Source organism: Streptomonospora nanhaiensis, assembly GCF_013410565.1.
GTDB classification, from domain to species: Bacteria; Actinomycetota; Actinomycetes; order Streptosporangiales; family Streptosporangiaceae; genus Streptomonospora; species Streptomonospora nanhaiensis.
The window spans coordinates 5,409,098-5,466,768 of the sequence record NZ_JACCFO010000001.1 but is presented as its reverse complement, the minus strand read 5'-3'; the positions used below and the strand labels follow the sequence as shown (position 1 = coordinate 5,466,768).

The 57,671-nt window shown below is 74.2% G+C and carries 42 protein-coding genes and 1 pseudogene; 22 read left to right on the top strand and 21 right to left on the bottom strand.

Features of this window, described 5'->3' with window-relative positions; translation table 11 throughout:
* The first annotated feature begins 118 nt into the window (after window positions 1-118).
* Window positions 119-1,432 carry a S8 family serine peptidase gene (locus HNR12_RS24260; RefSeq protein WP_179769719.1) on the top strand — a complete coding sequence of 438 codons (1,314 nt, stop codon included), beginning with the start codon at window positions 119-121 and terminating at the stop codon, window positions 1,430-1,432.
* Window positions 1,433-1,514: 82 nt separating this feature from the next.
* Here HNR12_RS24260 and eccCa read toward each other — a convergent pair whose 3' ends face one another.
* Window positions 1,515-5,495, bottom strand: a complete 3,981-nt coding sequence (eccCa, locus tag HNR12_RS24255; RefSeq protein ID WP_179769718.1) for a type VII secretion protein EccCa — start codon at window positions 5,493-5,495, stop codon at window positions 1,515-1,517.
* Between the two features lie 340 nt (window positions 5,496-5,835).
* Between eccCa and eccD the strand changes: the two genes are divergently transcribed.
* The 11 genes from eccD (at window position 5,836) to pfkB (ending at window position 22,928) form a co-directional block, all read left to right on the top strand.
* On the top strand, window positions 5,836-7,236 hold the full coding sequence (gene eccD / locus HNR12_RS24250) for a type VII secretion integral membrane protein EccD (RefSeq protein WP_179769717.1): 1,401 nt from the start codon (window positions 5,836-5,838) through the stop codon (window positions 7,234-7,236).
* 4 nt (window positions 7,237-7,240) lie between these two features.
* The gene (gene eccB, locus HNR12_RS24245; RefSeq protein WP_179769716.1) at window positions 7,241-8,692 is read left to right on the top strand and encodes a type VII secretion protein EccB; all 1,452 of its coding nucleotides are present in this window, start codon (window positions 7,241-7,243) and stop codon (window positions 8,690-8,692) included.
* Between the two features lie 69 nt (window positions 8,693-8,761).
* Window positions 8,762-9,082 (top strand): WXG100 family type VII secretion target, encoded by a 321-nt coding sequence (locus tag HNR12_RS24240; protein WP_308118939.1) that lies wholly within the window; start codon window positions 8,762-8,764, stop codon window positions 9,080-9,082.
* Between the two features lie 31 nt (window positions 9,083-9,113).
* Entirely contained in the window at window positions 9,114-9,410 is a 297-nt protein-coding gene (locus HNR12_RS24235; protein WP_179769714.1) for a WXG100 family type VII secretion target, read from the top strand.
* 215 nt (window positions 9,411-9,625) lie between these two features.
* On the top strand, window positions 9,626-12,706 hold the full coding sequence (locus tag HNR12_RS24230; RefSeq protein WP_179765517.1) for a hypothetical protein: 3,081 nt from the start codon (window positions 9,626-9,628) through the stop codon (window positions 12,704-12,706).
* A gap of 40 nt (window positions 12,707-12,746) precedes the next feature.
* Window positions 12,747-15,941 carry a hypothetical protein gene (locus HNR12_RS29625; RefSeq protein ID WP_338119823.1) on the top strand — a complete coding sequence of 1,065 codons (3,195 nt, stop codon included), beginning with the start codon at window positions 12,747-12,749 and terminating at the stop codon, window positions 15,939-15,941.
* Window positions 15,850-16,173, top strand: a complete 324-nt coding sequence (locus HNR12_RS24225) for a YbaB/EbfC family nucleoid-associated protein (RefSeq protein ID WP_308118946.1) — start codon at window positions 15,850-15,852, stop codon at window positions 16,171-16,173. The genes HNR12_RS29625 and HNR12_RS24225 overlap by 92 nt, the downstream gene beginning before the upstream one ends.
* Window positions 16,174-16,249: 76 nt before the next feature.
* A complete protein-coding gene (locus HNR12_RS24220; RefSeq protein ID WP_179769712.1) occupies window positions 16,250-16,636 on the top strand; it encodes a hypothetical protein in 387 nt (128 codons plus the stop codon).
* A gap of 89 nt (window positions 16,637-16,725) precedes the next feature.
* Window positions 16,726-18,138, top strand: coding sequence for a hypothetical protein (locus HNR12_RS29270; RefSeq protein WP_179769711.1), 1,413 nt, complete (start codon window positions 16,726-16,728; stop codon window positions 18,136-18,138).
* Between the two features lie 98 nt (window positions 18,139-18,236).
* Entirely contained in the window at window positions 18,237-21,557 is a 3,321-nt protein-coding gene (locus HNR12_RS24210; protein ID WP_179769710.1) for a right-handed parallel beta-helix repeat-containing protein, read from the top strand.
* A 429-nt stretch (window positions 21,558-21,986) separates the two neighbouring features.
* A complete protein-coding gene (pfkB, locus tag HNR12_RS24205; RefSeq protein WP_179769709.1) occupies window positions 21,987-22,928 on the top strand; it encodes a 1-phosphofructokinase in 942 nt (313 codons plus the stop codon).
* A gap of 205 nt (window positions 22,929-23,133) precedes the next feature.
* Here pfkB and HNR12_RS29620 read toward each other — a convergent pair whose 3' ends face one another.
* Window positions 23,134-23,790, bottom strand: a complete 657-nt coding sequence (locus HNR12_RS29620; RefSeq protein ID WP_308118858.1) for a LysM peptidoglycan-binding domain-containing protein — start codon at window positions 23,788-23,790, stop codon at window positions 23,134-23,136.
* A gap of 489 nt (window positions 23,791-24,279) precedes the next feature.
* Between HNR12_RS29620 and lexA the strand changes: the two genes are divergently transcribed.
* The 3 genes from lexA to HNR12_RS24185 all read left to right on the top strand — a co-directional run bounded on the left by lexA (window position 24,280) and on the right by HNR12_RS24185 (window position 26,889).
* On the top strand, window positions 24,280-24,897 hold the full coding sequence (lexA, locus tag HNR12_RS24195; RefSeq protein WP_372451073.1) for a transcriptional repressor LexA: 618 nt from the start codon (window positions 24,280-24,282) through the stop codon (window positions 24,895-24,897).
* Between the two features lie 207 nt (window positions 24,898-25,104).
* The gene (locus HNR12_RS24190; protein ID WP_179769707.1) at window positions 25,105-26,196 is read left to right on the top strand and encodes an alpha/beta fold hydrolase; all 1,092 of its coding nucleotides are present in this window, start codon (window positions 25,105-25,107) and stop codon (window positions 26,194-26,196) included.
* A gap of 126 nt (window positions 26,197-26,322) precedes the next feature.
* On the top strand, window positions 26,323-26,889 hold the full coding sequence (locus HNR12_RS24185) for an SMI1/KNR4 family protein (protein WP_179769706.1): 567 nt from the start codon (window positions 26,323-26,325) through the stop codon (window positions 26,887-26,889).
* A 141-nt stretch (window positions 26,890-27,030) separates the two neighbouring features.
* Here HNR12_RS24185 and HNR12_RS24180 read toward each other — a convergent pair whose 3' ends face one another.
* The 6 genes from HNR12_RS24180 to HNR12_RS24155 form a co-directional block, all read right to left on the bottom strand.
* Window positions 27,031-27,540: a YybH family protein gene (locus HNR12_RS24180; protein WP_179769705.1), complete on the bottom strand. Its 510-nt coding sequence runs from the start codon at window positions 27,538-27,540 to the stop codon at window positions 27,031-27,033.
* A 92-nt stretch (window positions 27,541-27,632) separates the two neighbouring features.
* Window positions 27,633-28,562, bottom strand: a complete 930-nt coding sequence (locus tag HNR12_RS24175; RefSeq protein ID WP_179769704.1) for an aldo/keto reductase — start codon at window positions 28,560-28,562, stop codon at window positions 27,633-27,635.
* 253 nt (window positions 28,563-28,815) lie between these two features.
* Window positions 28,816-29,445, bottom strand: coding sequence for a hypothetical protein (locus HNR12_RS24170; protein ID WP_179769703.1), 630 nt, complete (start codon window positions 29,443-29,445; stop codon window positions 28,816-28,818).
* A 965-nt stretch (window positions 29,446-30,410) separates the two neighbouring features.
* Complete coding sequence (locus HNR12_RS24165) at window positions 30,411-31,055, bottom strand: hypothetical protein (protein ID WP_179769702.1); 645 nt, start codon at window positions 31,053-31,055, stop codon at window positions 30,411-30,413.
* A gap of 3 nt (window positions 31,056-31,058) precedes the next feature.
* Entirely contained in the window at window positions 31,059-33,557 is a 2,499-nt protein-coding gene (gene leuS, locus HNR12_RS24160; RefSeq protein ID WP_179769701.1) for a leucine--tRNA ligase, read from the bottom strand.
* A gap of 247 nt (window positions 33,558-33,804) precedes the next feature.
* Window positions 33,805-34,368: a hypothetical protein gene (locus HNR12_RS24155; RefSeq protein WP_179769700.1), complete on the bottom strand. Its 564-nt coding sequence runs from the start codon at window positions 34,366-34,368 to the stop codon at window positions 33,805-33,807.
* Window positions 34,369-34,656: 288 nt separating this feature from the next.
* On the opposite strand from HNR12_RS24155, the gene HNR12_RS24150 reads away from it, so the two are divergent.
* From HNR12_RS24150 to HNR12_RS24140, 3 genes and pseudogenes are all read left to right on the top strand, one after another.
* A complete protein-coding gene (locus tag HNR12_RS24150; RefSeq protein ID WP_179769699.1) occupies window positions 34,657-35,079 on the top strand; it encodes a DUF6406 domain-containing protein in 423 nt (140 codons plus the stop codon).
* A 79-nt stretch (window positions 35,080-35,158) separates the two neighbouring features.
* Window positions 35,159-36,700 (top strand): long-chain-fatty-acid--CoA ligase, encoded by a 1,542-nt coding sequence (locus HNR12_RS24145; RefSeq protein WP_179769698.1) that lies wholly within the window; start codon window positions 35,159-35,161, stop codon window positions 36,698-36,700.
* 57 nt (window positions 36,701-36,757) lie between these two features.
* Window positions 36,758-37,635: pseudogene (locus tag HNR12_RS24140) on the top strand (IS5 family transposase).
* A 91-nt stretch (window positions 37,636-37,726) separates the two neighbouring features.
* On the opposite strand, the gene HNR12_RS24135 reads toward HNR12_RS24140, so the two are convergent.
* The 9 genes from HNR12_RS24135 to HNR12_RS24095 all read right to left on the bottom strand — a co-directional run bounded on the left by HNR12_RS24135 (window position 37,727) and on the right by HNR12_RS24095 (window position 47,209).
* Window positions 37,727-37,954: a hypothetical protein gene (locus HNR12_RS24135; RefSeq protein WP_179769697.1), complete on the bottom strand. Its 228-nt coding sequence runs from the start codon at window positions 37,952-37,954 to the stop codon at window positions 37,727-37,729.
* A gap of 72 nt (window positions 37,955-38,026) precedes the next feature.
* Complete coding sequence (locus HNR12_RS24130; RefSeq protein WP_179769696.1) at window positions 38,027-39,088, bottom strand: glycoside hydrolase family 3 N-terminal domain-containing protein; 1,062 nt, start codon at window positions 39,086-39,088, stop codon at window positions 38,027-38,029.
* The gene (locus HNR12_RS24125) at window positions 39,085-39,825 is read right to left on the bottom strand and encodes a carbohydrate ABC transporter permease (protein WP_179770872.1); all 741 of its coding nucleotides are present in this window, start codon (window positions 39,823-39,825) and stop codon (window positions 39,085-39,087) included. The genes HNR12_RS24130 and HNR12_RS24125 overlap by 4 nt, the downstream gene beginning before the upstream one ends.
* 98 nt (window positions 39,826-39,923) lie before the next feature.
* Window positions 39,924-40,916 (bottom strand): carbohydrate ABC transporter permease, encoded by a 993-nt coding sequence (locus tag HNR12_RS24120; protein ID WP_372451072.1) that lies wholly within the window; start codon window positions 40,914-40,916, stop codon window positions 39,924-39,926.
* A 5-nt stretch (window positions 40,917-40,921) separates the two neighbouring features.
* Entirely contained in the window at window positions 40,922-42,196 is a 1,275-nt protein-coding gene (locus HNR12_RS24115; RefSeq protein ID WP_179769695.1) for a sugar ABC transporter substrate-binding protein, read from the bottom strand.
* Between the two features lie 230 nt (window positions 42,197-42,426).
* Entirely contained in the window at window positions 42,427-43,740 is a 1,314-nt protein-coding gene (locus tag HNR12_RS24110; protein ID WP_179769694.1) for a cytochrome P450, read from the bottom strand.
* A 131-nt stretch (window positions 43,741-43,871) separates the two neighbouring features.
* The gene (locus HNR12_RS24105; protein ID WP_179769693.1) at window positions 43,872-44,321 is read right to left on the bottom strand and encodes a hypothetical protein; all 450 of its coding nucleotides are present in this window, start codon (window positions 44,319-44,321) and stop codon (window positions 43,872-43,874) included.
* A 154-nt stretch (window positions 44,322-44,475) separates the two neighbouring features.
* A complete protein-coding gene (locus HNR12_RS24100) occupies window positions 44,476-45,732 on the bottom strand; it encodes an SAM-dependent methyltransferase (protein WP_179769692.1) in 1,257 nt (418 codons plus the stop codon).
* A gap of 49 nt (window positions 45,733-45,781) precedes the next feature.
* Complete coding sequence (locus HNR12_RS24095; RefSeq protein ID WP_179769691.1) at window positions 45,782-47,209, bottom strand: FAD-binding oxidoreductase; 1,428 nt, start codon at window positions 47,207-47,209, stop codon at window positions 45,782-45,784.
* 292 nt (window positions 47,210-47,501) lie between these two features.
* Between HNR12_RS24095 and HNR12_RS24090 the strand changes: the two genes are divergently transcribed.
* Complete coding sequence (locus HNR12_RS24090) at window positions 47,502-48,248, top strand: glutamate racemase (protein ID WP_179770871.1); 747 nt, start codon at window positions 47,502-47,504, stop codon at window positions 48,246-48,248.
* 15 nt (window positions 48,249-48,263) lie between these two features.
* Here the strand turns inward: HNR12_RS24090 and HNR12_RS24085 are convergent, their stop codons facing one another.
* Window positions 48,264-50,003: a hypothetical protein gene (locus HNR12_RS24085; RefSeq protein WP_179769690.1), complete on the bottom strand. Its 1,740-nt coding sequence runs from the start codon at window positions 50,001-50,003 to the stop codon at window positions 48,264-48,266.
* Window positions 50,004-50,211: 208 nt separating this feature from the next.
* Here HNR12_RS24085 and HNR12_RS24080 point away from each other — a divergent pair, with 208 nt between their 5' ends.
* The 3 genes from HNR12_RS24080 (at window position 50,212) to HNR12_RS24070 (ending at window position 52,557) form a co-directional block, all read left to right on the top strand.
* Window positions 50,212-50,556: a hypothetical protein gene (locus tag HNR12_RS24080; protein WP_179769689.1), complete on the top strand. Its 345-nt coding sequence runs from the start codon at window positions 50,212-50,214 to the stop codon at window positions 50,554-50,556.
* 120 nt (window positions 50,557-50,676) lie between these two features.
* Complete coding sequence (locus tag HNR12_RS24075) at window positions 50,677-51,882, top strand: AI-2E family transporter (protein WP_246425166.1); 1,206 nt, start codon at window positions 50,677-50,679, stop codon at window positions 51,880-51,882.
* A 150-nt stretch (window positions 51,883-52,032) separates the two neighbouring features.
* The gene (locus HNR12_RS24070; RefSeq protein ID WP_179769688.1) at window positions 52,033-52,557 is read left to right on the top strand and encodes a DUF6315 family protein; all 525 of its coding nucleotides are present in this window, start codon (window positions 52,033-52,035) and stop codon (window positions 52,555-52,557) included.
* A 25-nt stretch (window positions 52,558-52,582) separates the two neighbouring features.
* On the opposite strand, the gene HNR12_RS24065 is transcribed toward HNR12_RS24070, so the two are convergent.
* The 3 genes from HNR12_RS24065 to HNR12_RS24055 all read right to left on the bottom strand — a co-directional run bounded on the left by HNR12_RS24065 (window position 52,583) and on the right by HNR12_RS24055 (window position 57,029).
* Window positions 52,583-54,655 (bottom strand): ATP-dependent DNA helicase, encoded by a 2,073-nt coding sequence (locus HNR12_RS24065; RefSeq protein ID WP_308118922.1) that lies wholly within the window; start codon window positions 54,653-54,655, stop codon window positions 52,583-52,585.
* Window positions 54,656-54,735: 80 nt separating this feature from the next.
* Complete coding sequence (locus tag HNR12_RS24060) at window positions 54,736-55,527, bottom strand: DUF427 domain-containing protein (RefSeq protein WP_179769687.1); 792 nt, start codon at window positions 55,525-55,527, stop codon at window positions 54,736-54,738.
* A gap of 137 nt (window positions 55,528-55,664) precedes the next feature.
* Window positions 55,665-57,029, bottom strand: coding sequence for a hypothetical protein (locus HNR12_RS24055; RefSeq protein WP_179769686.1), 1,365 nt, complete (start codon window positions 57,027-57,029; stop codon window positions 55,665-55,667).
* Between the last annotated feature and the right edge of the window lie 642 nt (window positions 57,030-57,671).

Below are 57,671 nucleotides of genomic sequence, written 5' to 3'. Positions count from 1 at the left end.
GGACCGGCACCGCACCGTCACCCCCGCGTTCCCCCCGCGATGTAGCGTTGCGGCGGGTGCGGCCGCGGCTCGCGCCGACGCCCCTGCCCCGCTCCCGCCCCCCGACGTGGAAGAGACCATGACCCCCAGGAAGACCGGGCCCGCGCGCGCCGGGCTCCGCCCGCTCACCCGGGCGGTGTGCGCCGCCGCCGCGCTGGCGCTGGCCCTGCCGCCCGCCCCTGCTGCCGCCTCGCCCTCGCCGTCCCCGTCCGCCTCGCCCTCCCCCTCGGCGTCGCCCTCCGCGCCCGCGGCCCTGCCGCCGATCACGCCGTTCCTGCTCGGCGCCACCGGCGACGACGCCTGCGTCACCGACAGCCCCACCACGGTCGAGGAGAAGCCGTGGACGCACGTGTCCCTGGGCCTGGACACCGTGCACCGGCTGACCGAGGGCGCCGGGACCACGGTGGCCGTCCTGGCCGGCGGTGTCGCCGCCGACGGTCCGCTCGCCGACGCGGTGGGCGGCGGCGGGTCCGCCGACTGCCGGGGCTACGGCACGTTCCTGGCCGGGGTGGTGGCCGCCCGCCCCGCCGAGGGCAGCGGGTTCGTCGGCGTGGCGCCCGCGGCCCGGATCGTGGGCGTGGCCACCGGCGACGCCCGCTCGGGCGTGGCCACCCCCGCCGACATCGCGTCGTCGCTGGAGGAGGCGGTCGGCGCCGGCGCCGACGTGGTCCTGGTGGGCGCGGCCGCCTGGGAGAACAGCGCGCGGCTGGACGACGCCGTCGCCGCGGCGGCCGAGGCCGACGTGCTGGTGGTGGCGCCCTCAAGCGTGACCCCGGAGTCCCAGCCGCTGGCCGCCTACCCGGCACAGGACCCCACCGTGCTCAGCGTGGGCTCCTACGACCCCGAGGGGGCGCCGGCGGCGGCCTCGCCCCCGGCGGTGCTGGAGGGCGACGAGACCGCCCGCACCGACGTGGTGGCTCCCGGCACGCAAGTGCTGGGCGTGGGCCCCGGTGGCGGCCACTTCGTCAGCGGCGGCGACGGGGTGGCGGCGGCGTTCGCCGCGGGCACGGCGGCGCTGGTGCGCTCGCGCCATCCCGACCTGTCGGCCGAGCAGGTGCGGGAGCGCATCATCGCCTCGGCCTACGGCGCCATGCCCGGCGCCGGGCCCGAGGTGGTGGGCCGCGGACCGGTCGACCCCATGGCGGCGCTGACCGGCAGCCCCGAGGACGCCGCAAGCGCGGCCGCCCCCAACGGCGGCGGCCCGTTCACCCCCGACCCGCCCAGCCGCGGCACCTGGAACGTGCCGGTGACCGTGGCCGTCGCCGGCGGGTCGGCGCTGCTGATCGTGGTGTGCGTGCTGGGCGCGGTGGTCCTGCGCAGGGGCCGCGCGCGGGGCTGGCGCCCGGCGACCGGGCAGCCCGCCGCGCCGGCCCCCGAGGGCCGGCGCCGCTGACGGCGCGCCGGGCCGTGCCCGAGCGGACCGGGGCGCGGCCGGGCCCGCCTCCCGGGCCGTGCCCGGCCGCGCCCTGTCCGGATTAGAAGTCGGCGCCCTCGGCGATGGCCAACTGGACCTCGACGGGGTCGCGGCGGGAGATCCACAGCGCGCGCCCGGGCGGCATGCGGCGGGGCCGCACGTTGCCGAACAGCACACCCTCCGACTGCGGTGCCGAGAACAGGATGCTCGGGGTGTTGCCGTCGATCAGGGAGCGGATCACGGGGTCGCCCGAAGCCCGGCCGAAACCGCCGGCGGCGTGCACGAGGATCAGGTGCATGCCGATCTCGGCACCCTGGGAGAGCATCGGCAGCAGCGGGGCGAGGGGGCTGGGGCCGCTGCCCGCCACCATCTCGTAGTCGTCGACGACGAGGAACAGCTCCGGACCGGTCCACCAGTCCCGCTTGCGCAGCCGGTCGGGCGTGATGTCGGGGCCGGGCAGCCGCTCCTTCATCGCCCCGGCGGCGGCGCTCATCATCTCCCGCATGCTGTCGCCGGTGACGGCGTAGCCCAGCTGCATCTCGCGCGGGATCGCGTCGAAGAGCTGGCGGCGCTGGTCGACCAGCACCACCCGCGCGGTCGTGGGGTCGTAGTGGTCGCGGATGGCGTTGGTGATGTGGCGCACCAGGGTGCTCTTGCCGGTCTCGGTGTCGCCCACGACCAGCAGGTGCGGGGTGGCGCCGAAGTCGTGGAAGAACGGCTGCATGCGGCGGCTCTCCAGGCCGAGGGCGACCTTGAGCCCGCCGGCGGCGGTGAGCTCGGCGGGCGGCAGCTCGGCGGCGCGCAGCATCGGCGGCAGCGTGCGCACGGCGGGCGCCTTGGGGCGGTCGCCCCACGCCGTGGTGATGCGGTTGATCAAGTCGCCGACCCCGGCGGAGAGGGTGACGGGGTCGGCCGAGCCGTCCACGCGCGGCAGGCCGGTGAGGAAGTGGTACTTGTCGTCGGTGATACCGCGGCCGGGGATGCGGGGGACGGTCTGGGCGGTGCGCATGTGCACGATGGAGTCGACCGGGTCGCCCAGCCGCAGCTCCAGGCGGGTGGCCATGAGGTCGCGCAGGCCGGTGTGGAAGTCGGCCCAGCGCGGCGAGGCCACCACCACGTGGATGCCGTAGTTGAGGCCGCGCTGCACCAGCTGCAGGACCGAGGGGACGTGGTCGGGGAACTCCTGGCGGATGGTGGCCCAGCCGTCGACGACCAGGAACACGTCGCCGTGCGGGTCGTCGGCGAACTCGCCGGCGGCGCGGCGCCGCCGGTAGGTGGCCATGGAGTCGATGTTGTGCTCCGCGAACTGGGCCTCGCGGCGGGTGAGCAGTTCCTGCAGCTCCATGAGGGTGCGCACGATGCGCCGCTCGTCGGTGCGCCCGGTGACGCTGCCGACGTGGGGCAGGCCGCTCAGCGTCTGGAGCACGCCGCCGCCGCAGTCGATGCAGTAGAACTGCACCTGCGCGGGGGTGTTGGTCACGGCCAGCGACAGCATCAGCATGGCCAGCAGGGTGCTCTTGCCGCTCTGCGGACCGCCGGCGATGCCGACGTGGCCGCCGGCGCCCGACAGGTCGGCCGTCAGCGGCAGCCGGGTGTGCTCGAAGGGGCGGTCGATGACGCCCAGCGGCATGGTGAGGCGGCCGGCCGCGGTCCAGGCCAGGCCGCTCTCCGGCAGCCGGACGCCGACCATCTCCATCAGCTCGGGCAGGGTGGGCGGCACGCCCAGCGGCGGCAGCCAGATCTCGCGGGCGGCCGGGCCCTGGTGGAGCAGGCGGTCCAGGGCGGCGGCGAGCAGGGTCGGGGTGTCCTCGTCGTCGGGCTGCTCCTCGGGCTCCTCGACCACGGGGGCGGCCTTGGGCAGGTGGTCGTCGGGGAAGAGCACGACGTGCTGCGGGCCGCCCGTCGTGCTCACCTTGCGCGGCTTGACCCGGTAGGCGCCCGAGACGTAGGCGGCCTTGAACCGGGTCAGGGTCTCGATGTCGCTCTTGAGGTAGCCGTTGCCGGGCGCCGAGGGCAGCTCGTAGGCGTCGGGCACGCCCAGCACGCCGCGGCTCTCCATGGCCGAGAACGTGCGCAGGCCGATGCGGTAGGAGAGGTGGCCCTCCAGCTGGTGCATGCGGCCCTCGTCGAGGCGCTGGGAGGCCAGCAGCAGGTGCACCCCGAGGCTGCGGCCGAGCCGGCCGATCATGACGAACAGGTCCATGAAGTCGCGGTGGGCGGCGAGCAGCTCGCTGAACTCGTCCACGACCACGAGCAGGGTGGGCATCGGCTCCATGTCCGGGTTGGACTCGCGGGCCTTCTCGTACTCGTGGATGGAGCTGAAGTTGCCGGCGGCGCGCAGGTGCTCCTGGCGGCGGACCAGTTCGCCGTGGAGGGCGTCCTGCATGCGGGAGACCAGGATCGCCTCGTCGGCCAGGTTGGTGATCAGCGCGGAGGTGTGCCGCAGCTGGTCCAGGCCGAGAAAGGTCGCGCCGCCCTTGAAGTCGACCAGGACGAGGTTGAGCGTCTCGGGCGAGTGGGTGAGCGCGAGCCCCAGGACCAGGGTGCGCAGCAGCTCGCTCTTGCCCGACCCGGTGGCGCCGATGAGCATGCCGTGGGGGCCCATGCCGCCCAGGGCGGACTCCTTGAGGTCCAGCTCCAGGGGGGCTCCGTCGCCGGTCATGCCGATGGGCACCCGCAGCCTGTTCTTGGGGTGCTGCTCGCTCCACATGCGGTGCACGTCGTGGTCGTGCAGGTTGGCGATCCCCAGCAGGGTGGTCAGCTCGAAGTCGGTGGTCAGCGGTTCGGTGACCTCGGTGGTGACGCCGATGCGGTAGGGGGCGAGCAGCCGGCCGAGGTTGGCCGCCCGGTTGGGGCCGAGCGCGTCGGGGCGGCCCAGCGGGGTGTCGACCGGGCGGCCGTTGTTGTCGCGGGACAGCAGGACCAGCTCGTCGGGCTGCACGCGCAGCGCCAGGGTGTAGGGGTCGTCCTCGGGCGGCATGGGGTCGTCGATCTCGATGACGATGCCGTTGCGGTAGCCGCCCCCGAGGAACCGCGAGCCCGCGGGGACCTTCCCGCCGTCCAGGATGATGACGGTGAAGGGCTCCTCCCGGTTGGGCACCGCGTCGGGGTCGAAGCGGGGCCGGTCGGCCAGGTCGGGACCGATGAGCGCCCCCAGCTCCACCGCGTCGGCCGCCATCAGCCGGACCGATCCGGCTCCGTCGGTCTCGGTGGGGTGCTGGGTGTGCGGCAGCCACTTCAGCCACGCCCACTCGGGGCGCAGATCGTCGGAGACGCACGCCGCGATCCGCAGTTCGTCGTGGGGGTGGGCCACAGCGAGCTGGCCCACCAGGGCGCGCACCATGGCGCGCTGGGCGGCGGCGTCGCCGCGCAGCGACATGTGGGCGTAGCCGCGCAGGTACACCAGCACGGGCTGGTCCTGGACCATGGTGTAGGCGCGCAGGAACCGGCGCAGCGCGTGGGCGCTGAGCGGTTCGAGGTCCTCGACCGGCTTGGAGGCCATCGGGGCGATGGTCATGGCCATGGCCTGCTCGCCGACGCCGATGCGCACCTCGGCGAAGTCGTCGTCGTCGGCGCGGCGCTCCCACAGCCGCGAGGTCCGCACGATCGACCACAGCGCGTCGGGGTGCGGCGCGCGCCAGAGCATGGCGTCGCGCTGCTCGGTGACGACCTGGCGCAGCCGGGTGCGCATCTGCTTGAGGTAGCGCAGGTAGTCCTGGCGGTCGCCGTTGAGCTTGTTGCGCCGCTCGACCATGGTGCGGACGTACTGCCCGCCGAGCATGGCGACCGCGCCGACCAGCATCATGCCGCCCGCGATGTAGGGCATGAAGTTGGAGCCGCCACCGCCGCCGCCGAAGCTGTTGGGCCGGATGAACATCATCAGCATGGCCATCGAGGTGAGGGCCATGGGCAGGTAGGTCACGACCGAGGACACCGTCGACTGCGGCTCGGCCAGCTCGGGGGGCTCCTGCAGCGAGATGGTGCCGGCGGGCATGTCGGGACCGGGCCGGCGCGGGGGCCGGCGGACGAGGATGGTGCTCACGGGGTCCTCACGGAAACGGTGTCCTCCACTCCCAGTACGCGGCCCGTCGATGGTGGCGGCGGGGGCGGTGCGCCACCGGTCGGCCGGGTGGGCCGGACGGGAACGTCGCGGCGGCGCCGGGCGGACACCGCGCGGAGCGCGGCCGCGCCGGTGCCGCGACACGGGTTCACGGTGTCGGCGTCCACACGGATGCCACTAAACACTAGCGTTGCCATGTGATATCAAGTAAGCCCAACCTATAAGCAACATAGGGCCACGCCACCATCACGCGGCGCCGACCAGCCCAAATCCCTGTCACCCCCCTCTTTCCTCCCCCGAAAGACGCACCTGGGTAGGCCGCATGAACGACCCCACCGCCTCGGACCTCTGCCGGCTGCTGGTCCGCGCACCGAGCCGTTCGTTCGAGATCGCCGCGCCCACCGACATCCCCGTCGCCGAACTGGTGCCCACGCTGGTGCTCTACGCCGAGGGCGACGAAGGCGAGGATCTCGACGAGGCCGGCCTCGAACACGACGGCTGGGTCCTGCAGCAGCTCGGCGACGAACCCCTCGACGAGGACGAGACCCTGCGCTCCCTGGGCCTGTGCCACGGCGAGACGGTGTACCTGCGGCCGCGCCGCGACCAGCTGCCGCCGATCCACTTCGACGACCTCATCGACGGCGTCGCCACCGGCATGTCCGAGCGGCCCGACCGGTGGCGTCCCGCCTACACGCGGGTGCTGCTGCAGTCGCTGGCCCTGGCCGCCCTGCTGGGCGCGCTGCTGGTGCCGGCCGCCGGCGGCATGACGCTGCTGACCGCGGTCACCTGCGCCTTCTCGGGCCTGGTCATGCTCGCCTCGGCGTGGGCGGCCTCGCGCGCCATGGGCGACCTGCCGGCCGCCACCGGCCTGGCCGCGGTCGCCGCCCTGTACCTCGCCGTCGCCGGCGCCGCCATGCCCACCGGCGACCCCGGGGTCTCCCTGCTCGGCGCGCAGCTGCTCACCGGCGCCATGACCGCCGCCGGCGCCACCGTGCTGGGAGTGGCCGCGGTGGCCGGTTCCCTGCCGTTCTTCACCGGGATGGTGGTCACCGAGGCACTGCTGGCCCTGGGCGCTCTGGGGCTGATGCTGCTGCCCAACTCCAGTCCCTCCGCCGTTGCCGCCGCCCTCGCGCTGGTCGCCCTGCTGGTGGGCACCTTCGCCCCGCAGCTTGCGTTCCGCATCTCCGGGCTGCGGCTGCCGCCGCTGCCCGCCAACCCCGAGCAGCTCCAGCAGGGCATCGACCCCTACCCCGCGCGCGACGTCCTGGACCGCAGCGCGCTGGCCGACAAGTACCAGACCGCGCTGCTGGCCGGCACCGGCGCGGTGCTGGCCGGGTGCCTGACGGTGCTGGCGGTCTCGCCCGGCTGGGTCTCCCCCACCGTCTGCGTCCTGGTGGCGCTGGTCATGCTGCTGCAGACCCGCGGCCTGGGCGGCGCCTGGCAGCGCGCGTTCATGACCGCCCCGCCCTGCGTCGGCCTGGCCGTGCTCGTGCTCGCCTTCGCCTTCAGCTCGGGGTGGCTGGGCCGGTCGCTGATCCTGCTCGGGATCTTCGTGGCCGTCACCGTGCTGACCATCCTGTCGTGGAACCTGCCGGGCTCCCGCCCGCTGCCGCACTGGGGGCGCGCCGCCGAGATCATCCAGTCGCTGATCACCATCGCGATTTTCCCGCTCGTCCTCGCGGCCTTCGGCGTCTTCGGCGCGCTCCGGGCGATCGGCGGCTGAGGACATGCAGACCAGACGCGACCGGGTCCAGGCACACAACTTCACGGTCGGGCGCCTGGGCACCGCCATGCTGGAGGGCGATCCCGACGCCGTCGACGCCCCCATGCGCCGCACCCGCACCGGCACCTACATCGGCATCGCCCTGGGCGCGCTCATCTGCGTCGGATTCCTCGTCTTCGGGCTGATCTTCCCCGGCGGGGCCGCCAACTGGCGCCAGGACGGCAACCTGGTGGTGATGCGCGAGACCGGCGCCACCTACATGTACGGCGAGGGCGCGCTGCGCCCGGTCGCCAACTACACCTCGGCCCGGCTCATCGCGGGCGGCGAACCGCAGGTCAGCCGGGTCTCGGCGGAGTCGATCATGGGCGAGCGGATGGGCGCCCCCGTGGGCATCCCCGGCGCGCCCGACACGCTGCCCGCCGTCGACGCCGGCGCCACCAGCCTGTGGCGGCTGTGCGCGCTGCCGCCCGAGGAGGACGGCGGCGAGCCCCGCACCGCCCTGACCGTCGCCCCCGATCCGGGCGTCGGGGCCCCTCTGGGCGACCGCGCCGCCCTGGTGACCGGCCCCGACGGCACCCACCACCTGCTGTGGCAGGGGCGGCGGCTGCGCTTCGACGAGGAGGCGGGCGCCCTCCAGGCCCTGGGCTACGGCACCACCCCCGCGATCGCGGTCTCCCAGGAGTTCCTCGACACCGTGCCGCCGGCCGCCGACCTGAGCGCGGTCGAGGTGCCCGGCGCCGGCGAGGAGGGCCCCGACATCGCCGGCGCCCCCAGCCGCGTGGGGCAGGTGTTCACCGTGAGCGGCGGCGGGCAGGGCGACCAGCACTTCCTGCTCACCCGCGACGGCCTGGTGCCGCTCGGCGTGACCGACGCCCTGCTGCTGCTGGCCGATCCCGGCATCCGCGAAACGGTGTTCGGCGGCGGCGAGTCCGCGGCCGTGGCCGTCGACGCCGGTGAGGCCGGCGCGCACCTCGCCGAGGACGCCGATCCGCCCCGGCCCCAGTCCGACGGCGTGCCGGCCGAGCCGCCCGAGATCGCGCCCGCCGATGAGGGCGTCCCGTGCATGGTCCTGGTCGACGGGGAGTCCTCGGTGGGGCTGTTCCCGGCCGACACCGTCGACGCCTGGGCGGTCCCTGAACTGCCCGGTGTCGCGCCCGGCTGCCCCACCCCCGACCTGATCGGCATCCCCAACGGCGGCGGCGGGGTCGCCGCCGCCCAGCCCGCGGCCGGCCGCACCGGCTCGCCGGTCCTGTACCTGGTGACGGACGCCGGCGCGAAGTACCGCATACCCGACAACGAGGTCCTCGGGGCTCTGGGCTACGAGCCCGCCGACACCGTTCCGGTGCCGACGGCGCTGCTGCGCCTGCTGCCGACCGGCCCCGACCTGTCCCCCGAGGCGGCGGCGCTGCCCGTGGCCGACGCCGCCGCCCAGGAGGAGCCCGCCACCTGTCCCTGACCGCCTGTCCGACCAGTCGCACCCGACCGAAGCAAGCACACCGCGAAGCGAGGAGCCGCAATGGCCGACATGAGGAATACAGAGGAAGCCAACCGGCGCGCCCGTGTGGCGATGGAAGAGGCGCACACCAAGTGCAACAACATCTACACGCGCATCGACAGCGCCCGCGACCAGCTGCGCCCGTCCTGGCAGGGTGACGCCTCCACCGTCTACCAGGAGGCCATGGTGCAGTGGCTGGAGGAGCTGCGGCTCATCACCAACGACATGAGCGCCAAGATCGGCGAGTGGGGCGGCACCACCCGCGCCATGCACAACACCGAGGACTCCAACCTCCAGTTGAGCAGCAGCTGGATGGGCCAGCTCAACCCCAACCAGCCCAACCAGGCCTAGCCCCCGGACCCGCCACAGACCAGGAGAGACGATGAGCGGCTTTGAGATCACCTATGCCCGCGTGGCCGACATCACCGCGGACATGGAGCAGGCGACCACCGACGTGCAGAACGCGCTGGACGCGCTCTCCACCGAGATGGCGGCTGTGCGCGCCGACCTCGACGGCGCCACGGCCTCCAGCTACGACCAGGCCATGATCAACTGGCAGAAGAACGTCGACGACATGCGGTTCCTCCTGGGCAAGGCGAAGGAGGCCCTCCAGCACGTCGCCAACAACTACAACGAGACCGACCTGCGCGAGGGCGCCCTCTGGGAGGCCCTCCAGTAGCACGGTCGCGCTCCGGCCGCGCGGCGGCGCGCACAACGGCGTGCCGCGCCGCCGCGCGGCCGGCGCCGGCCGGTCGTCCCCGGCGGGTGCCCGCCGCCCCGCCCGGACGGCCGCCCGCCCCCCGTCGGACCGCTTGCCCTTGGCGGTGCCCCGCCCTCCGGCGCCGCCCTCCCCGTTGACCCCCCTGGCGCACCGGAGACCAAGGAGACACGGCCGTGTCCAAGCCCAGCGACAACGAGTCGACCGACGACGTCCTCGACCCGCTGAACACCCCCCTTGTCATCACCACGGTGTCGGACGGCACCGGCCCGGGTGTCCAGCGCGCCACGTGGGAGGACGACACCGGGTCGGGAAGCGTCGAGCACGACCCGGAGACCGGGCTGGTCACCATCGAGCACGAACAGGGCGTCGTCACCCTGGACCCCTCCACGGCGAAGCGCACCACCGTCGACCCCGGCCCCAGCTCGGTCGTGATGGACCCGGGTTCCGGGCTGGCCCACCTGAGCATGGGCCGCAACGAAAGCCCTGTATCCGACGAGGCGGGTGAACTCCAGCCCGCCATGGCCCTCAAGCGGGAGGTCGTGGTCGAGGCGCCGAAGGCGCCCGACCTGTCCGGCCCGCCGGTGACCGACCACGCCACCGCCTTCCGCGCCGCGCTCTCGCCCCAGCAGCAGACCGCGGCGGCCGTACCGGACACCGGCGTCGAGCCCCTCCAGCAGGGCGAGCCGATCCAGCCCGCCGAGCCCGCCCTCCTCGTCGCCGGCGAACCCGCGGCCACCGCGGAGCCGATGGAGCAGGGGGCGGCCCGCCTGCTCGACCCGGTGCGGCAGGGTGAGCCGGAGCTGCTGACCGAGCCCCTGGCCGAGGTGCCCACCGAGCCCATACCGGAGGGCCTGGGCGAGCGGCTGCTGCGGAAGCTGGACGAGAGCACGCCGCAGGAGAACGGCGACCCGGTGCCCGGCCAGGAGGACGGCTCCGGATCGCCCATCGAGGTCGACTCCGAGAACGGGATCATCACGGTCAACGTCGGCGACCTCACGGTCACCGTCGACCCGCGCGCCGACTCCATCACCATCGACCCCGGGGACGAGCGCCTCACCATCGACCCCGACACCGGCCTGATCACCGCGGGAGGCGAGGAGGAATCCGGCCGGGAGGGGGCGGACGGCCCCGACGTCCAGACGGTCGGAAACGACGGCTCCGAGGGGGACGGCGACTCCGCGGAGATCGCCGAGACCGAGATCGACGTCGACCTCGGCAACGGCTACGAGGGCGCGGACGGCGCCGAGGGGACGGAGGACTCCGCCGGCGGGAGCGGCGCGGGCGGGGACGACCAGAGCGGCACCCAGGTCGGCGAGATCAGCCTCGACCCCGACACCAACGCGATCAGCATCGAGCACGGCGCGGACCCCATCACCGTCGGCCCCGGGGAGGACGGCGCGGTCGGCACCGTCATCGACCCCGGGAACGCCCCCGTCTCCATCGACCCCGAGACCGGGCTGCTGATCATCGGCACCCCGCCCAAGGACGGCCCGGCGGGGGCCGGCTCCGACGACGGCGAGAGCGAGGGCTCCCCCGACGACCCGCGGATCAGCATGGACCCGGAGACCGGCGCCACGTCGATCGACATGGGCGACCTCGACGTCACCGTGGACCCGGAGTCCGACACGGTCGTCGTCGACCCGGGCGAGGGCAACAAGTTCGACGTCGACCCGGAGACGGGCAAGATCACGATCGTGCCGGCCGACGAGGAGCAGGGCGGTGCGGGCCGTGGAGAGACCGGGCAGGACTCCCCCGGCGGCCAGACCGGGCCGGGCGGGGAGGGACCCGGCAAGGACGAGCCGGGCAAGGACGGGCCGGGCGGCCAGGACGGCTCCGGGTCCGACTACCAGACCCAGCCCAAGCCCGGGGACGAGGACTCCGACGGCGAGGGCGACTCGTCCGGCGGCGACAGCCTGCCCTCCGGCGACATCCCGACCGAGTCGGGAGGCGAGGACGGCATTCCGCAGCCGGGGGAGCCGGGCGCCGCACCGCGCCCCGGCGAACCGGGCGCCGCACCGCAGCCGGGCGAGCCCGGCGCCGCACCGCGGCCGGGCGAACCGGGTGCCGCCCCGCGGCCGGGCGAACCGGGGTCCGGCACCAGCACACCCGGTGGCGACAAGCCCGGCGGCAACCAGACCCCCATCCCTCCCAGCTCCCCCGGCACGACCGTGGGCGGCGGTGGACCCACGCCGGGTATGCCGGTGGGCGGCGCCCCCGGCTCCTCGACCCCCGGCGGCGACACCGCGACGCCCATCCCGCCCTCCGAACCGGGCACGGTCGTGGGGGGCGCAACCCCTCCTGGACAGACGGGCGGCGGCACCGGAGAGCAGCCGCCCCCGGAGGAGCAGCAGCAGAACCGCCTCGCGCCCTACCAGCCCGGGCTCGACAGCCAGGGCGGCGGGGAGTCCCCGGGGCCGCAAGCCACGCCAACAACAAGCATCAAGCCCGACGTCAAACCCGGGGACACGCCCGACGACCAGAACAACCCGCCCACCGAGACGCCCGGAGAGGACAAGCCGCATTACCGCCTTGCGGACGACCAGCCCGGACTCAACAACAGGGGCGGCGGGGGTTCCCCGGGGTCGCAGACCACCCCCACGTACTCCACAAGCACCAACCCGAACGACAAGCCCGAAGACAAACCCGAGGACAAGCCGGAAGACAAACCCGAAGACAAGCCGGAAGACAAACCCGAGGACAAGCCGGAAGACAAGCCCGAAGACAAACCCGAAGACAAGCCGGAAGACAAACCCGAAGACAAGCCAGGCGACAAACCCGGTGACGGCCCCGGCGGCAAAAACAATGACGATCCCGGCAACAAGCCCGACGTCATGGCCATCGACTTCGCGCGCGTCAAGGCCCTCAGCGACAACTTCCTCAAAGACTTCTACGACGACATGCAGACCCATGACGTCACCTTCAGCCTTTACGCCAACCCTCCGACCGGTGGTACCGAGCAGGCGCCGGTCTTCCACCTGAAGATGGGCAACCAGCAGTACCTGCCGTCGGCGGGCCAGGTGAGCACCCGGGTCGACGCCCAACTCAAGGGCATCAGCGCGGAGATCGACAAGCTCCGCGAGGAGATGGACCGCATCATCGACCGCCTCAACAGCAGCCGGACGAAGTTCATCATCGAGGAGGAGAACCAGGAGCTGACCGCCCAGCAGCTGAACTGGCTCATCGACTCGCCGCCGGGATCTCAGACGGGCGGCGACTCGGAGACGAACGGCGAGGGGCCGCCGCCCGCCCCGTGACCGTCCTGCTCCCTGTTGGCCGACGCGGAAGGAGGCGAGCGTGCCGCCGCCGAAACTGCACGACATCATGAACATCTTCTCGGACCCGGGCGACAAGGGTCCCGTCATGCCGCTGCCCAACGTCGATGAGCTGCTGAAGACCCCCTGGCTCAAGGACGGGATGTACTACTTCCCCAAGACCACGGACTGGGATCAGCAGTGGGACGGCATGAACCGGTGGTGGCGCAAGCAGATGACCGACGCGAAAGCGTCGTGGCACTACGCCGGCTACACGATGAACGACGAATTGTGGGACACCAAGGAACCCGACTTCCGCAACAAACTGAAAGCGCTGGCGAACGTGGCCACGCACGCCGGCGGCGCGATCTCGACCATGTACGACCGCGCGTCCAGCGGCACGATCGCCTACCAGGTCAACGCCTTGGAGCTGTACCTCAAGAAGTATGTCGGCGACAAGGGCGGCACCGGGCTCATCAACGAGTACTACAAACTCAACCTGCCTGACAGCGCCTTCCAGGGCACCGCCGCCGGGCACTTCGGCTACCGCATCTTCGACCTGTCCCTGCGCCTGCTCGACATGGCCGACCGCCTGGACGAACTGGACCAGCAGATCACCTGGATGCGCGACCAGATCCAGCCGAAGATGGAGGCGCTGGGCCAAGCCGTCACCAACTGGATGAACAACAGCAACGGCTACATGAAGTGGCTGCTCGACGACTGGTACTTCAACACGACCTCGGGCACCGAGCGGTGGGACGCGAACGAGGACCGGTTCTGGATCCGGGTCGGCGCGCCCGGGGAGATCGGCAGTACCGATCCCACAGGGACCTGGGGCGTTCCCACCGACACCGTGACCACCGACAACGCGCACCGCGTGCTCAACGAGCGGTGGCTGAAGCAGCTCAACCCGGTCATCGTGGCCGCCGAAGCCGCGTACACCGCGATGGATACGGCCTACAAGGAATCGGTGGCCAAAATCAGTTCGGAGTGGGAGCCTCTCGAAGGCGCTCCGCCGATCACCACCATGGGCCCGGGCGGAGGGGACGGCGAGGACGGCGGCGGGGGCGATGACAACCCGTTCGACGGCATCTTCGACAACGTCTTCCCCGACGACATGTTCGACGACGTCTTTCCTGACGACATGTTCGACGACGTCTTCCCCGACGACATGTTCGACGACATCTTCCCGCCGGACATGTTCGACGACATCTTCGGCGGCGGCGACAACACGCCGCCCCCGCTGGACTACCCCGACGGTTTCGACACCGACGGCGACGGTGTTCCCGACAGTCCCACACCTCCCCCGGCCGTCACCCCGCCGCCACCGCCCTCTCTCGACTTCCCCGGCGGCACCGACGCCAACGGCGACGGGATCCCCGATACCACCTCTTCGCCGCCGCCGCCGGCGACCACTCCGCCACCGCCGCTCGACCTCAACGGCCCCGGAAGCGTCGACACCAACGGCGACGGCATTCCCGACACCACCGTCCCGCCGCCGACGACGACCCCGCCACCGCCGCTCGACCTCAACGGCCCCGGAAGCGTCGACACCAACGGCGACGGGATCCCCGACAGCACCGTGCCCCCGCCCCTGAGCGAGGACCCCCTCGGTCTCAACGGCCCCGGCGGCGGCGACACCACCCCGCCGCCGGCCGTCGTGCCCCCGCCGCCGCTGCCGACGAACTTCGGCGGCGGGACGGGCCCGGGGTCCAACCTGAACACGCCGCGGTCGCGGCAGCCGCTGGAGACCGACCCCGACTCCGGGCTGCCGATCGACCCCGAGACGGGCGAGCCGTTCCCGGTCGACCCCGCGACCGGTCGGCCGTTCGACCCCGACACCGGGCTGCCGATCAACTTCGATCCCGAGACCGGAGAGGTCACGCCGATCGACCCGGTCACGGGCGAGCCCATCGACCCCGCCACCGGTCCGACCGACCTGGAGGCCGACCCGATCACCGGGCTGCCGCTCAACCCCGAGACCGGCGAGCCCTTCCCCGTCGACCCCGACACCGGTGTGCCCTACAGTCCCGACACGGGGCTGCCCATCAATTTCGACCCCGCCACCGGCGAGGTCCTGCCGATCGACCCGATGACGGGCGAAAGCTTCGACCCCGACACCGGGCTGCCGGTGAGCTACGACCCCGCCACGGGCGAGCCGCTGCCGCTGGACCCGATCACGGGCGAGCCTTACGTCCCCGACGACCCCCCTGCCCTGGAGACCGACCCGGAGACCGGCCTGCCGCTCAACCCCGAGACCGGCGAGCCCTTCCCCACCGATCCCGAGACGGGCATGCCCTACAACCCCGACACCGGGCTGCCCATCAACTTCGACCCCGCCACCGGCGAGGTCTACCCGGTCGATCCCACCACGGGGGAGGTCATCAACCCGGAGACGGGCGAGCCCTTCCCCGTGAACCCCGCCACCGGCGGCCAGTACAACCCCGACACCGGGCAGCCGCTCAACTTCGGCGGCGGCAACGGCCCGGACGTGCCCGACCTGTCCCGTGACTTCCCCGAGTACGAGCCGCCGCCGGTGGCCTCCGTACCTCCGCCGCCGGAGTCGCTCAACTACGGGTCGGACAGCCCCGGCCAGAGTCCGGGGAGTTCCGACCGGTCGTCCCTGTTCGCCGGGGGACCTCCCCCGCCCCGCCCGGACTCCATCGAGCCGCTGCCGCTCAACGGCCCGGGCTCCTCCCCGGGCGGAGGGTCCGGCGGCGCGGATCTCCCGGGGGCCGGAGCCGGCCTCGGCACCGGCGCGAACCTGACCGGGCCGGGCGCGAACCTGACCGGTCCCGGAGCGGGGGCCGGCGGGGCCGGTGGCCTGTCCGGCGGCGGCCTGGCCGGCGGCCCGGGCGGCGCCATGAACGGGATGAACGGCATGAACGGCATGGGCACCCCGATGATGCCGCCCATGATGGGCGGCATGGGTGGCATGGGCGGCGGCCAGGACAACCGCGAGCGGCAGCGCACGACGTGGCTGTCGGAGGACGAACGCGTATGGGGCACCAACGCCGCCCAGAACCGCACGGTGCTGGGCCGCCCGGTGCCGGGAGCCGACAAGAGGAGTGGAGCGCGCAATGAGTTCGTGGATGCCGGAGGAGAGCGCACAAGAACTGGATCGGCTGCACCGGACGCTGCGCGAGGTGGAGGACGCAAGCGCAAGCCTGGAGCAGGCAACCGAGGAGGCCGTCGCCAAGAACAGACTGGTCGCGGCGACGGTGAACGCGAGAGGTGAGCTGGTCGACCTGAAGTTCCACACCCAGTCCTACCGGGACATGGCGCCGACGGAACTGGCCAGTGCCATCCTCGACGTGGTGCGCAAGGCCCGCGAGCAGATGGCCAAGCGCGTGGCGGAGCTGTACCAGCCGTTCGCGCCGCAGGGCATCGACATGACCGAACTGATGAACGGGACCTTCAGCGCGGGCGACCTGTTCCGCGACCTCGGCATCCAGCCCCCGCCCAAGTAGCCGCACGCGGGGCGCGCGGCATCCGCCGCGCGCTCCGGCGGCCCTGCTCCGCCCCGATATGAAAGGACCAGCCGACATGCCCCCTGGCGACTCTGTGACGGTCAACCCCGACGGCTCGGTGGACCTCTTCGTCTTCCCCGAAGGCGTCTCGCGGGACGGCATGAACATCCATGTGCCCGCGGACATGATCGACGACCTCATCCGCCGCTACGAGGCGGCCAGCGCGGCGCTCGGCAAGCCGTGGGGCGAGGGCGACGAGTTCGCCGAGCAGATGGAGAAGGTGCTCGGCCCGCTCCAGACCAACCTCATGACCTACCTCGGCTACATCGCCGAGGCGCTGCGGATGTCGGCCGACAACACCATCCTGACCGCCAAGAACTTCCAGGTGACCGAAGAGGCCAACATCGCCCAGATCGCCGGCACCGCCGGCGGCTCCGAGACCGGCGGCGGCGGCCGGCGCTGACCCCCGCTCATCCCCCGTAGGAACCCCCGCAGGACGCGCCGGGCCCGCCAGGCCCGCCGCGTCCGCCCACGGAAGGGCGACCGACCCCCATGACCGAACCCTCCTTCCAGTCCGCCGGCCAGACGCGCGGCCGCGGCCCGGCGGGACTGCTGACCTGGCCCCGGCGGATTCCGCTGAACCGGCCGCCCGAACCGGCGCGCGCGCCGGCGCCCGACACCGGATTCGCCGAGCAGGCCGGGCCGCCGGCCCGTACGGCCGCGCCGGCCCGCGCCGCCGGCCGGCCGGGTATCACCGTGCCCGACAGCGATCCGGCGCCCCTGGCCAAGCCGGCGGCGGACACCGGCCGCCCGCTGGGCCGGCCGGGGGCGCCGGCCATCGCGGGCGCCGCCATCGCCGGCGCGCTGCTGGTGGTGGTGCCGCTGGCGCTGTCGGCGCTGAGCCGGCCCGAGACGGTGGCCACGGTGCCGATCACCGCCGCCGGCGCGGGCCTGCGCGCGGACGGCCCGGGCTCCGGAGGCGCCCGCCAGGACGGCGGCGACTCCGCGGCCGACGCGGCGGGCGCGGGTGCGGGCGGCGGCGCGGGACAGGCGCAGGAGGACCCGGGGTTCGTGCCCGAGGCCATGCCGGAGGACGCCTCCGGTCCGAACGCGCCGGGCGGTGATGCCCCCGGGGCCGCCGCCGAGAACGGTCCCGGCGGCGCACCGGTCGCCAGCGCCCCGCCCGAGGACGAGGGCGAGGGCGGCGACGGCGGCGCGGCGGCCGGCGACGGCGGCGGGGCCGACGCGGGCGCCACCACCGGCGGCGGTGGGGGCGGAGACGGGGGCGGCGGCGGGGCCGACGGCCCCGGCACCGCGCCCATGGCGGCCGGCGCCTCCCCCGGCGGAGAGTCCTCCCCCGGCGGGGAGGACGACGGCCCCGCCGACGGCGGGGCGGAGTCCGGAGCCGCCGCCGCGGCCGGGGACCGCTCGCCGAGCCCCTCCGCCTCGGAGCCCGCCACCTCCTTCACCGCGATCGCCGGGCCGGGCTGCCCCGCGGGCTCGGCGGCCGCCTACGGCGCCGAGGGCGCCGGCACCGACGGCTGGGCCACCCGCTCCGGCGGCTACGCCGACGAGGGGTGCGACGGCTCCTACGACGCCATCCCGGTGTCGGGCACCACCGAGCACGGCGACGGCCGGTTCGCCTACTGGACCTTCCGGCCCGGCCGCGCCGACGCCGACTGCGACCTGTTCGTCTTCGTGCCCGACGACGAGAGCCCGCAGTGGGTTGCCGAGCAGGAGGCCATGTACCAGATCTTCCCGGGGGCGCAGCCCTCCGGAACCGCCGCGGCCGTCTTCGGCGTCGAGCAGGCGTCCGCCAGGGGAGGATGGGTGCGGGTCACCGGCTTCACCTCCCCCGCCGAGCAGTTCACCGTCCAGTTGACCAACATCGGCGAGAACAGCCTGGCCGACCAGGGCGCCACCACGCACGTCGCGGCCTCCGCCGTGCGGGCGACCTGCACCTGATGTCCGCCCCGGTGGGCGGTGTTCGGCACCGCCCACCCGCACACCCATGACGGCCCGGTGGCGGGCTGTCCCGCAACCGGAAGAGAAGGAACGTTCCGATGGCCAGGCAGCTTCTTACGGTCGACCCGGGATCCGCGGACGCGCATCCGACGATCGGCGCGGCGGTCGCTGCGGCCGAGAACGGTGCCGTGATCTCGATCGCCCCCGGCCGCTACGAGGAGAGCCTCGTGCTGCGCAAGGTGGTCACCCTGGTGGCGCGCGACGGGCGCGGCAGTGTGGAGGTGCTCGCCGACGAGCGCAGCGCGGTGGCCTCGGCGGCCGAGGCGGTGAAGCTCTCGGGGCTGGTGCTCAGCGGCCGCAACGACGAGCGCCCCGCCGTGGACATCGCGGCCGGGCAGGTCGAGATGGCCGACTGCGAGATCAGCTCCGTGGCCTGGGCGGCGGTGTCGGTGCGCGGCAGCGGCGCGCTGGCGATGCGCGAGTGCCGCGTGACCTGCTCGGGCGGGGCCGGTGTGGTGATCACCGCGGCCGAGCCCAGCGCGGTGGAGGACTGCCTCATCGAGGAGGTCAGCACCAGCGCCCTGGTCATCGGCGAGCGGGGCCGGCCCACGGTGCGCTCGTGCGTGCTGCGCGACGCCGGCGGCAACGGCCTGTTCGCCAGCGGGCAGGCCGCCGGCACGGTCGAGGGCTGCGACATCTCCGGCACCACCAAGCCCGCCATCGCCCTGGAGGACGACGCCTCCACCAGCGTGCGCGACACCCGCGTCCACGACACCAAGGGCGACGGCCTGGTGATCTCCAGCCGCGCCCGGCCGGTGGTGGAGGACTGCGTCATCGAGGACGTCGGCGGGCGCGGCGTGGGCGTGCACAGCGGTGCCGACCCGCAGCTGTCGCGGGTGGCGGTCAACCGCGCCAAGGGGGTCGGCATCCACGTGTGGGGCAAGGCCCGCGGCCTGTTCGCCGACTGCGACGTGACCGACAGCGAGGGCGACGGCGTGCGCGCCGAGGACCGCGCGGGCACCACCTTCATCGGGCTGACCGTGCGCGGCGGCACGGGTGTCAGCCTCAGCGGCGGCACCACCGCCGAGTTCGACCGCGGAATCGTCACCGGCACCTCGGGGCCGGGCATCGTGATCGAGGAGTGCGCGCCGTTCCTGCGCGGCATCGCCGTCACCGACACCCGCGGCCAGGGCGTGCTCTTCCGCAAGGAGGGGCACGGCCGCCTGGAGGACGTCTCGCTGGACCGCACCGGCAAGGCCGCGATCATGGTCAACGAGGGCTCGCGGCCGCTGCTGACCGGGGTGCAGGTCAGCGACAGCCAGGAGAACGGGGTCACCGTCGGCGCCAAGGCAAAGGCCGACCTGCGCGACTGCGACATCTCCGGCTGCGTCAACGAGGGGATCGCGGTGCACAACGGCGGCGAGGTGTCGGTGCTGCGCTCGCGCGTCTACAACGGGCGCCGCAACGGGGTGCTGATCGCCGCCGGCGCCACCGCCGCGCTGCGGCACTGCGAGGTGTTCGGCAACGGCGGCGACGGCGTGCTGGTGCACTCCACCGAGGACGTGGTCCTGGAGGACTGCTCGGTGCGCGAGAACAAGCGCTCGGGGCTGCGCCAGACCGCCAAGAGCGACCGGGTGCGCGCCGAGGACCTGCTCAGCCACGACAACGGCTCGCCCGACGCCTACGGCGAGGACGCCGGCACCGCTCCGGCGCCGTCGTCCGCGGCGCCCCCCGGCGCCGCCGCCGACGACGCCGAGGACGGCGAGCCGCAGCCCAGCGGGCCGCTGGCCGAACTGGACGGCCTGGTCGGGCTGGCCAGTGTCAAACACGAGGTCAAGACGCTGATCAAGCGCACCCAGATGAACCGGCGGCGCGCCGAGATGGGCCTGCCCACGCCCACGATGAGCCGGCACCTGGTGTTCGGCGGCCCGCCCGGTACCGGCAAGACCACGGTGGCCCGCCTCTACGGCCAGATCCTGGCCGACCTGGACGTGCTGCGCTACGGCCACGTGGTCGAGGTGGCGCGCGCCGACCTGGTGTCGCAGTACGTCGGCGGCACCGCGATCAAGACGACCGAGGTGTTCGAGCGCGCCAAGGGCGGTGTGCTGTTCGTCGACGAGGCGTACACGCTGTCGGAGGGCGAGGGCGGCAGCGGCCCCGACTTCGGCCGCGAGGCCATCGACACCCTGGTCAAGCTGATGGAGGACCACCGCGACGAGGTGGTGGTCATCGTCGCCGGCTACACCGAGAACATGCAGCGGTTCCTGGCGGCCAACCCCGGCCTGGCGTCGCGGTTCAGCAAGACGATCGAGTTCCCCAACTACGAGGTCGACGAACTGGTCCAGATCGTGCGCAACATGTGCGAGGCCAACCACTACACGATGGACGAGGCCACCGTCGAGGCGCTGAGCGACTACTTCGAGCGGATCCCCAAGGGCCCGGCGTTCGGCAACGGCCGCGACGCGCGCAAGATCTTCGAGGGGATGATCGACCGGCAGGCCTACCGCCTCGGCGGCGAGGCGCCCGACGACCCGGCGGAGCTGGCGCGGCTGATCCCCGACGACCTGGGGCCGGAGGTGCTGGAGGGCGGCTCGGCCGGCGCCACGCAGGACGACCTGACGGCTTTGCGCGCCGAACTGGACGGCATGATCGGCCTGTCCCAGGTCAAGGAGACCGTCAACGACCTCATCAACCTGGTGATCATGGCGCAGCGGCGGGCGTCCATGGGCCTGCCGGTGGCGCCGATGAGCCACCACCTGGTCTTCGCCGGGCCGCCCGGTACCGGCAAGACCACGGTCGCCCGGCTCTACGGGCGGCTGCTGCACACCCTGGGCGTGCTGCCCGGCGGCCAGGTCATCGAGACGGCCCGCTCCGACCTCGTCGGGCGCTACATCGGCCACACCGCCCAGATGACGGCCGAGGTGTTCGAGCGCGCCAAGGGCGGCGTGCTGTTCATCGACGAGGCGTACACGCTGGCCCCCGCGGGCGCCAGCGGCAACGACTTCGGCCAGGAGGCGATCGACACCCTGGTCAAGCTGATGGAGGACCACCGCGACGAGGTGGTGGTGATCGTGGCCGGCTACACCGGCGAGATGCAGCGGTTCCTGGCGTCCAACCCCGGTCTGGCGTCGCGGTTCAACCACCACGTGGAGTTCGCCTCCTACAGCGACGACGAACTGGTCACGATCGTCCAGAGCATGGCGACCGCCTCGGGGTACGTGTGCGGGGAGGAGACCCTGGCGGCGCTGCACGCGCACTTCTCGGCGGTTCCGCGCGACGCCGCGTTCGGCAACGGCCGCTACGCCCGCCAGGTGCTGGAGCGCATGATCACGCGGCAGGCGGGGCGGCTGGTGCGCGGCGGGGACCTCGCGGCCGAGGACTTCAACGCGCTGCTGCCCGAGGACATCCCCGCCCCCTGACCCGGGGCCGCGCGGCGGGGCGCCGGGGCGGGCGGGCGCCCGCCCGGGCGGGGGCGGCCGGCCGCGGGAGGGCCGTTCCGGCGGCCCGTCCCCGCGGTGGCGTAGCGTGGCCGTGCGGACTCACGGCGTGTGGCCATGCCGCCTCACATCGCAAAACACACCAAAAGCAATTGACTTCCCTCGCAAAACGGACATAATCAAAGGAAGAACCAACCAAACGGACCGACACACGTGGGGCGCACGCGTGAGGCCGGCACCGCGCAGGAGCCGGCACCCCGCACCCACACGAGGGGGTCACCGGCGCGGCCGTGCCCGGTGCGGCCGCCGCGGACCTCCCGCCCCGGCGGCGGGCCGTGCCGCCCTGCCCGCGGGCTCGACTCCGAGACGGTCGCCGACCACCCGCGCAGTCGAACCACGGAGCACGCCCGCATGATCCTCACCTGCACGCCCAATCCCAGTGTCGACCACACCCTCGAAGTCCCCAGGCTCGAGCCGGGCGAGATCCTGCGCGTCCAGTCCGCGCGCACCCAGGCCGGGGGCAAGGGCGTCAACGTCTCGCGGGCGCTGCGCCGCAACGGCCGCGACACCACCGCCGTGCTCCCCGTCGGCGGCCCCCAGGGGGCCGAACTCACCGCGCTGCTGGGCGACCTGCCCTGCGTCCGGGTGCCCATCACCGACGCCACGCGCACCAACATCACCGTCACCGAGGCCGACGGCACCACCACCAAGCTCAACAGCAGCGGCCCGGCCCTCACCACCGCCGAGGTAGAGGAGCTGCTGGCGGCCCTCGACGCCGAACTCGCGCGCGAGCCGCAGTGGCTGGTGGCCAGCGGCAGCCTGCCCGGTGGGACCCCTCCCGACCTCTACGCCCGGATCGGCCGGCTGGCGGCCGCCCGGGGCGTGCCGGTGGCCCTGGACACCTCGGGCAAGCCCCTGGAGGCGGCCGCGGGCGCCGGCGACTTCGCGCTGCTCAAGCCCAACCTGGAGGAGCTGGCCGAACTGCTGGGCCGCCCCCTGGAGACCGTCGGCGACGTGGTCGGGGCGGCGCGCGAGGTGGTGTCCTGGGGCAACCGACTGGTGCTGGTGACCCTGGGCGCCCACGGGGCGCTGCTGGTCGACCGCGACCGCACCTGGTGGGCGCAGGGCCCGGAGGTGGTGCCGCGCAGCACGGTGGGCGCGGGCGACTGCTCCCTGGCGGGCTACCTGTCGGCCGAGGGGCCGCCCGAGGAGCGGCTGTGCCGCGCGGTGGCGTGGGGCGCGGCGGCCGTGGCGATGCCCGGAACCACGGTTCCCGGGCCCGAGGACCTGCGCGCCGGCGAGGTGCGGCTGGTGGCCGATCCCCCGGCGGACTGGCGGGTGGCCGACCTCTAGAGCCTCCCGCGCGGAAGGCGGGGACACGGGTCGTACGGACCGCGTACGCGTGTGCGGCGCGGCGGTGCGGCACGCGGGGCGCCGTGCGCCGGCTGCGGCGGCGGGCGCCCTTGGCGGCGGCCGGGGCGCGGGCCGGGCGGCGGGCTCCGGTCTCCGCCGGGACGGCCGCCGGCGGGGTGCCGCGCCCGAATGTCACCGCCTGCTGTTAGAACTCCGGCATGAGGAGTTCCTGGCCGGGTTCGAGGGTGGACTCGCTGAGCCCGTTCACGCGCACGATCTCGTGGACGGTGCGGCGGGGGTCGTCGCCCGGGCGCACGCGCTCGGCGATCTCCCACAGGGTGTCGCCCTCGCGCACCACCACGGTGCCCGGGGTGGAGCCGTTGAGCACGGAGTCGGTGGCGGTGTTCGAGGCGGCGGCGCCGGCGGTGGTGGCGGCCATGAACGCGGCCGACAGCAGCGCGGTGGCCAGCACCGAGGCCGAGGCCACCACGACCACTCTGCCGCGGCGGGTGAGCCGGTGCCGCCACAGCGACACCGCGGGCGCCAGCACGGCGCCGGGAGCCTCTTCGGGCCGCTGCGCGGCGGCGCGGGAGGCGGGCGGACCGGGGCGCGGACGGCTCCTGCGGACCGGGCGGGGGTCGGGCACCGCGCGCCACTCGGGGATCTCGCGCGCCCAGTCGAACGGCTCGGCGGCGGTGCTCCCGCTCTCGTGGTCGGCACCGCGGCCCCGGCCGCCCCGCGCGGGGTCCTCGGCACCGCCCGCGCCGGTGTGGCGGGCGCTGTCGGAGCCGTCGTCGGCCGACACGACGGACAGGCGGCGCGGCACCGCGCGGCGCGCGGCGGACGACGTTGACCAGGGCACAGGGGATTCGCACGCGGATGCGGATTCAGCCGCGGAAACAGTCATGGTCACTGCCCTCACCTTCGTACGCCCGTTCGTTAGAACTGACGTTCGATTACTACCGCATACGAGCGAATTTTTCAGCACCATCTCGAACGTTTGTTTGATATTGCCGTGTACACGCACTAACGTTGGACATGTTTCGCCGCGGTATCGGCTGCGCCACTCCAGGTGGCGGCACGCGCGCTACCGCTGCTGAAAAACCCGCTCGACTGGTCGGCTCCGCCTTTTCGGGGATCCGCCCGACGTCCGCACCGATAGCCGCACCATTTGACCCACCGACCGCCGAGGAGGCCGGCCGTGCCGGAGGAGAACCACGGAACCCAGGAACCTCACGCGGGCGGAACCTCCGTCACCGCGCTCCGGTCCTCTGCCGCGTCTTCCGCCGATCCACAGGGGTCCGCCGAGGGAACGGAGGGGGCGCCGCAGCTCACGGCCCGCCAGCAGAGCGTGCTGAGCTGCATTCACCGCTACGTGCGGCAGCGCGGGTACCCGCCGTCCATCCGCGAGATCGGCGACGCGGTGGGGCTATCGAGCCCGTCCAGTGTTGCGCACCAGTTGAAGGTCTTGCAACGCAAGGGCTATCTCCACCGCGACCAGAATCGCCCACGAGCGGTGGAAATTCGCATACCGGGACAGCCCCCGGTGCGCTCCTGGGACCAACTGGAGGACACCCCCGAGGCCGACGGCTCCCGCGCCACCGACGTCCCCGTGGTCGGCCGGATCGCGGCCGGCGGCCCGATCCTGGCCGAGGAGTCCATCGAGGACGTCCTCACCCTGCCCAAGCAGCTCGTGGGCGAGGGCCGGCTGTTCATGCTCAACGTCGTCGGCGACTCCATGATCGAGGCCGCCATCACCGACGGTGACCTGGTCGTTGTCCGCCAGCAGCCCGACGCCAACAACGGCGACATCGTGGCCGCCTTGCTCGACGACGAGGCCACGGTGAAGGTCTTCAAGCGCGACTCCGACCACGTGTGGCTGCTGCCGCGCAACGACGCCTACGAGCCCATCAACGGCGACCAGGCCACCATCCTGGGCAAGGTCGTGGCGGTCCTGCGGCGCGTCTGACCCGTTCTGTAACGACTTCGCCTCGCTTTGGTACGGGTCCGTGATCTTCGCCGTAGATCACGGACCCTTATCCGATTCGGAACCCAAGGGTTACCGGCACGGTCACCGGCGGCCTCCCGCGCCCGCCCCCGCCGCGCCGCCCCCGGGCGCCGCCGCTGCCCGCAGCCCCCGCCCCGCCGCCGCCCGGCGGGCAATACCGTGGTGACCATGCCCCTCGTGCCTCCGCCGCCCGCCCGCGCCGCACGCGCCCTCGCCGCGCTCGCGGCCCTCCCGCTGCTGCTGCTCGGCACCGCGTGCTCGCCCGAGACCGATCCCAACCCGATCGCCTCGGCGCCCGGCGTGCGCCCGGCCGAACGCGACATCACCTTCACCAGCGGCCCCGACACCCTGCACGGCACGTTCGCGCTGCCGCCCGACGGCGGCGAGGGGCTTCCGGCAGCGCTCATCGTCTCCGGCAGCGGCCCCACCGACCGCGACGGCGACAACCCCGCGCGTCCCGACGCCGGCACCAACGAGAACATCGCACGCGTCCTGGCCGAGGCGGGCGTCGCGTCGCTGCGCTACGACAAGCTCGGCAGCGGCGCCACGGGCATGGCCTCGCGCGATCCCGAGGCCCCGGTCGACTACGGCGTCTTCGCCGACGAGGTGGCCGCCGCCTACGCCTTCATGGCCGACCAGCCCGAGGTCGACCCCGCGCGGCTCGTGGTGATCGGCCACAGCGAGGGCGCGCTGTTCGCGCTGCGCGCCCACGAACTGGCGGGCGGCACCCCGCCCGCGGCCCTGGTGCTGGCGGCCCCTCCGGGGCGGCGCTACCTCGACGTCCTCGACCGGCAGGTCACCGAGCAGGTCCGCCAGGCCGAGGCGGCGGGCGCCCTCGGCTACACCGAGGCCGAGGAGACGCTCTCCGACACCCGCTACGCCATCGCCGGCATCCGCGACGGCGAGGTGCCCGACCTCGCCTCGGGCTCGCCGCTGGGCGGCGTCCTGGAGCCGCGCACGGCCCCGTTCCTGCGCACCGTCGACGCCATGGACCCGGTCGACCTCGCCCGCGACGTACCCGACGACATCCCCGTGCTGGTGCTGTGGGGCACCGCCGACTCCCAGATCCAGCGCTCCGACGTCGACCGGCTGATGACCGGCCTGCCCGGGGCCGAGCGGGTCGACGTCGAGGGCGCCGACCACGTGCTGCGCGTGTACGACGACGCGCCCGGCGCGCCCGTTCTGGACTCCCAGCGCCGCTTCTCCCCCGACGTCGCGCCCGCCCTGGTCGGCTTCCTGGAGGACTCGGTGGGCCTGTAGGAGCGCTGCGGGGACCCGGGGACCGGGGGCGGCGGCGCGGCCCGGGGAATGTCGGTGCGGCGCCCTACCCTGCTGCCGCGGCGGCGCTCCGCCCCACCAAGGCCCCCCTCGCCAGAAGGACACGGCATGAGCGAAAACGGCTCCGACCTCCCCCGCCCGCGGCCCTCCACACCGGAGGAGTGGCGCGCCTACCTGCTGGACTACGGCGACACCTACATCCGCACCGCCAACGAGTACCAGCTGCCGAACATCACCGAAGAGCAGCATCGGACCCGCTGGATGGGCCGCGAGCCCGCCACCGAGGAGGCCGTCGCGGCCGCCGAGGACCGGCTGGGCGTGCGGCTGCCGCCGAGCCTGCGCGCCTTCCTGAAGGCCAGCGACGGCTGGCTGGGGGTCGGCGGCTGGGTCAGCGAGGTCTACCCGTGCGCGGAACTGGACTGGATGCGCGACACCGAGAGCGGCGGGTACATCGTCGACATGTACCGCGAAGAGGGCGACGCCGACGACTACGTCGCCTTCTTCGAGCGCGCGCTGGAGGTCGCCTCCGGCGAGGACTTCTGGCTCCTCGACCCCGCGCGGGTCAACGCCGACGGCGAGTGGGGGGCCGTGCTGTTCACCCCCAAGTACGGCGACCTGGAGGAGTTCCCCGACTTCATCTCCCTGGTCCACGACAGCCACCGCATCATGCTCTGAGTCCGGGGCACAGCCCTGCAGGCCGGCGGCGCGTCCGGCGCGGCCGCGCCGCGCCCCGGGGACGTCGCGGGGCCGGACTTCCGCCCGGCCCCGCCACCCGCCGGATACGGCGTTCAACCACGTCGGCGCGCATACGACCGGTCAGCCGCCCGCCTGGGCCGCGAGCGCGGCGGCCTCGTGGAGGTCGACGGGGTGGACGGCTGTCTGGTCCCGGACGATGCGCCAGCGGCCGTCGTCGCCCCGCCGCCACACCTGGGAGTTCAGCGCCCGCAGGGCGCTCACCGCCCCGTCGGCGGCCGTGAGCCGCGCGACGAACACCATCCGGCTGGCGGCCAGGCGGTCGGACACCAGGACCTCGGGCCCCTCCTCCACGGCGTGCTCGGCGCGGCGCAGCGCGGCGAACATTGGGGCGAACGCGCGCCCGAACGCGGCGGCGTCGCGGAAGACGCGGCGCTCGGGGTCCGCGTCGTCGAACAGGATGACGTCGTCGGCCTCGAAGTCGTAGAAGTCGGCGAACACCGTGGTGAAGTCGAACTCGGGGTCGCCCTCGCGGCGGTCCCACCGGTGGATCCACTCGCGGTGCAGGCGCGCGACCGTCGCGGCCGCGTGAGGCCGGGCGGGGGACGCGCCGGGCTCGTAAACGGGGGGCATGGTTCTCCTCGTTCTCTTCTTCGCGTCGAGGTTCTCTTCGTCGGGTCGGTGCGTGGGACCGTGAGAAGGGCGGGCGCGGCAGGCAGCCGGGCTCACACCCGCCGGTCGGCGACCCGCACGTCGCCGAACACCAGGCCGCGGGCCATGGGCAGGTCCATGAACGCGGCGGGGAAGATCCGGCCCGGGTCGCTGACGGCGTCCAGCCGCCCGACCTGCTCCTCGGTCAGCGCCACGTCGAGGGCGCCCAGGTTGTCCTCCAGTTGGTGCACCGTGCGCGCCCCCAGAACCGGTGAGACCACGGCCGGGTTGCGCAGGGTCCACGCCAGCGCCACCTGCGCCGCGCTGACACCCGCCTCCGCGGCGACCTCGGTGACGACCTCGGCGATGGCGATGTTGCGCTCGGTCAGGTTGCCGACGCCCTCGATGACCCCCTTCCGGGTGCCGGCCGCCGTGTCCTGGCCGGTCCGGTCGGCCAGGTCGGCCCGGCCATACCTGCCCGTGAGCAGCCCTCCGCCGAGCGCGGACCACGGCAGCACGCCCAGCCCCATGCCGGAGGCCATCGGGATCAGCTCGTGCTCCGCGGTGCGCTGGACCAGGCTGTACTCGCTCTGCAGGGCGACGAGCGGCGACCAGCCCCGCAGGTCCGCCAGCACCTGCATCGCCGCGATGCGCCACGCCGGGGTGTTGGCGATGCCGACGTAGCTGATCTCGCCGCTGCGCACGAGGTCGTCCAGGCCGCGCATCACCTCCTCGTGCGGGGTGGTGTGGTCCCAGCCGTGGAGGTAGAACAGCTCGACGTGGTCGGTCCCCAACTGCCGCAGGCTGGTCTCCAGCGACCGCACCATGTTGAGCCGGTGGTTGCCGCCGCGGTCGACATAGCCGTCGAAGATCCGCCGGGCCTCGTCGGGGGCGGCGCCCCAGCCCCAGTCGTCGCCGAAGGTCATCGTGCCCAGGGAGAGCGGGGAGACCCGCAGCCCCGAACGGTCCAGGAGGCGGTAGTCGTCCAACGGCACGCTGCGCATGCACGCTCCTTTGTCGACAGCCGCGCCGTGCGGCCCCGCCCGCCGGGCAGGGCCGTGCCGTCGTGCGCGGGAGTCGGTGGATGTTCTGACGCGCTCGAGTCTGGTCCGCGCGCCGCCGGCCAACCAGGACCGCGCTTACCTGGGTGCGGCGCTCCCCGGACCCGCGCGGAGCGGGTGGAGGAGCCCCAGGGGTCCGCCACGCCCGCCGGGACCGGCCCGCCGCGGGCGGGGCAGGGCCGTCCGCAGAAGGCGCCTAGTAGTCGCCCTCCTCGACGGCGGCGGCCACCGCCCGAGCGAGCTCCTCGGCGCCCGCGACGGTCTCCTCGGCGGGGACGGCCTCGGAGGACTGGTAGTCGATCGAGGCGGTGTAGCAGGTGAGGGTGTAGAGGTTGGACATCCGCACCGCCACGCAGCCCCAGCCGAACCCGCGGGTCTCCTCGTGCCAGGAGACCGCCTCGTCGCCCAGGTCCGCCACCGGCTCGGTCGAGTGCGGGCCGGCCGCGGCGTCCATCGCGTCGGCGGCGGCCGCCGTGCCCTCGGTGCCGTTGTGGTCGTCGTAGCGCACGAACACCACCCGCGCGGCGGCGGGCACGGACTCCGCGGAGCGGTCGGTGGCCCAGCGGCACTCCCGGCCCTCGCGCCAGTCCTGCTGGAAGCCCTCGATGGGCTGGTCGAGTTCGCTGCGGCGGTCGGGGACCAGGGACTCCAGGGCGTCGGTCTGGGCCGCCGCGCAGTCGGGCACGGTGTCGTAGTCGCCGCCGCCCCCGGAGGTCAGCGCCACGATGGCCCAGACGCCGCCGATCGCCATCAGCAGCACGATGACGCCCAGCGTGGCGACCACCGCCGTGGCGCAGCCCCGGCTCTGGGCGGGTGCGGAGGACACCGGCGGCACCTCGCCCGGCGGAGGGCCGCCGGGCACGCCCGCGCCGTAGGCGCCCGGGGTACCGGGGGCACCGGACGGATACGGGACGCCGGGGGCGCCCGGGGCCTGGGGGCCGGCGGGACCACCGGGCCCCCCGGAAGCGGCGTGGGCGCGACCAGCGCCCGAGCCGGGCGCAGCCGGTCCGCCGCCCCCGGCGGTGGCCGCGGGCAGGCCGGGGCCGCCCGGAGCGCCCTGCGGCGGTCCTGCGGGCGGTCGGGGGGCGCCCTGCGCGGGTCCGCGCGGGGCGGCGGGCGGGGCCGCGAAGGTACCGGTGGCCGTGGGCGCGGACGGCCCGGCGGCGCGGTCGCCACCCCGCGGTGGCGTCGCGGTCCCACCGGCCCCACCGGGGCTGCCGGGCACCGGGGGCGCGCCCCGGCCCTCGGGCGCGCCGCCGCCCTGCCGCGCGTCGCCGCCGGGCGGTCGGGCGCCGCCCTGGGGCGGGCCGTCCGGTCCGGGTGCGCGGCCGGGTGCGGGCCCGCGTCCGGCCGGTCCGGCCGTGGGCGGCGGCGGCACCGGTCCGGGCGCGCCCGGACCGGCGGGCGGCGCGGGCCGGTCGCCGCCGGGGGCGGAGGGAACGGAGGGGTACGGGGGCCGCGGGCCGGGCTGGGGCGCGGGGGCGCCCTGCGGCGGGGTGGGGCGCGGCGCCGAGGGCGACCCGCCGTTCGGCTCGCCCTCGTCGGGCTCGGCGCCGCCGGAAGGTGGCTGGGTCATCGGTGCCCTCCTGTCCTACGTGGCCCGGCCGGAGGCGGGCGCGGTGCGTCGCGGCCTGCCCTGGGGTAAGAGCGCGCCCGGCGCCGTCCGGTTCCCGGACCGCCGAGGATGTGAACCGACCGTCACGCTACTAGTGCGCTGCCCGGATTGGATAACCGCGCCGCGCCGGGCGGCCGGCGGTGCGCCGGGGAGCGGCGGCGTGCGGCTCGCGGCGCCTACAGCGACTCCGCGACCCGCTCGGCGACCTCGATCGCGCCCTCGCGCGCGTCCTCGTAGCTGAGGCCCTGCCCCTGGTCGTTCTCGTCGCCGCCGTAGAACACCTGGATCAGCATGTTCTCGCGGCGGAACGCGACCTCGGCGGAGGTGCCGTCGCCGGTGGCGGGCCACACGAGCGCGGCCTCCCCCAGCTCGGGCACGGGGTCGGCGCCGTCGAGCCGGCCGATGGGCGCGAGCTGCTCCAGCCGCTGGGCCGCCGCCCGCGCCCCGCTGACCTCGCCCGCCTTGTCGGTGAAGTGGGCGGTGAAGTCCAGGTGCAGGGAGCGCGGCGGGCCGTCGTCGGAGCCGATGGAGGTCCACACGCAGGTGGAGCTGTCGGCGTCGGTCATGGGACCGTGCTCGCTGGTCTCCAGCGCGGCGCCGGGCAGCAGCGACTCCACCGCGTCGGCCGGCACGGCCGAGCAGGCGGGCGCCGACGCGAAGGCGTCGGCCTCGTCGGCCTGCACGGCGGGGTCGTCGCTGCCCAGGACGAGTCCCGCGGTGAGCGACGCGGCGACCAGCAGCACGACCCCGGTCCCCGCGGTCAGCCACAGGCGCGCGGGTGAGGCGGTCGCCGCCTCGACGGCACGGCCGGCCCACGCCATGGGTCAGCCCACCACGATGTTGACCAGCTTGGGCGCCCGCACCACGATCCTGCGGACCTCCCTGCCGTCGATGAACGCCTGGACCTTCTCGGAGGCCAGCGCGAGGCGTTCGAGTTCCTCGGCGCTGACGTCCGGAGCGACCTCCAGTTTGTCACGGACCTTGCTGGCGACCTGCACGACACACGTCACCGACTCCTGGGTCAGCAGCGCGGGGTCGGGCCGGCGCCAGTTGCCCACCGAGACCGAGCCGGTGTGCCCCAGGCGCTCCCAGCCCTCCTCGGCGACGTAGGGCGCGAACAGGGCCAGCGTGATCGCGACCACCTCGGCGGCCTCGCGCACGGCGGGGTCGGCGGCGCCGGGCCCGGAGTCGATGGCCTTGCGCGCGGCCGTGACCAGCTCCATGATGCGCGCGACCGCGACGTTGAACCGCTGCGCGTCGACGGCGGCGGTGATCTTGTCCAGGGCCTGGTGCGTGGCCTTGCGCAGCGCGAGGTCCCCGGAGGCGGGATCGGCCCCGGGCGCCGACGCCGCACCGGCCTCGGCCATGACCCGGTAGGCCCGGTTCAGGAACTTCAGCGACGCGGCCGGCGAGACGTCGGCCCAGTCGATGTCGTCCTCGGGCGGCCCCGCGAAGATCATCGTCAGGCGGACGGCGTCGACGCCGTACTTGTCGATCTCCTCGCCGAGGTCGACGCCGTTGCCCAGGGACTTGGACATCGCCTTGCCCTGGTTGATGACCTGGCCCTGGTTCAGCAGCCGCCGGAACGGCTCGGTGAACCCGACCATGCCCATGTCGTAGAGGACCTTGACGAAGAAGCGCGCGTACATCAGGTGCAGCGTCGCGTGCTCCTTGCCCCCGATGTACTGGTCCACCGGGCCCCACTTGGCGACCTTGTCGATGTCGAAGGGCGCGGAGTCGTCGCCCGGCGAGCAGTAGCGCAGGAAGTACCAGGACGAGTCCACGAAGGTGTCCATGGTGTCGGTGTCGCGCTTGGCGGCGCCGCCGCACTTGGGGCACTCGGTGTTGACCCAGTCGGCGGCGGCGGCCAGCGGCGAGACGCCCTTGGGCGCGAGGTCGGCGCCCTTGAGGTTGTCGGGCAGCTTCACCGGCAGCTGGTCGTCGGGGACCGGGACCTCGCCGCAGTCGGGGCAGTGGACGATCGGGATCGGCGTGCCCCAGAAGCGCTGCCGCGACAGCAGCCAGTCGCGCAGGCGGTAGTTGACCGCCGCCGAGCCGGTGCCGCGCTCGCCCAGGATCTCGATGATCCGCGGGATGGCCTCGCTCTTGGACAGGCCGTCCAGCGGGCCGGAGTTCATCAGGCGGCCCTCGCCCGCGGTGGCCACGCCGGACTCGGCGGGACTGGGCTCGCCGGTGTCGACGACCTCGCGGACCTTGAGGCCGAACTTCAGCGCGAAGTCGAGGTCGCGCTGGTCGTGGGCGGGGACCGCCATGATCGCGCCGTGGCCGTAGTCGGCCAGCACGTAGTCGGCGGCCCACACCGGGATGCGCTCGCCGTTGACCGGGTTGATCGCGTAGCGGCCCAGGAAGACGCCGGTCTTGGGGCGTTCGGTGGACTGCCGCTCGATGTCGGAGAGCTTGGCGACCTGCTCGCGGTAGGCCTCGAACTCGGCGCGGTGGTCGTCGGCGCACAGCTCGTCGGCCAGCGGGGCGTCGGCGGCCACGACGAAGAAGGTGGCGCCGTAGAGGGTGTCGGGCCGGGTGGTGAAGACCGACACCGGCTCCTCACGCCCCTCGATGGCGAACCGGACGTCGGCACCGTGGGAGCGGCCGATCCAGTTGCGCTGCATGGTCAGGACGTCGTCGGGCCAGTTGCCGTTCTCCAACTGGTCCATGTCGTCGAGCAGCCGGTCGGCGTAGGCGGTGATGCGGTAGTACCACTGGTTGAGGCTGCGGCGCACGACCTCGGTGCCGCAGCGCTCGCAGCGGCCCTGCACGACCTGCTCGTTGGCGAGCACGGTCTGGTCCTTGGGGCACCAGTTGACCAGGCCGTCCTTGCGGTAGGCCAGCCCGCGCTCGAAGAACCGCAGGAACAGCCACTGGTTCCACTTGTAGTACTCGGGGTCGCTGGTGTGCAGCCGCCGCGACCAGTCGACGGCGATGCCGTAGCGCCGGAAGGACTCCGCCTGGGTCTCGATGTTGGCGTAGGTCCACTCGGCGGGGTGGGTGTTGTGCTTGATGGCGGCGTTCTCGGCGGGCAGCCCGAAGGAGTCCCAGCCGATGGGGTGGAGCACGTTCTCGCCGCGCTGGAACGCGTAGCGCGCGATGACGTCACCGATGGCGAACGCCTCGGCGTGGCCCATGTGGAGGTCGCCGGAGGGATAGGCGAACATGTCGACCACATAGCGGCGCGGACGGTCGTCGGCCGGGTCCTCACTGGCCGCGAAGGGGTTCTGCTCGGCCCAGCGGGCCTGCCACTTCTCCTGGACCGCGCGGGCGTCGTAGGTGTCGCCCGCGGTCTGGTCGCCGTCTACCGCTGTCATCGCTGGATCGTCCTCTAACGGGTCGCACTTGGGGGCACAGAGCGGCTGGAGGGCGGCGGTCCAACCGCGCCCGCTGGAGTCGGCCTCGCCGCGGATTCTCACCAGCCGGGTGTCCACCTCAAGGTTAGCGCGGTTCGCGGCACCTCCTCGACGCGATGGGCGGCGCGCCCGCGGCGAGGCGCCGCGGGCGTCGGCGGGGATTGGTCGCGACCGGCGGGCGGGCGCGGCCCTGGCGCCCTGAGCCCGCCTACACGTTGTCGCGGTTGGTGCGGTCGAAGGTGTGGGCCCGGCGGATTTCGCCGGCGGCGGGTTCGTCGGCGGGGGCGCCTCCTGGTTCGCGGGCCTCGGCGGCGCGGCGGTACTCCTCCGCGGCCTTCTCGTGCTCCTCGGCGGCCAGGCGGCGCTGGCGGACGGGGTCGGGCTCCAGTTCGGCCTCGTGGCGGACGGCGGGGCGGTGGACCTCCATGGAGCGGTCGACGGCGGGGCGGCCGGTGGCGTCCTCGTCGACCAGGGCGCGGGTCTCGCGGTCGATGCTGGTGGTGATGGGGACGGACTCGTGGCGGGGGCCCTCGATGAGGGTTGCGGCCTCGTGGTCGATGCTGGTGTCCATGATCCCGCGGTCGGCGGGCTCCTCCACCACCGTCTGCGGTGCCAGCCGGCCGCGCCGCCACCAGGGGAAGCGGCGGCGCTCGGGGTCGGCCAGGCCGCCGCGGAAGTAGGTGCGGGGCTGCTGGGTCCAGCGGACCAGGCACCAGATGGCGAACACCGCGCAGGCGGCGAGCAGGATGCCAACGGCCCAAACTGACGACATGGGAGTCTCCTCGGGGCTCGTGTCGTGCCTCTGCGTAGTCCCCTGCCCGCAGAATCGGCGTGTGAACGCCTGTCGGGCGCCGGGATCGCCTCAGCGGTGGGAGAATGCAGGCGATCCCGCGGTTCGCGGCCGCCCGCCTCCGGCCGTGCCGTGCGACCGTGCGGTATCCCCCCTTGCCGCCGCACGCCCCGTTCGTGCCGCCCCGCCCCCATCCCGCGCCAACCCGTTGCGCCGCGTGCCGCTTTCGCCGCACGGCGCACCCGACCAGCATGTGGAGACCCGCCGACCATGACCGAGTTCGTTGCCGCCCGCCGCGTCCGCCGCACCCTCCTCGCCGCCGCCCTGGGCGCCGCCGTGCTGCTGGGGGCCGCCGCGTGCGCCCAGGGCGGCGAGCCCGAGCCCGAGGCCAGTAGCCCGGCGCCGGTGCTGGGCGTGGACGACGACCGCGTGCAGCTGCTGGAGGGCACGCCGGCCTCGGTCGAGGGGGGTTCGGGCGACCCCGTGGAGCTCCAGCTCACCGGGTACGAGGACGGCGAGGAGCCGGCCGTGGTGATCAGTGCCCGCCCCGAGGGCGGCGAGGCCGAGGAGTTCACGCTGCGGCTGGGCGAGCACCTCGACGCCGCCGGGTCGAGCTGGCGGGTGTCGGAGATCGGCATCAGCGGGTCGGCGAACCAGCCGGCCAGCGTCACCCTGACGCGCGAGGCCGCTTAGCTCCACCCCGCCGACCGGCCGACAAGTTACCCTGCGGTAAGAAGGTGACCGATACCACGTCACACTGCTGGAGGGCGCGATGCTCAACCTCGCCGCACTGCTCGAAGACGGCGCCCGGACCACTCCGGACCGCGACTGCCTGGTGTTCGGTGACCTGCGGCTCAACTACGCGCTGGTCGACATGATCGCCAACCAGGTCGCCAACCTGCTGGTGGCCCGGGGCATCGCCCCCGGCGACCGGGTCGCGCTCGCCTCCCCCAACACGCCCTACTTCCCGTTCGTCTACTTCGGCGCGTTGAAGGCGGGCGCGGTCGTGGTACCGCTCAACGTGCTGTTGACCAGCCGGGAGATCGCCTACCACCTGCGGGACTCCGGCGCCAAGGCGCTGTTCGCCTTCGCCGGCACCCCCGAACTTCCGCTGGGCGAGCGCGCCTTCGCCGCCTTCCGCGAGACCGAGACCTGCGAGCTCTACATCGACCTCCCGGCCACCCCCGGCGCCACCGAGTCGACCATCGAGGGCGCCGAGACCCTGTGGGCGGCGCTCGACGGCCGGCCCGGCACGTTCTCCACGGTGCGCACCGAGGCCGACGACACCGCGGTGATCATCTACACCAGCGGCACCACCGGCAGCCCCAAGGGCGCCCAACTGTCCCACATGAACCTGCTGTTCAACGCCGTGGCCTCCGACGCCCTGTTCGAGCGCACCGAGCACGACGTCTACCTCACCGTGCTCCCGCTGTTCCACATCTTCGGCCAGACCACGATGCTCAACTGCGGCCTGTACCGGCACGCCACGCTGGTGCTGCAGCCCCGCTTCGACGGCGACGAGGCCCTGTCGCTGATGGAGAAGGAGGGCGTCACCGTCTTCGCCGGCGTGCCCACCATGTACTGGGGCCTGCTGGGCGCCACGGGCGAGCACGACATCGCGGGCATCGCCAAGCGGCTCAACGTCGCGGTCTCGGGCGGCAGCGCGCTGCCCGCCGAACTCGCCCGGCAGGTCAAGGAGCGCTTCGGCGTGGAGATCCTGGAGGGCTACGGCCTGTCGGAGACCTCGCCGGTGGTGTCGTTCAACAACCCCCGGGTCAAGGCCAAGCCGGGCTCGATCGGCCTGCCCATCTGGGGTGTGGAGATGAAGCTCGTCGACAGCGAGTTCAACGACGTCGAGGGCGAGGGCCCCGGCGAGATCGCGGTGCGCGGGCACTGCGTGATGAAGGGCTACCACAACCGCCCCGACGCCGACGAACTGGTGTTCCGCGACGGCTGGTTCCGCACCGGCGACATCGCCCGCCGCGACGAGGACGGGTTCTTCTTCATCGTCGACCGCTCCAAGGACATGATCATCCGGGGCGGCTACAACGTCTACCCGCGCGAGCTGGAGGAGGTGCTGATGACCCACCCCGACGTCAGCCTCGCGGCGGTGGTGGGTGTCCGCCACGAGACCCACGGCGAGGAGATCAAGGCCTACGTCATCCGCGAGGAGGGCTCCGAACTCACCGAGCGGCAACTGGTGGAGTGGGCCAAGGAGCGGCTGGCCGGCTACAAGTACCCGCGCCTGGTGGAGTTCCGCGACGAACTGCCGATGACCGCCACCGGCAAGATCCTCAAGCGCGAACTGCGCTAGGTCCTGTTTTTTGAAAGGTCTGCGGGGCGGGCTGGTCTTCGGTAATCCTTGGGATCCATGGTCCGACGCCATGAACTCACCGACGCCGAGTGGGACCTGCTCGCCCCGCTCATGCCCGCCCACCCCCGCAAAGGCAAGCGGTGGGCCGACCACCGCCGCGTCATCAACGCCATCCTCTACCGCACCAGGACAGGCATCCCCTGGCGCGACCTGCCCGAACGCTACGGCCCCTGGGAAACCGCCGCCGGACGCCACCGCCGCTGGTGCCTGGACGGCACCTGGCAGCGCATCGCCGACCGGCTGCGCATCGACGCCCTCACCGGCGCCGAACTCACCGCCGGTATCGACTCCACCGTGATCCGCGCCCACCACCACGCCGCCGGAGCCCCAAAAAAGGGGAGGCGGCCCGGGACGAAGGGGACAGGGCCCAAGCACTCGGGCGCTCGCGGGGCGGCTGGTCCACCAAGCTCCACCTGATCGCCGACACCCGCCGGCGGCCGCTGGTCCTGGCCCTCACCCCCGGCCAGCACGCCGACACGGTGATGCTGCGGCCTCTGCTGGAGCGGCTGCGCCTGGCGCGCTCCGGGGGGCGGGCGCGCACCCGCCTGGACCGGTTGCTGGGCGATAAGGCCTACTCCAGCCGCGCCAACCGGTCCTACCTGCGCCGGCGCAAGACCAAGGCGACCATCGCCGAGCCCGCCGACCAGCGGGCCAACCGGCTGCGGCGCGGTTCGGCGGGCGGCAGGCCCCCGTCCTTCGACCGGGAGGCCTACCGCTTGCGCAACACCGTCGAGCGCGCGATCAACCTGCTCAAGCAGAACCGCGCGGTGGCCACCCGCTATGACAAGCGGGCCGTGATCTTCGAGGGCACCGTCCAGGTGGCCTCGATCAGAATCTGGCTGCGCGACCTTACCCGTTCAACAAACACTGCCTAGCCCGCCGCGCCCCGGGGGTGCGGGGCGGCCGCGCGCCGCGCTTCCCGGGCGACCGCTCCCCCCGCGCCGCCGGACCCCACGGCAGCGGGCCTCACGACAGCGGGCGCCACTGGGAGTCGCAGACGACGCAGCGGAACTCGATGGGCTTGCCGCAGGTCTTGCAGTGCGGCCCGGGGCTGTAGTCGCCCAGGTGCTCGGCGTGCCGGTCGGCGAAGTAGCGCAGGTCCATGCACACGTTGCAGCGGATCGGCACGGTGGTGGGGCTGCGGGGCCAGGGCTCGTCGGGCTCGATCGGGTGCTCGGCGCAGTCGTCGGCCATCTCCCCTTCTCCTGTCTGCCTGTCCCCCGGGCGTCTGGTGTGCTGCCACCCTGGCGAACCCGGCCCGGCCGGTCAAGGCGCCGACGCGGGCCCCGCCAGCAGGCGCGCCACCCGCTCGGCCGCCTCGGCCAGCCGCGCCACGGGGACCGCGCCGGAGTCCACCGCGGCCAGCACGGCGTCGCGCGCCGCGCCGAACACCCGCCCGTCGAAGCCCGGCTCGGGCGGCCGCCCCGCCTCGGCGGTGTTGCCGGGGTTGCCCAGGCACAGCAGGTCGGCGCCCGCGGCGAGCGCCGCCACGGCGCCGCGCGCCACGGCCGCGGCCGGCTCGGCGACACCGGTGTGGGCGGCCAGCCCGCGCATGTCCAGCGCGTCGGTGACCGCCGCTCCGGTGAACCCCAGCTCGGCGCGCAGCAGCCGGTAGGCGGCCGGCGAGACGCTGGCCGGCGCGGCGTCCAGTTCGGGCACCACGATGTGCCCGGCCATCACCATGTCGGCCCCGGCCGCCACGGCCGAGGCGAAGGGTGCGAGTTCGCGGCGGCGCAGCACGGGCAGCGCGACGTCGACAACGGGCAGCGCCACGTGGGAGTCGACCCGGGTGGCGCCGTGGCCGGGGAAGTGCTTGACCGCGCCGAGCACCCCGGCGGCGTGCAGGCCGCGCACGAACGCGGCGGTGTGCGCGGCGACCTGGTCGGGGTCGGCGCCGAAGGACCGGCCGCCCACCACGGGGTTGGCGGTGTCCAGGCGCAGGTCGGCCACCGGCGCCAGCGCGGCGGCGATTCCGGCGGCGCGCAGGTCGCGGCCCATCGCCTCGGCGACGGCGGCGGTGCGCCGGGGGTCGCCCTCGGCGCCGAGGTCGCCGTGGCCGGGGTGCGGCGACCCGCTCGCCGCGTGCAGCCGGGTGACCCGGCCGCCCTCCTCGTCGGAGGCGGTGAGCAGGTCGGGGCGCAGCGCGCGCAGCCGCGCCGACAGCCCGGCGGGGTCGGCCGCGAGGTTGGGCGCGAAGTAGCACACGGCCGCCAGCCCCTCGCCGATCGCGCGCTCCAGCCACGCCGGGACCCCGGTGCCGGTGAACCCGGGCATGAGGACGGTGTGGGCCATGCGCCGCACGGCCGGGTCGGCGGCAGGCCCGCTCATCCCTTCACCGCCCCCTGCACCAGTCCGGCCACCAGCCCGCGCTGCACGATCAGGAAGAACACCATGACGGGCAGGGTGATGACGGTGGAGGCGGCCATGACCGCCCCCCAGTCGGTGGTGTACTGGCCGAAGAACTGCCGCAGGCCCACGGCCACGGTGTAGCGGTCGGCCTCGTTCATGAACGTCAGCGCCAGGATGAACTCGTTCCAGGCGGTGATGAAGGAGAAGATTCCGGTGGCCACCAGGCCGGGCGCCACCAGCGGGAACAGCACCGACCAGAACATCCGCCCCCACGAGGCGCCGTCGATGTAGGCGGCCTCCTCGACCTCGGCCGGCACGGCCGCGACGAACCCGCGCAGCATCCAGATGGCGAACGGCAGCGCCAGCGCGATGTAGACGACGCTCAGCCCCAGCAGGGAGTTGAGCATCCGCAGGTCGCGCACCTGGAGGAACAGGGGGATGACCAGCGCCTCCAGCGGCACCATCTGCACGGTGAGCACCATCACCAGCACCGTGGTGCGCAGCCGGAACCGGAACCGGGCCACGGCCACCGCCGCCAGCAGCGCCAGCAGGCTGCTTCCGGCCACGGTCAGCCCGGCCACGGCCAGCGAGTTGCCCAGGTAGCCCAGGAACCCGGCCTCCTGGAGCACGTGCCGGAAGTTCTCCAGGGTGAAGGAGGTCGGCAGCAGGGAGTCGGTTCCGGTGCGGGGCCGCTCCGAGACCGCGCTGACCACCATGAAGTAGGCGGGGAACAGGGTGAAGGCGAGCAGCGCGGCCACCGCCGCCCACCGGGCCGCGGCCGCCGCCGCGCCGCGCGCCCCGCGCGGCCGGGCCCTCACCGCAGCTCCTCGTCGCGGAAGAGGGCGCGCAGGTAGACGACGGTGACGGCGAGCAGCATGAGCGTCAGCAGCACCGCGATCGCCGATCCCAGCCCGTAGGACTGCTGGCTGAAGGACTGCATGTAGGACCACACCCCGAGGTTGAGCACGTCGCGGTTGCCGCCCGAGCCGCCCGGCATCAGGTAGACCTGCGCGAACACCTTGAAGTCCCAGATGGTGGAGAGGATGGTGACCACCGCGAAGACGGGCCGGATGGTGGGCACGGTGACGTTCCAGAACCGCTGCCAGGCGCCGGCGCCGTCCAGCAGCGCGGCCTCGTGCAGCTCGCGCGGCACGGTCAGCAGCCCGGCCAGCACGGTGACGGCCACGAACGGGAACCCGTGGTGGACCACGTTGAGCGTGGCGATGGCGTAGAAGGCCAGCCGGTCGGTGAACCAGTTGTAGCCCTCGGGCCCGACGGCGCCGACGGCCTCCAGGCCCTGGCGGACCAGCCCGCCGTCGACGTCGAAGATCCACACCCACACGTAGGTGCCCGAGACGGCGGGCATCGCCCAGGCCACCAGCACGCAGCCGAGCACGGCGGTGCGCGCCGGCGGGCGCAGCGTGGCCAGCAGCAGCGCCACCAGCGTGCCCAGCACCACCGTGCCGGCCACCGCCACCGCCGCGAACACCACCGTGTTGGGCAGCGCGACGGTCCACAGGTAGCGGTCGCCCAGCACCTGGGCGTAGTTGTCCAGCCCGATGTAGTCGGGCCGGCCCGAGACGACGTTGTCCAGGCCGTAGTCCTGGACCGACAGCCACAGCACCCGCCCCAGCGGGAACAGCAGCAGCGCCGCGATGACGGCGAGCGCCGGGGCCAGCAGCGCCCAGGGCAGGGCGCGGCGGCGCGTGGCGGCGCGCAGCAGGGGCGCGCGCCGGCGCCGCCCGGGGGCCGGGGCCGCGGCACCGGCCGCCGGGGCGGCCTGCTCGGTGGAGACGGGCGGGGCCACGGCGGTCAGGAGCCTTCGTCGTTGAGGGTCTGCTCGATCTCCTCGGCGGCGCGGGAGGTGGCCTCCTCCACCGACGCCTTCTCGTTGAGGATGTCCTGGAGCATGGCCTGCAGGACCGCGTCGCCCTGGACCTTGCCGAAGTTGGCGCTGGCGGGCAGGCCGCGCCCGGCCTCGGCCATCTGCTCGGCGAAGGGCCGCACCAGCGGGTCGTCGGAGGTGGTGTAGGGCTCCAACTGCTCGGTCTTGCCGGGGAAGTAGGTGGTCTCCTCCGACCAGCGGCGCGCGTTCTCGTCGTTGGTGAGGAGTTCGACGTAGGACCAGGCGAGGTCGGGGTCCTCGGCGGCGCTGAACACCGACAGGTGCGAGCCGCCCAGGAAGGACGGGCTGTAGCCGCCCTCGGGGCCGGGGATGGGGAAGGCGCCGATGCGCCCCTCCAGTTCGGGGTCGGCCTCGAGGATGGCGGCCGGGGTCCAGCTGCCCGCGATCATCATGGCGACGTCGCCGGAGATGAAGTTGTCCTGCAGGTCGGTCTCCAGCCAGGTGCTGGCGCCGGTGCTGGAGACGCCGTCCTCCAGGGCCAGGCCGGTGTAGAAGGACAGGCCCTCGCGCGCCTCGGCGGAGTCGATGCCGGAGGTCCAGGTGCCGTCGGAGCCCTGCTCGGCGATGTCGGCGCCGCTGCCCCACACGAACGGCAGCATCTGGTACATGGCGTCGCCGGCCACCGGGAAGGCGGTGAGGTCGTCGCGCTCCTCGGAGATCGTGATCGCGGTCTCGCGCAGCTCCTCCCAGGTGGTGGGCTCCTCCAGGTCCAGCTCCTCGAAGACGTCGGTGCGGTAGATGACCGAGCGCACCCCGGCGTACCAGGGCACCCCGTAGAGGCTGCCGTCGAGCTGCCCGGCCTCGGTGAGTCCCTCGACGTAGCCGCCGGTGTCGCCGACCCGGTCGGAGACGTCCAGCAGGGCGCCCGCGTCGGCGAACTCCAGGGTCCAGGTGGTGCCGACCTCGGCGACGTCGGGCATGGTGTTGCCGGCGATGGCGGTGGTGAACTTGTCGTGGGCGTCGGCCCAGGGCACGAACTCGACGTTGACCTCGACCCCGGTCTCCTCGCGGAACTGGCGGCCGACCTCTTCGAAGTAGGCGGTGGCGTCGGGGTTGGTGCCCTCCATGATCCAGACGTCGAGGGTCTCGCCTCCGCCACCGCCGCCGGATCCGCAGGCGGTGGCGAGCAGGGCGAGGGCGGCGGCGGCCGAGGCGGCCGGCAGGGCGCGGATGCGTGTCATCGGAGGTCTCCCGTCCACTCGCGATCCCCCGTGGGTGGTAAGAAACCTACGCAAAAAATGCGGTGACTGTGAAGTAAACAACACAACGGCACGGCAACGCTTGCGCTTCGGCCGGGACACTCTCCGCAACGCTGGCGCCCGGCTCCGCGCCGTGCGGGCGGAATCGCCGGAACCGCCGGTAACGCCGGAACCGTCCGCTTTCAGCCGGGGGGCCGCCCGCCGCGGACGGGTCAGAACGCGCAGGGCAGCGACTTGATCCCGTTGACGAAGTTGGAGGCCAGGCGCTGCGGCTCGGCGGTGGCGGCGATACCGGGCACCCGCCGGCGCAGTTCGCGGAACATGACGGTGATCTCACGCCGCGCCAGGTGGGCGCCCAGGCAGAAGTGCGGCCCCGGACCCCCGAACCCCAGGTGCGGGTTGGGGTGGCGGGTGATGTCGAAGGCGTCGGGGTCGTCGAACACGGCGGCGTCGCGGTTGGCCGAGGCGTAGTACAGCACCGCCTTGTCGCCGGCGCGCAGCGGGTGGCCGTTCAGGACGAAGTCCCGGGTGAGGGTGCGCCGCATCCACACCACCGGCGAGGCGTAGCGGACGATCTCCTCGACCGCGCGCCCGGCGTGCTCCTCGAAGTCCGACCACCACAGGCGGCGCTGCCCGGGGTGCAGCGTGAGCAGGTGCAGGCCGTGGCTGATGGCGTTGCGGGTCGTCTCGTTGCCGGCGACCGTCAGCAGGATGAAGAAGGAGCCGAGTTCCTGGTCGCTCAGGCTCTCGCCGTCGACGTTGGCGGTCACCAGCGCCGATGTGAGGTCGCCGGTGGGGTGCTCGCGGCGGTGGGCGGCCAGGTCGGCCAGCAGCGCCGACAGGTCGGCGCCGGCCTGCAGCAGCCGCGTGACGGCGGTGTCGACGTCGGTGCCGAGGTAGTCGGGGTCCTGCCCGGCCAGGACGGTGCTGGAGTTCTCCAGGACCATGTCGTGGTGCGACTCGGGGATGCCCATCATCTCGCAGATGACCACCAGCGGCAGGCGCGCCGCGACCTCGGCGACGAAGTCGCACGGGCCGGTCTCCAGCAGCCGGTCCACGATGCGCGCGGCGTGCCGGGTGACGTCGTCCTCCAGCTTGGCCAGCATCCGGGGGGTGAACCCGCGCGAGACGATGCGGCGCAGCCGGGCGTGGCGGGGGTCGTCCAGGTTGATCATCGAGCCGAAGTACTCGGCGAACCCCTCGGGCAGGTCGGGGATGGAGATCGCGCTGGGCTCGGAGGCGAAGACGCGCGGCTCGCGGCTGGCCTCGGCGACGTCGGCGTGGGTGACCAGGGCGTGGTAGCCGGGTCCGGTGGGGATGGGGCCCATCTCGCGCTCGGCGAAGAAGCGGGGCGGGTGGGCGCGCAGCCGGGCGAAGGCGTCGTGGCGCTCGCTCAGCGGACGGGCCCAGAACGCGTCGTCGGACAGGTCGATGTCGGAGACGTCCGGGAGCGCGGCCGGGGCGGCGGACGCGGCGGCCCCGGCGGGGGCCGGGCGCGCGCCGGAGCGGGGGGTCGGCTGGACCATGGGGGCTCTCCTAGCGGTATGGCCTGGATCACCCACTCTTTACACGGAGTCGCATGGTGTCAAGAAGTGCGGCGGGGCGGAGGGCCGCCCCGCGCGCGGTCCGGCCCCCGGCGGGGCCGGACCGCGCAGCGCTAGTCGGCGGTGCCGGTGGCGATGCGCAGGGTCGAGATCAGCTCGGCCGGCTTGTAGACCGCCTGGCCCACGGCGGCCGAGAACGCCGCCAGCATGTGCAGGTAGACCGCGGGGTCGCCGTTGCTCAGCCGCTCGGCGGCGGCCTCCTCGCCCACGGCGTAGGCCTCCCAGGCGGTGATCACGGCGAACTCCACCTCGGGCGGGAGCATGTCGGCGACCGTGGCGGCCACGGCGTCGCGGGAGTCGGCCGGCTTCCACACCACCCCGGTCTCCTCGACGCGGCGCGACAGGAAGGCCGCGAAGACCTTCAGCTCCGAGACGGTGCCCTCGGTGTCGGCCGCGGCCTCGGCCGCGGTCTGGGCCAGCAGGTCGCGGTCCTTGCGGACGTAGGAGTCGACCAGGGCGATGGCGAGCCGCTTGGTGCGGTCGGTGTCCTCTGTGCCAGGCATACCCCCATGATGCCCAGTGCCGCGGACGTGATGGCCACGCCGGGCCGCGGCGGGCGGCCGTTCGCCCAGGGAACGGGCCGACGGCGGCCGCGCGCCCGCCTCGCGGCGGGCGCGCGGCACCGAGCCGGACGGAACGGGTCCCACCCGTCCGACGCTACTGGAAGTTCGGCCGCAGCGGCATGTGCGCGTCGGTGCCGTCGAGCTTGACCCCCAGGATCTGGTGCAGCTGCACGACGTTGCGCTCGAAGCCCAGCACGCAGCCGGCCATGTAGAGCCGCCACACGCGCGCGGTGCCCTGCCCCACCTCGCGCACCGCGGCGTCCCAGTTGCGGTCGAGGTTGGCGCACCACTGGCGCAGCGTGAGCGCGTAGTGCTCCCGCAGGTTCTCCTGGTGCCGGATCTCAAAGCCGGCGTCGTTCATCTCCCGCTGGATCTCGGCCGGGCCCTCCAGCTCGCCGTCAGGGAAGACGTAGCGGTTGATCACGCCGTCCCGGTGCATGGGCGGCAGGTCGTTGCGCGGGCGGGTGATGCAGTGGTTGAGCAGCCGGCCGCCCGGCTTGAGCTTGGCGTACAGGCTCGCGAAGTAGGCCGGGAGGTTCTTCTTGCCGATGTGCTCGGTCAGCCCGATGGAGCTGATCCGGTCGTAGGCGCCGTCGGGCACGTCGCGGTAGTCCATGTGCCGGACCTCGGCGAGGTCGGACAGCCCCTCCTGGGCGATGCGCTTGCTCGCCCACTCGGCCTGCTCCTTGGACAGGGTGACGCCCAGCGCCTTGACCCCCTTCCTGGCGGCGTGGCGCACCATGCCGCCCCAGCCGCAGCCCACGTCCAGCAGCCGCATGCCCTCGCGCAGGTCGAGCTTGCGGGCGACCAGCTCGTACTTGGCCTCCTGCGCCTCCTCCAGCGTGGCGTCCGCGGTGGGGAACACCGCGCAGGTGTAGGTCATGGACGGGCCCAGCACCAGCTCGTAGAAGGCGTTGGAGACGTCGTAGTGGTGGTGGATGACCTCGGCGTCGCGGCCCTTGGCGTGGCGCGCGCCCAGGTTGAACAGCCGGGTGGGCAGGACCTCCTGGGGCGGCGGCGGCACCCGGTTGACGAACTTCACCCAGCCGATGCTGCGGGCGATCCTGGCCATCTCCAGCGGCGAGAGCCGGTGGCCCTCGCTGAAGGTGACGTCCGCCATCCGCTTGAGGGCGGTGTACATGTCGCCCTCGACGTCGATGTGGCCCGACACGTAGGCCCGGGTCAGCCCGAGCGCACCCGGCGACTGCGCCAGGTAGTTCAGCGCCACGGGCGTGCGCACGACCACCGCGGTGTCGCTGGTGGGGTCTCCGGCGGTGCTGCCGTCGTAAGCGCGGAAGTGAACGGGCGCGTCCTGGCCGACGACGCGTTCGAAGATCTCCGCTAACCGCATGGTTGTTGCTCCCTTCTCACCCACGTCGCCCACGCGGTGGGCAGGCGTGTCACCTGTTTCCGACGCACTTGGCGTAGAGGTCGAGGAGCCGCCCCTCCGGGTCGTAGGCGTGCTTGAGCCGGCGGTACCCCTCGCCGTTGTACAGCCGCCAGAACTCGTCCTCGGCGTAGAAGGCGTCCGAGTACAGCGACTTGTGGCCGCCCAGCCGGGCGACCTCCTCCTCCACCAGCCGGTTGTGGTGGGCGCGGCGCTGACCGGGACGCATGGGGACCATTCCCCAGAATCCAAAGTTGATGTAGAGGCGGTCCTGCTCAAGTGGGTAAAGAGGCCACACGTGGGACTGCCCCTCGGCCGGGCGCGCGGTCTCGCGCAGCCGCAGCGGGCACATCCAGACCGGCGACATCCCGATCTCGGAGTGGAAGAAGTCGAGGAACTCCGCGCCGCGCTCGACACCCACCTCGATGTCCTGGATCACCGGCTCCTGCTGAGGGCGCCCGCGGTAGAGGTTGAGCAGCCGGCTGAAGTCGGTGCGCCGGTCCAGCGCCACCAGTCTGCGGTAGACGTCGGAGCGCTTGAGGGAGCGCGGCCACAGCCGCCGCACGGTCGGGTTGCGCAGGCCGAACGCGCCCGAGCACCAGAACCAGTCGGTGTCCCAGCGCCACAGGTAGTCGTGGGTCGTCAGGTAGTCGCCCGGACCGGTGCCCGCGTAGCGCGGGATGGAGGTGTAGTAGATGTCGGTGCCGGTGTAGTCGCTGGTCCAGGGCGCGCGGTCGACGAAGGTGGCCAGCGTGAGGTACAGCTCGTCGGGCCCGAACACCACGCCGTCCACGAAGTCGACCTTCTGGCCGTCGTGCTCGGCGTCGGCGCAGATCCGCCCGAAGGCGTCCATGGCCTCCTTGGCGTCGCCGAACCGCAGGTGGCGCAGGTGCACGTAGGGCTTGACCGGCTCCAGTTCGATGCGCAGCCGCAGGCTGTAGCCCAGCGTGCCGTAGGAGTTGGGGAACCCGTAGAACAGTTCCCGGTGCTCGTTGTCGCGGCGCGCCACCACGGTCTCGCCCGCGCCGGTGAGGATCTCGATCTCCTGCACCGACTCGTGCGGCAGGCCGTTGCGGAACGACGAGGACTCGATGCCCAGGCCGGTGACCGCGCCGCCCAGCGTGATGGTGCGCAACTGCGGCACCACCAGCGGCATCAGGCCGTGCGGCAGGGTGGCCGCGACCAGGTCCTCGTAGGTGGTCATGCCGCCGACCTCGGCCACGCGCTCGGCGGGGTCCACCGACAGCACCGAGGTGAACGCCGAGACGTCCAGCCGGGCGGTGTCGGCGGGCTCGCGAAAGCGGAAAAGGTTGGACGTGGGCTTGGCCAGGCGGACGGGGGCGCCGGCGGCCGACAGTCGCGCGTAGTCGCGCTTGAGCCGCTGGACGGCCTCGACGTGGTCGGCGAAGTCCTGTTCGGAATGCTGACGAATCACCCTCACCCGCTTCTTCCCCAGGCGGCGCCGCGCGCCGTCGTCGTCGCTGCTGACCTGTACCGACGGTTGCCAAGGCCGCCAGACAGCCTATGCCTACCCGTGAGTAGCCCGTTTCAGCGCCCCCCGGGCGAGGCGTCGCCGGCACGGCTTCCCATTCTGTCGGGATCGCCCGGCGGTGGCCATGACCGCAGGACCGCGGGCCCGCCGCGCCCGCCCGGGGCGCTGCGGGCGCGCCCGGCGGAGGGGGCGCATAGGATCGGCTGACGTGCGCATCGCCTTTGTCGACTCCGGGATCGGGATGCTGTCCACGGCCGCCGCGCTGCGCGCCGCGCGGCCCGACGCCGATCTCTTCCTGTCCATGGACCCCGACCACATGCCGTGGGGGCCGCGTACGCCCGACGAGGTGGTCCAGCGGGTGCTGGCCGGCGCCCGCGCGGCCCACGACGCGGCCGGCGCGGCGCTCGACGCCATCGTCGTGCCGTGCAACACCGCCTCGGTGCACGGCCTGACCGCGCTGCGCGCCGAGTTCGAGCCCGGTGTGCCCGTGGTGGGCACGGTGCCGCCGATCAAGCCCGCCGCCGCGCTGGGCGGCCCCGTGGCGGTGTGGTCGACCGTGGCGACCTCGCGCAGCCGCTACCAGGCCGACCTCGTCGCGCGGTTCGCCCCCGGCCTGCCGGTGACCGCGGTGGCCTGCGCCGGGCTCGCCGAGGCGATCGAGACGGCCCGCCCCGAGGAGGTCGACGCGGCCATCGCCTACGCCGCCGAGCGCACCCCCGCCGACGTGGCCGCCGTGGTGCTCGGCTGCACCCACTACGACCTGGTCGGCGAGCGGATCGCCGCGGCGCTGGGCGGCACCGCGGCGCTGTTCACCGCCGCCGACGCGGTGGCGGCGCAGACGCTGCGCCGCCTCGGGGAATCGGCGGCTCCCGAACGCGCTCCGACCGGCGCCGTAACCGTGCTGGCCAGCGGGCGCCCGGCCGGCCTCCCGCCGGCCGCGCTCGCCTACGCGCCCGGGACCGAACTGGCGGGCGTGCCCCAGCCCTGACCCCGGGCCGACCCGCTACCGCGCGGCCGGAACGGTCTCGGCCCGACCGCGCTGCGGCCCGGCCGCGGGCGGGGCCGACTCGGCTGCCGCCGGGGCGGCGGCCTCGGGAGCGTCGGGGGCCTCGGCGGCCGGTGCCTGCGGGCACGCCTCCACGGGCGGCGGCACGGCGCGCAGGGCGGCCTCGGTCAGCACCCGCACCAGCGCGCGCACGCCGCCGGTGTCGTTGTCGTGCAGCAGGGTCTCCAGCAGCGACAGCGCCGCCTTCTGGTCGCCCGGCGCCGAGCGCACCCGCGCCCAGTGGGCGCCGGCCGCGACGTCGGCCAGGTGCAGGGTGCGCCCGACCTGGCCCAGGGCGTTGAGCAGCGAGGCGTCGTGGGGGCGGTGCTCCAGGGCCGCCGCCACGAGGTCGGCCTGGTGCTCGGGGTCGACCTCCTCGGGGCGCTGGCGGCGCAGCAGGCCCAGCACGTCGGCGGCGGGCACCGGCAGCGCGGCGGGTCCGCGGGCGGCGAGGTCGCGGGCGGCCTCGTCCAGGTCGGCGGCGAGGTCGGCGCCGCGCCGCACCCGGCCCAGGGCCCGGCGGGCGCGTCCCAGCGCGGCGGCGGCGACCCAGCGGGCGCCGCGGTCGGTGGCCAGCCGCGCGCCCGCCAGCGCCACCTCCAGGCAGGGGCGGTGCGCCCCCACGCGCTCGAAGTACCGGGCCCATGTGGTGAGCCGCACGCCCAGCCGCCAGTCGTTGTCCAGGGCGCCGCAGGCCGCCAGGTGCTCGGCGGCCTCGGCCCAGGCGCGGCGCAGGCGGGGGTGGGCGTCGGCCTCGCGGGGGTCGGGCAGGGCGGCGAGCGCGTCGGCGGCCGGCACCCGCCCGGCGCGGGCCAGCCAGGCCAGCAGCCGGGCGCGCTCGGCGCGGGCGCGGCGCAGCGCGGCGGCCCGGGGCGCCCCGGCGGGCCACGCGGCGGCGGCGCCGGCCTCGACCCGCTCCAGCGCGGCCAGGGCCTCGGCGTGGCGGTCCTGGTGGCGCAGCGCGCGGACGTAGCCGAAGGCGTAGCCGAGGGTGACGTCGTGGCCGGCGGCGCGGGCCTGGGCGGCGCGCAGGTCGAGTTCGCGCACGGCCTCGTCGGGGCGCTCGTCGTCGACGAGCATGTCGGCGCGGGCCAGCACCAGCGCCTCCCAGGCGGGGTCGCCGGGGCGGACGTGGGCCAGGCCCTCGGCCACGACGGTGGCGCGCTCGACCACGTGCCCGGGGCCGTCGACGGTGGCGTAGCAGGCCAGGACGGGTTCGGCGGCGCAGGCCGCCGGGGTGCAGGCGTGCAGGGGCGCGTCGGCCCCGGAGAGGCCGAACGGGTCGGCGGCGTCGGCCGTGCCGACCAGGCCGGCTGCGCCCCCGGTGTCGGCGGCGTCGGGTGCGTCCGCGGGCCCGGCCGTGTCGGCGCCGGGGTCGGTGTCCGCCGGACGCAGGAGCGCGGCCCCGGGGGCGTGCGCGGCGCGCAGCCGGGCCAGTGCCTCGGGCAGCGCGGACTCGCCCTCGGCGAGGTCGCCGGTGCGGGCGGTCAGCGCCAGGTGGGCCAGCAGCGGCGGAGCCCACGCGGGGGCGGTGCCCGCACGGGCCAGGCGCAGCGCCTCGGGCATCGCCTCGGCGATGCGCGCGGCCTGGCCGTCGACCGCCATGCGCGCCAGGCGCACCAGGGTCTCGGCGAGGTCCGCGCTCCCCTGGGCGCGGAGGTCCCGCACGGCACCGGCCAGCCATCTCCACTTCGCCATCGGTGTTCCCCCGTCTCCCCCGTCCCCGCCGGGCGCCCACCGCCCCGGGGTGCGACCGAACGTAGCAGCGCGGTCACGGTTTGCGGGCGGAAACCCGGAAACTGGGGGCGGAATGTGCCGATAGACTCGGTGCTCCGGCGCCGGTGCGGTTTGCGCGGATCCGCGTGGCGGCGGTGCGGCCCCGCGGCACGAGGAATGGAGCGCGACGGTGGGATGGCGAGACCGGTTCGGACTCCGGCGGGCGAAGCGGGGCGGCAAGGCGCGGTTCGACCGCGCGGCCGAGGACTCCGACCTCCAGGCCCTGATCGAGTTCCACGGCAGCCGGACGGGCGTGGAGTTCTTCGTGGAGCCTGAGACCTTCGCCACCGGCACCACGGCGGTGGCCGTGGCCTCCGACGGCGAGTGGATCCGCCGCCGGGTCGGCTCCCCCGCCGTCATCGCCCGGGTCGCCCGCAAACTGGCCGCGCCCGTCTACGATGTACAAGTCGTCGGCTATCCGCAGCGGATGCGCGACTGGACCACCCGGAACAAGCGCGGCCTGTCCATGGAGTAGGGGCGCGGTCGTCCGCCGGGGCGTCCCGTCTTCCACACCGCGGCCGGGTGCGCGACCGCGCCCCGGCGCACCCGCGGAGCCCTCGGCCGGCCCGCAGCAGGAAGGACACCGCCAGCGCCCATGAGCACCCCGCCGCCGCCCGGGCCGGGCAAGAACGGCATGCCGTCGTGGCTGCCCAGGGCGCTGCTCCTGGTCGCCTGGACCGTCATCGGGTTCGCCGTCGCGGCGTGGCTCTTCCTGCAGCTGCGCGGGCTGCTGGTGCTGCTGCTGATGTCGCTGTTCCTGGCGCTGGCCCTGGAGCCGGCCGTCAACTGGCTGCACAAGCACCGCTGGCCGCGCGGCCCGGCCACCGGGGTGGTCATGCTCGGCGTGGTCGTCGTGGTGGTGGTCTTCTTCTCGGTGCTGGGCTCGATGCTGGTGGGCCAGGTGCTGGAGTTCGTCGACCAGGTGCCCGCCATGAGCCGCGGGCTGCTGAACTGGGTGAACGTCACCTTCCACACCGACTTCTCGCCCAACACGCTGCTGAGCGAGATCACCGACGCCACGGGCCTGATCAACCAGTACGCCTCCAGCGTCGCCGAGAACGCCTGGGGCGCGGGCACCACGCTGCTGGTGCTGCTGTTCAACGGGCTGACGGTGGCCCTGTTCACCTTCTACCTGACCGCCGACGGCCCGCGGTTCCGCCGCACCATCTGCTCGGTGCTGCCGCCGCGCACCCAGCGCGAGGTGCTGCGCGCCTGGGAGATCGCCATCAGCAAGACCGGCGGCTACATCTACTCCCGCGCGCTGCTGGCGCTGATCGCCACCCTCGCCCACTACCTGGCGCTGGCCGTTCTGGACGTCCATTACGCGTTCGCGCTGGCGCTGTGGGTGGGCGTGCTGTCCCAGTTCATCCCCACCATCGGCACCTACATCGGCGGCGCCGTGCCGGTGCTGGTGGCGCTGATGCAGGGCACGTGGCCGGCCCTGTGGATGCTGGTCTTCGTGGTGCTCTACCAGCAGTTCGAGAACTACCTGCTGCAGCCCCGCATCACCGCGCGAACCCTCGACATGCACCCGGCGGTGGCCTTCGGCGCGGTGATGGCGGGGGCGGCGATCATGGGGGCGCCCGGTGCGCTGCTGGCGCTGCCGGCGGGCGCCAGCCTGCAGGCGTTCCTCAGCGTCTACATCCGCCGCTACCAGGTGGCCGAGCACCCGCTGCTGGACGGCTCGGAGCCGGGCGCCGACCCCGATGCGGCCGAGGGCGGCCGGGCGCCGGCCGGCCCGCAGCGGCGGGGCTCCTCGGCCCGCTCCTCCGGCGAGGGCGGAAACCCTACATCAGGCTGAGCGCCCGCATCCAGCCCCCCAACGCGCGGCCCGCGGCGGGGCCGGGCGTTTTTGGTCATTGATGACGACAGTTTGCCGGAACTCCTTCAGCGGCCGGGTTCCATAATCAGGGGTTCCCATCGCATACTCGCCTGGGAGGGGGACTGAAGGATGAAGCAGGATCTCACCGCTTTGTGCTGTGAATGCGGCACAAGCCGGCCGGTCAGCGCCTACCGCGCGATCGGCGAGGCCCAGTCGGCCTACGGGCTGGCCCGCTGCGTGGTCTGGCGCGCCTGCCGCACCTGCGGATACCGCACCTACCACGCCTACCTGCGCGACGACCCCGACCGCGACGAACTGGAGGACGCGCTCAAGCTCGACGACGCGCTGGCCGCCGAGGCGCTGGACGAGGAGATGGAGCAGCTGCGGCTGTGCGGGGTCGACATCGGCCACGCCCCGGTGCCCGCCATTTGGGACGGCCAGCCCGTGGGAATGGTCACCCAGCGGCTGACCGACCTGTCCTACGCGATCGTCCTGGACCCCAACGCGTCGCTGGTGGCCCGCCTCAAGCTGATCGACCTGATGTGGAACGAGCTGTCCACCGGCGACAACGACGACCGCTGGTACATCCAGCCCGCCGACGAGGACACGCCCGGCTACGCGGTCCGGCTGTTCGGCTACCGCGTGCGCCGCTGAACCCGCCCGTCCGCCGTCCGCCGGCTCACCCGGGCACCGGCGCCGCGGCCAGCCGCCGCAGGGCGGCACGGGCGACCTCGGGGTCGGTCGTGCCCCAGTAGGGCGGCAGCGAGGACCGCAGGAACCCCCCGTAGCGCGCGGTGGCCAGGCGGGGGTCGAGCACCGCCACCACCCCGCGGTCGTGGACCGACCGCAGCAGCCGCCCCGTGCCCTGGGCCAGCAGCAGCGCCGCGTGGGTGGCCGCCACCGCCATGAACCCGTTGCCGCCGCGCGCGCCCACCGCCCGCTGCCGCGCCGACGCCAGGGGGTCGTCGGGGCGGGGGAACGGGATGCGGTCGACGATCACCAGCTGCAGCGAGCGCCCGGGGACGTCGACCCCCTGCCACAGCGACAGAGTGCCGAACAGGCAGGAGGTCTCCTCGGCGGCGAACTCCTCGACCAGGCGCCCGGTGGAGTCGTCGCCCTGGCACAGGATGCGGACGTCGAGGCGGTCGCGCAGCTCCTCGGTGGCCTGGGCGGCGGCGCGCATGGACGAGAACAGGCCCAGCGCGCGGCCGCCGGCGGCCTCGACCAGCTCGGCGATCTCGTCGATGTAGCGGGGGTCGAGCCCGTCGCGGCCGGGCGGGGGCAGGTGCCGGGCGACGTACAGGATGCCGCTGCGGGCGTGGTCGAAGGGCGAGCCGACGTCGAGGGAGCGCCAGCGGGGTTCGCCGGCGGAGGTGTGGGAATCGTCGGCCTCGGCACCGGAGGCGGCGTCATCGGCTGCGCCCGTGCCGGTCCCGGAGGACGCGGCGGCCGGCCCGGTGGACTCCCGGCCCAGGCCCCACTGCGCGGCCAGCGGGCCGAACGACCCGCCCAGGGCCAGCGTGGCCGAGGTGAGCACGGTCGTGCGGTCGCCGAAGAGGCGCTCGCGCAGCAGCCCGCCCACCGCCAGCGGTGCCACGTGCAGGGTGGGCGCGTGCTTGGGGCCCTTGGCCAGCCACACGACGTCGCGGCGCTCGCGCAGCGGGGGCTCGAAGGACTCCAGGACCCGCACGGCGGTGTCGTGCAGCTCCTCCAGGGCGGCCAGGGCCTGCTTGCGCCGCGCGGCGTGGTCGGGGTCCTGCTCGCCGTTGGCGGAGGAGCGGACCGCGGTGAGGCAGGCGTGGGCGGAGTCGCGGACGGCGGCGACGGCACCGGCCAGGGAGTCGGGCAGGTGGTCGAGGCGGCCGGCCTCGGCGTCGGCGAACACCAGGGCCAGGCCGTCGGCGGATTCGCTCAGGCGCTCGGTGAGGTCGGCCTCGCACAGCCGCGCGGCCCGCTTGGCCGCGGCGGCCACGACGCGTTCGCCGAGTTCGCCGGTCGCCACGGAGGTGACGCGGTCGACGAGTTCGTGCGCCTCGTCGATCATCAGGACGCGGTGCTCGGGCAGCAGCTGGTAGCCCTGCATGGCCGAGATGGCCAGCAGCGCGTGGTTGGTGACGACGATGTCGGCGCCGGCGGCGTCGGCACGGGCCTGCTCGGAGAAGCACTCCTGGCCGAAAGGGCAGGCGGCCGCGCCCACGCACTCGTTGGCCGAGACCGAGACCTGGCGCCAGGCGAGGTCGCTGACGCCGGGCACGAGTTCGTCGCGGTCGCCGGTGGAGGTCTCCTCGGCCCACTCGTGCAGCCGCTTGACCTGGCGGCCCAGTGAGGAGAGCTGGCGGGGGTCGAACAGTTCGGTGTCGTCGGGGTCGGAGGTGTCGGCGCCGTGCACGCGGTGCCGGCACAGGTAGTTGCGGCGCCCCTTGAGGATGGCGAAGGTGGGCTCGCGGCGCAGCAGCGGGGCCAGCGCGGCGCCGAGCCGGGGGAGGTCGCGGTCGATGAGCTGGCGCTGCAGGGCGAGGGTGGCGGTGGAGACGACGACGGTGGTGTCCTCGGCCATGGCGTGGCGCAGCGCGGGCACCAGGTAGGCCAGCGACTTGCCGGTGCCGGTGCCCGCCTGGACGACCAGGTGCTCGCCGGTGTCGATGGCGGTGGCGACCGCCTCGGCCATGGCGACCTGGCCGTCGCGCCGGGCGCCGCCCAGGGCGCGTACGGCGGCGTCCAGCAGGGTGTCGACATCGGGAATCTCAGCCACGCGTGCGACAGTACCCGCTGGCGGTGACGGCGCGGGCCCGTTGTCCACAGGCCCGCGCCCGGGCCGAAGGCGGGCGCCGCCTAGCGGCGCTCCACCTCGACGGTGATGTCGTCGTGCAGGAAGCACAGGTGGTCGCGCACGTCGAGCGCCTCGTGCAGCGGGTCGGGCAGGGACCACGCGACGTCGGGGACCTCGCGGCCGTCCACGCGCAGGTTCCAGTAGACGGTGCGGCCCTTGTAGGGGCAGTGGGTGACCGTCTGGCTGGGCACCAGGTACTCGCGGCGGACGTCGCCGGGCGGCAAGTAGTGGCGGTTGGGCAGGCCGGTCTCGCTGAGGAGCCGCGGCGCGGTGGACTCCGCCAGGACGAGGTCGCCGTAGGTGACGCGCACGGCCGCCGACGTGGGGCGGGTGTCGACGCGGTGGTAGGGGTCGCGCAGGTGCCCCTGGACCGCCTGGTCCTCGTCGTACCAGGTGTCGGCGGCCGTCCAGTACAGCGCGGAGAGCCCGCGCAGCCACGCGGCCTCGGCCGTGGGCTCGGGGTAGGCCCACACCGCGTTCTCGACCACGCGCTCGCCCACGCGCAGGTGCCAGTAGGCGGCGTCGCCCTTGTAGGGGCAGTGGGTGGTGTGGTCGCTGGGGCTGAGCAGGCCGGGGTCGATGTCCTCGGCGGGCACGTAGAGCTGCGGCGGCAGCGCGGTCTCGTGCAGCAGGGCGCCCCGGAGGGAGTCGAGCACCGTGCGGCCGGCCAGTTCGGCGCGCACCCGCCGCGGGAACGGGTGCAGCAGCAGCGCGTGCCGCGGGCTCTCCAGCCGGTAGTTCACCGTGGCGGGCGCGTCGTGCGCCAGCGGGCCGCCGCCCATGGTCAGCGACATCCGGGGTCTCCTTCACCGTTGAATCGACCAACGGGCGGGTCATACCCCCCGGCGGGCCGCCTCACCCCCGGCGCGGGCCGCGGGATCGGCGGTCGGCGCCGGGCGCGGCGGGGCGCCGCCGGGGGCGGGCGGGCGGGTCAGAGCCAGTCGCCGTCGCGGTAGGGGGTGCCGGAGTGCCAGGAGCGGTCGTCGCGGGGGGCGTGGCGGAGGTCGTCGTCCAGTCCGGACTTGCGGGAGCGGCCGAGGTAGAGGGCGGCCCCGCCGCCGCCCAGGGCGGCCAGGCCGGTGGCGATGAGGCCCGCCAGGGCGCTTCCGGCCACGGGCAGGCGGCCGTCGGGGGAGGTGACCGGCGGGCCGCTGGAGCCGGCGGGGCCGGTGGGGATCTCGTCGGAGTCGGGGATGGGTGCCGAGACGGTGGGGCGCGGCACGGGGTCGTCGGCGGGCACGGAGCCGCCCCCTCCCCCGCCGGACTCCTCGCTGGCGGGCCGGTCGCCGGTGGTGTCGGGTTCGGCCGTGCCCGGGTCGGGGCCGGTGGCGGCCGGGGAGTCGTCCGCGCCCGGCGCGGTGGGGTCGGCGGGGCCGTCCTGGTGCCCGGAGCCGCCGCTGCCGCCGGGCGGGCCCGTGGGGTCGGGCCCGGTGGCGCCCGTGGCCGGGGGTTCGGGTGAGTCGCCGGTGGTGGAGGGGTCGGTGTCGGTGGTGTGGACGGAGACGCCGGTGAACTCGACACCGTAGTCGAAGCCGTCGACGCGGGTGCCGTCGGCGTCGAGGCGGGCGACCTCGAAGCGCAGCGACAGCCAGGCCGAGGCGGTGCCCGGACCGTCGCCCCTGCCGGCGGAGCCGTCGGGTTCGCGCTCGCGCCGCTCGGCGCTGACGCGCACGCTCAGCGTGCCCCGGCCCAGGTCGGTGGTGAGGGTGTCGGTGTGCCGGCCGTCGGCGAGGTCGGCGGGGGCGCCGAGGATCTCCAGGCCCTCCACGGCGATGTCGGCGCCCAGCCCTCCGGAGGGGGTCCACCAGGCGGATGAGGCGGCGGAGTCGAGCGCGACCAGGGCGGCGCCGCCGAAGGCGGTGCTCAGCGGGATGCCCAGCGGGTCGCCGCCGCGTCCGGCGGGCTTGCAGTCGGGGGCGAAGCTGACGTCGGTGATCCCCGCCTTGGCGGTGAGGCGGTCGCCGTCGCGGCTGACGCTGCTGTAGGCGGAGGCGGGCCGGTGGCTGAAGTGGCGGACGGTGGCGACGTGGTCGGGGTCGGCCGACCAGTCGGCGGTGACGGAGCCGTCGGCGGGGCCGGTGCCGATCTCGCCGACCGATCCGGTGCGGCACCACTCCACCGAGGCGATGCGGGCGGTGGCGGAGGGGTGGTCGGGGTCGCCGGGGAGGAAGGGGGCGATGGGGTCGGCGGCGGCGGGCAGGATGGCGGAGAACGCGAGCGCGCCGGCGACGCCGGCGGCGCCGAGGAGGCGGCCCGCGATACCGCGGCGGGACCGAATGGGGGAATTCGAGGTCACGGTCGTCCTCTGCAGGGTCAACGACCACGGGGCCGGGCGGCGGTTCCGGGGGCGCCGCACGGGGATCCGCGGCCGTTCAACGGGGCTACTCCGAACTTACATTCCGCGCCCGGCTTCCCATAGCCGGGCGGCTCCCGAGGGCGGTGCCCGCACCGGGGGCCCGGACGGGCGAGGCCGCCCACGGGCGGGGGCGGTGCTCGGCGCGGCGGGACCGCGCGCGGACGTAGGGGTCGACGTCTTCCCCCCGCTAGACGCCCGGGCCGGGGCCGCAGTTCCCGGCGGGCCGCCGCCGGCCCCCCGCGGCGCCCCGCGGGAGGCGGCCCGGCGTGTCAGCGGCCCGGCAGCGACGCCTCGCACAGCACAGTGGGGTTCGGCGCGGTGGTCCATGCGTCCGAGGCGCCCGACGACGCCCTCGACTGCGCGCGGCGAGGGCTACGCCCGGGTGGCGGACATCGGCACCGGCGCTTATGAGGGCTGCCGCAAGGGAGGCCGGCCACGCGACGGCCGACGCCCTGGCCGACGGCAGCCTGGTGCCGACCTGCGTGGCCGCGTCCGAAGGCGAGGGGCTGCTGCGGACCCCGCGGCGGCGGCGCGGAGCGCTCCCGGAGCGCACACGAAAACGCCCCGCCGGCAGGCGGGGCG

Coding starts and splice junctions, on each gene's coding strand:
- leuS (WP_179769701.1), bottom strand. CDS start 33,557: ATGACAGCGGTAGACGGCGACCAGACCGCGGGCGACACCTACGACGCC.
- HNR12_RS24100 (WP_179769692.1), bottom strand. CDS start 45,732: ATGCGGTTAGCGGAGATCTTCGAACGCGTCGTCGGCCAGGACGCGCCC.
- HNR12_RS24070 (WP_179769688.1), top strand. CDS start 52,033: ATGAAGCAGGATCTCACCGCTTTGTGCTGTGAATGCGGCACAAGCCGG.
- HNR12_RS24240 (WP_308118939.1), top strand. CDS start 8,762: ATGAGGAATACAGAGGAAGCCAACCGGCGCGCCCGTGTGGCGATGGAA.
- HNR12_RS24085 (WP_179769690.1), bottom strand. CDS start 50,003: ATGGCGAAGTGGAGATGGCTGGCCGGTGCCGTGCGGGACCTCCGCGCC.
- HNR12_RS24210 (WP_179769710.1), top strand. CDS start 18,237: ATGGCCAGGCAGCTTCTTACGGTCGACCCGGGATCCGCGGACGCGCAT.
- pfkB (WP_179769709.1), top strand. CDS start 21,987: ATGATCCTCACCTGCACGCCCAATCCCAGTGTCGACCACACCCTCGAA.
- HNR12_RS24135 (WP_179769697.1), bottom strand. CDS start 37,954: ATGGCCGACGACTGCGCCGAGCACCCGATCGAGCCCGACGAGCCCTGG.
- HNR12_RS24185 (WP_179769706.1), top strand. CDS start 26,323: ATGAGCGAAAACGGCTCCGACCTCCCCCGCCCGCGGCCCTCCACACCG.
- HNR12_RS24060 (WP_179769687.1), bottom strand. CDS start 55,527: ATGTCGCTGACCATGGGCGGCGGCCCGCTGGCGCACGACGCGCCCGCC.
- eccD (WP_179769717.1), top strand. CDS start 5,836: ATGAACGACCCCACCGCCTCGGACCTCTGCCGGCTGCTGGTCCGCGCA.
- HNR12_RS24155 (WP_179769700.1), bottom strand. CDS start 34,368: ATGTCGTCAGTTTGGGCCGTTGGCATCCTGCTCGCCGCCTGCGCGGTG.
- HNR12_RS24110 (WP_179769694.1), bottom strand. CDS start 43,740: ATGGTCCAGCCGACCCCCCGCTCCGGCGCGCGCCCGGCCCCCGCCGGG.
- HNR12_RS24150 (WP_179769699.1), top strand. CDS start 34,657: ATGACCGAGTTCGTTGCCGCCCGCCGCGTCCGCCGCACCCTCCTCGCC.
- HNR12_RS24075 (WP_246425166.1), top strand. CDS start 50,677: ATGAGCACCCCGCCGCCGCCCGGGCCGGGCAAGAACGGCATGCCGTCG.
- HNR12_RS24090 (WP_179770871.1), top strand. CDS start 47,502: ATGCTGTCCACGGCCGCCGCGCTGCGCGCCGCGCGGCCCGACGCCGAT.
- HNR12_RS24180 (WP_179769705.1), bottom strand. CDS start 27,540: ATGCCCCCCGTTTACGAGCCCGGCGCGTCCCCCGCCCGGCCTCACGCG.
- HNR12_RS24175 (WP_179769704.1), bottom strand. CDS start 28,562: ATGCGCAGCGTGCCGTTGGACGACTACCGCCTCCTGGACCGTTCGGGG.
- eccB (WP_179769716.1), top strand. CDS start 7,241: ATGCAGACCAGACGCGACCGGGTCCAGGCACACAACTTCACGGTCGGG.
- HNR12_RS24235 (WP_179769714.1), top strand. CDS start 9,114: ATGAGCGGCTTTGAGATCACCTATGCCCGCGTGGCCGACATCACCGCG.
- HNR12_RS24130 (WP_179769696.1), bottom strand. CDS start 39,088: ATGAGCGGGCCTGCCGCCGACCCGGCCGTGCGGCGCATGGCCCACACC.
- HNR12_RS24260 (WP_179769719.1), top strand. CDS start 119: ATGACCCCCAGGAAGACCGGGCCCGCGCGCGCCGGGCTCCGCCCGCTC.
- HNR12_RS24105 (WP_179769693.1), bottom strand. CDS start 44,321: ATGCCTGGCACAGAGGACACCGACCGCACCAAGCGGCTCGCCATCGCC.
- HNR12_RS24220 (WP_179769712.1), top strand. CDS start 16,250: ATGCCCCCTGGCGACTCTGTGACGGTCAACCCCGACGGCTCGGTGGAC.
- HNR12_RS24165 (WP_179769702.1), bottom strand. CDS start 31,055: ATGGCGTGGGCCGGCCGTGCCGTCGAGGCGGCGACCGCCTCACCCGCG.
- HNR12_RS24145 (WP_179769698.1), top strand. CDS start 35,159: ATGCTCAACCTCGCCGCACTGCTCGAAGACGGCGCCCGGACCACTCCG.
- HNR12_RS24190 (WP_179769707.1), top strand. CDS start 25,105: ATGCCCCTCGTGCCTCCGCCGCCCGCCCGCGCCGCACGCGCCCTCGCC.
- HNR12_RS24115 (WP_179769695.1), bottom strand. CDS start 42,196: ATGACACGCATCCGCGCCCTGCCGGCCGCCTCGGCCGCCGCCGCCCTC.
- HNR12_RS29270 (WP_179769711.1), top strand. CDS start 16,726: ATGACCGAACCCTCCTTCCAGTCCGCCGGCCAGACGCGCGGCCGCGGC.
- HNR12_RS24125 (WP_179770872.1), bottom strand. CDS start 39,825: ATGGTGGTCAGCGCGGTCTCGGAGCGGCCCCGCACCGGAACCGACTCC.